Here is a 57,487-nt window from a genome sequence, read left to right as displayed (position 1 = left end):
CAGGCCCAGCGACAGTAACAACGGCAGGGGCCGCAGGGAGGGTTTTGCGTGCAAGTTCATGTTCATGCCTTCTGGGTGGAAAACGTCGCATGCTAGGCAGGCAATATGTCAGCTGCGTGACATGTCAGCGCCTGTTACATGACGTAATGTACGAACTTGATACATGAGGTTTTGCGGGGTTTTGTCACGCAGCTGTCACATGCCGTTGCTACGCTGCCAGCCCATGATGAAAACGATACCCCCTCTGCTGCTTGCCCTTTGCATGCTGTCCGCCTGCCAGCCCGCGCCGCCGCCAGAAGCCCAGGCCGCCCCCGCGCCCGCCTACCTGGCCGCGGCCTACGCGCCGAGCCTGAAGCGCCAGCCTTCGGTGGCGGCAATGACGGCCATGGGCCGCGCCATGTTTTTCGAGCCCGGCCTGTCCGTGTCGGGCAAGCTGGCCTGCGCCAGCTGCCACAGTCCTGAACACGCGTATGGGCCGCCGAATGCGCTGGCGGTGCAGCTGGGCGGCCCGGAATTGAAGGATGCGGGCACGCGCGCGGCGCCCTCGCTGCGCTATCTGCAGACGGCGCCCGCCTTCAGCGAGCACTATCACGACGACGATGGCGACGACAGCGTCGATGCGGGTCCCACGGGCGGGCGCAACTGGGATGGCCGTGCCCAGTCCGGCCATGAGCAGGCGCTGGCGCCCTTGCTGTCGCCGCGCGAGATGGGCAACCGCGACGGGGCCGCCGTCGTCGCCAAGCTGCGGGCCGGCCCGCTGGCGGCGCAGTTCCGCCAGACGTATGGCGCGGATATTTTCGAGCAGCCGGGCCAGGCGCTGCGCTGGGCGCTGATGTCGCTGGAAGTGTTCCAGGAAAGCCCGGCCGACTTCTACCCCTACACGAGCAAGTACGATGCCGTGCTGCGCAAGCAGGCCGTCCTGAGCCCGCAGGAAGCGCGCGGCCTGGCCCTGTTCAACGATGAACGCAAGGGCAATTGCGCCTCCTGCCATATCAGCCAGGTGAGTGCCGGCGGCGCCTTCCCGCAATTTACGGATTACGGCTTGATCAATATCGGCGTGCCGCGCAACGGCAAGCTGCCGGTCAATGCGGACCCGGCGTTCTTTGACCTGGGACTGTGCGGCCCGGACCGCACCGACTTGACGCAGCACAAGGAATATTGCGGCAGCTTCAAGACGCCGTCCCTGCGCAATGTCGCCCTGCGCAAGGTGTTTTTCCACAACGGCAGCTTTGACAGCCTGGAACAGGTGCTGCGTTTTTACGTGCAGCGCGACACGGCGCCGCAAAAATGGTATCCGGCAGATAAGCACGGCAAGGTGCGAAAATACAACGATATGCCGCCGGGAATGGAAGCGAACGTGAACGTGGAAGCGCCGTTCGACCGCCAGCCGGGCCAGGCGCCCGCCCTGAACGCGGCGGAGATCGCCGACGTGATCGCCTTCCTGCACACTCTGACGGATGGCTATCGGGCGCCCCGTCCTGCGCAGGGAAAACATGGCTAAAGAATATCAAGATACCATTGCTTACAACTACGCCACAAAAGCGTGTTTTTATGTGCGTTAGCGCACGCTAGAAAATTTTAGGCAGGTGTATATTGCGAACTGATCTGTGTCTTTTGATAACAATGAAAGGGAATATCATGAAAGTAAGCAAAAATTGGATGACCGTGTGCGCCGCCGGGATGATGGTCGTGGCACTGGCTGCCTGCCAGAAGAAGAGCGATGTCGCCGCAGGTCCTGCGGAACAGGCTGGCCAGAAGATCGATGCGGCCGCTGCCAAGGCTGAAGCCGACATCAAGGCCGCCGCTACCAAGGCTGACGCTGCCGTGAGCCAGGCCGCTGCCGATACGGGCGCCAAGATGGACCAGGTCGCCGCTGACGCCGACAAGAAAATGAGTGAAGCGGCCGACGCCGTCGGCAAGAAAGTGGAAAAAGCGGGCGAAAAGATGCAGGACGCCGCGCACAAGTAATCATCGCGATCACATCGCCAGGGCCGGCCACGGCCGGTCCGTTCCCCGCAGCGGTCGTCAGGTGACGGCCGCTGCGGTCACGCCATCGCTGGCGCCAGCCCGGCTGGCCTGCGTCGCCGCGCCTGCAGCGGCAGTATCGCCCCCGTCCGTTCCCCCCAGCACCACGCTCAAATCGACAAAGCCGTCGCGCCACGCGCGTTCCAGGTCTTGTTCCACCGCTTCCAGGGTCGTTCTTTCCACCTGCTGAAAACCGCGCAAGCCATACGCCCGGTTGCGCCCGTGCGCCTTGGCCAGGTACAAGGCCATGTCGATCAGGTTGACGCTGCGTTCCCACGTGAGCGGGCGTCCCAGCGGCGCCAGCGGATAGGGCGCAAAGCCCACGGAGACGTGCACCTGGATGGCCTGCCCCTGGTAGTCGATGACCTGCGCCGCCATGCCGTTGAGGATGCGCCGCGCGATATCGTCGAGCCCGTCGCGCGCGACGGCTGGCAGGAAGGCAAGGAATTCCTCGCCGCCCCAGCGCACGATCATGTCCGTTTCGCGCAACACGTCGTGCAAGGTTTCGGCGATCGTCGTCAGCACCAGGTCGCCCGCCGCATGGCCGTAACGGTCGTTGATGTGCTTGAAATGGTCGACATCGAGCAGGAACAGCGCGCCCACGACATCGGCGCCGCCGTAGGCCGGCTGCGGCTTGCCCGCATGGCTGCGCATGAATTCCTGGAAATGGCGGCGGTTGTACAGGGCCGTCAGCGGGTCGCGCGAACTCTGGCGCTTGAGTTCCTGGTTTTTCACCTTCAGCTGCACGTTCGCGTGGCGCACCTTGCGGTACAGCAAGCCGACGATGGCGGACGCCATGGCCAGTACCAGCGCCAGCAGCCACCACACGCGCTGCTGCAGGCGGCGGTTGTCGATTTCCGTGCTCTTGAGCTGATTTTCGCGGCTCAGCAGCTCGATCTGGCGCTGCTTCTTTTCCGCCTCATACTTTTCTTGCAGCTCATACACGGCTTTTTGCCGTTGTTTCTCGAACAACTGGTTCGAGATGCCCCGCTCGCGGTGGTAGGCTGTCACGGCGCCGCGCAGGTCGCCCGCCTTTTCCAGCGCCGTGCCGTATTCCAGCAGCACGGCCTGCATGTCCGGCTGGTTGGCCGTGCGTTCGTAGTAGGCCAGGCCCGTGGCCACGCTTTGCTTGCCTTCCTGCAGGCGTCCCTGGCCGATCAGCGCCTGGCCGATGTTCAGGCGCGCCGTCGCCTCCACCTGTTCATTGTTGACCAGGCGCCCCGCCGTGATGGCTTCATTCGCATAGCGCAGCGCGCGCGCGTAGTCGCCTTCCTTCAGGTAGCTGTCCGACAGGTTGACGAGGGTAACGGCCACCATGCCGCGCGCGTCCAGCTGGCGTTCCAGCGCCAGGGCCGCCAGCAGGGCGCGCTGGCCCCGCTGCGGCTGCTGCGCGTCGAGCGCCAGCCCGTATTCCGTATTCTTCGCCTGCGCCATGCGGCCCGGCGACGCCAGGGTGCCGGATACGGCCAGCAATTCATCGAGCACCGCGAAGCCCTTGTCGTATTCGCGCATCTGCGTGTACAGCAGGGTGAGGGCATTCAGGGCGGCGGCCAGGCTGGTGGGGGAGTTGCTCTGGCGCGCCAGGTCGACGGCCGCCTGCAGCTTGGCCAGCGCAAACGGGAAATTGCCTTCCTCGGCCCACGACTGGCCCGCGCTGATGGTCGCCTGCACGCGCACGGGCAAGTCGTCCGTGCGGTTGGCGATGCGTTCCGCTTCGAAGGCCAGCAGGTGCGAGGCGCGGCGTTCGTTCATGGCAAACGTGATGTAGGCTTTGCAGAGCACGCCTTTCGCCAGCGCCACGTCGTTCTTGTTGGCGCGGGCGTAGGCGATCAGCTCCTCGGCCAGCTGCATGGCGAGGTCGTTCTGCCCCAGGCGCATGCGGACGGTGCTCAGCTGGGTCAGGAATTCCGCGCGCACGGGCAGGGGGGCGCTGCGCGCCTGCGTTTCCACCTCTTGCAGGCGCTGCAGGGCGCGCGCGGGCACGAAGCGGCCATCCTCGCGCACGGCGGCAATCTGCTGCTCCAGGTTGCCGGCCTGGGCGTGGACGGCGGGCGGCAGCAGGCAGGCCAGTACCAGCAGCCAATGCGCCTTTCGCCATGATGCCCGTCTCTGTCTGCCTGCCAACGTCCCGCTCCCGCAATGACCACCTGTCTTGTACAGATTATATTCTGTTGCAATCAAGAAATATCATGCGGTGCGCAGAAATTTGCGAAAGTGCACACGGCAGGCATTGACAAGGCCCCCTTACTGCGCCAGCTGCTGCAGCAGGTACAGGCGCTGGTACAGGCCGCCTTCGATCTGCATCAGGGCGTCGTGCGGCCCCGCTTCCGTGATGCGGCCGTGATTCAGGACGATGATCCGGTCGGCTTCGCGGATGGTCGACAGGCGGTGGGCGATGGCGATGATGGTCACCTTGCCGCGCAATTCATTGAGGGCCAGCTGCACGATCTGCTCCGTCTGGCTATCGATGCGCGACGTCGCTTCGTCCAGCAGCAAGATGCGCGGCTGTCCGGCCAGCGCGCGGGCGATGGCGATCAGCTGTTTCTGTCCCGACGACAGGCGCGAGCCGCCTTCGCCCAGCGGTGTGTCGTAGCCGTGTTCCAGCGCGGCGATGAAATCGTGCGCATGTGCGGCGCGCGCTGCCGTCTCGATCTGCTGCTGCGTGTAGCCGCGGCCCATGTCGATGTTTTCGCGCGCCGAGGCAGCCAGCAGGAAGGGGTCTTGCGGCACCAGGCCCACGTCGGCGCGGAAATGCTCGTTGTCGATGCTGTCGAGGGCGACGCCGTTGATGGCGATGCTGCCCTGTGTGACGGGGTAGAAGCGCAGCAACAAGGAGAGCAGGGTCGACTTGCCGCTGCCCGTGTGGCCGACGATGCCGAAGAAGGCACCTTGCGGGATGGTCAGCGACAGGTCGTGCAGCACGGGCTGGTTTTCCACGTAGGCGAAGGTCAGGCGGGAAATGTCCACGGCGGGCAGGTCGACGCCCGCTTTCGCCTGCCGCAGGGCCGGTGTTTCCCTGCCCTGCGCGTGTTCGAGCGCCTGCGCTTCGTCCAGCAGGGCCGAGACGCGCGCCGTCGCCACCACAGATTGCTGCAATTGACTGAACTGCATGGTGATCTGGATCAAGGGTTCGATCACGCGCGCGATGTAGCTGATGAATGCGTACAGCACGCCCACTTCCACAGCGCCCATCTCGCGCCGGCCGAAGCTGAAGATGACGACGGCCAGCAGCACGATGTTGAGCATGTCGAGCGCGGGGCGCAGCAGCCAGGCGTTGGCGCGCAATTCCTGCATGCGCGCCGTGTAGTGGTCCTGGTTGATGCCCGTGAAGCGCGCGCCGAAGCGCTTTTCCGCGTTATTCGCCTGCAGCACGCTCATGCCGCCGATCGATTCGGCGATCTGCCCGTTGATTTCGCTGCGCAGGGCGCGCGCGCGCGTGACGGCCGGCGCGCTCCAGCGCTGGTACAGGAAGACGATGACCAGCACGGCCGGCAGCAGGGCCAGCACGATCAGCATCAGCCGCCAGTCGAGGAAGGCCATGGCGGCCATGGTGCCGACCAGCACGATGGAGCTGTCGAGGATGACGAACAGCACTTGCACGTACAGCGATTTCACGGCTTCCGTGTCGTTGGTGACGCGGCTGACCAGCTGGCCCGTGATGGCGCGGTCGAAAAAACTCATCGGCAGGCGCAGCACGTGCTGGTACACGGTTTCGCGCAGGCGCTGCACCGAGCGCATGGCCAGGCCGGACAGGCGCACCAGCTGCAGATAGCGCAGGCCGGAAGCGACCCAGCCCGTCAGCAGGCAGCCGCCCAGCAGCAGGGACATGCGCGTCCAGTCCAGGTTGCGCGGCAGCAGATGCTGGTCGATCAGGGCCTTGCCCAGGATCGGCCCCGTCACTTCCAGGGCGGCGGCGAGGATCAGCCAGAACGTGGCCCAGTACAGGTGGCGCAGGTCGGGCGCGGCGGCGCGACGCAGCAGGCCGATGGCTTGCGCGGCCTGGCGGCGCACGGATGGCGTGGCGGTGGTGGCGTGGTCGGTCTTAGATGGCATCGAGGCTGGCCTCCAGTTGTTGATAGCGCCACTGGCTGGCATACCAGCCGTCGCGCTGCATCAGCGCGTCGTGGTTGCCCGTTTCCGTCACGTGGCCATCGCGCAGGACCAAAATCAGGTCGGCGTTGACGACGGCGCTCAGGCGGTGGCTGGCGATGATGGCGCTGCGCTCGGGGCGGCGCGCGCGCAATTCTTCCAGGTGCTGCAGGATGCGCGTTTCCGTGCCCGTGTCGACTGCGGACAGCGCATCATCCAACAGCAGCAAGCCGTTGTCGGCCAGGAGAGCCCGGGCAATCGCCACGCGCTGGCGCTGGCCGCCCGACAGGGTGATGCCTTTTTCGCCCACGTGCGTCTGGTAGCCGTCTGGGAATTGCAAAATGTCCGCATGGATGTCGGCCAGCTGCGCCGCCCGTTCCACTTCCTCGCGCGTGGCGCCGGGACGGGCCAGGGCGATATTGTCGGCGATGGTGGCGGAGAAGAGGAACGATTCCTGCGGCACCCAGCTGATGGCCGCGCGCAGCGCATGCAGGGTGTAGGCGTCCAGCGGCTGGTAATTCCACGTGGCCGTGCCCGATTGCGGCGTGACCTGGCGCAGCAGCACGCGCAGCAGGGTCGACTTGCCGCTGCCCGTGGGGCCCACCAGGCCCAGGGTCTGGCCCGGCTGCAGGCGCAGCGAGATGCCGGACAGCGCGGGCGCCGTCTGGCCTGTGTACGCAAAGCCGATGTCCTGCAATTGCAGGGGGCCGGGCGTCAGCGTATCAATAGTGCCATGGTCGTCGATGGCCAGCGGCGCATCGAGCATGGGCTGCAGGCGCTGCCAGGCGGCGCGGCCCCGTTCGATCAGCGAGAGTACCCAGCCGGCGGCGAACATGGGCCAGATCAGCTGGCCCAGGTACATGGAAAAGCTCGTCAGCGCGCCGATGGTCAGCTGGTCTTGCCACACGAGGTAGCCGCCCAGGCCCAGGGTCAGCGCCGTGGCGGCCGTCAATGTCAGGCCGACGGCCGGTTCGTACGCCGCTTCCCAGCGCTGCGCCGTCAGGCTGGCGTTGGCCGCGTGGCCGGCCAGGGTGGAAAACTGCTTGCTGCTGCGCTCTTCCAGGCCCAGCGCGCGCAGGGTGCGCACGCCCGACAGCGATTCCTGCACATGGTCGTTCAGCGCGGAAAAGCGTTTCAGCGAATCCGTCGACGCCGTGTGGATATGGCTGGAGATGCGCCAGAAGGCCAGTCCCATCAGCGGGAAGGGCAGGAGGGCGATGCAGGCCAGGCGCCAGTCCACGCCCAGCAGCATGATGCCCAGCACCATCAGCAGGGTCAGGGTGCCGTCGAAGCCGGCCAGCATGGCTTCGCCGGCGGCCATTTCGATGGCGTCGATGTCGTTCGTCGCCAGCGCCATCAGGTCGCCCGTGCGCTGGTTCTGGTAGAACGACGCGCCTTGCTGCGACATGCGCGTGTAGAAGCGCGTGCGCAGCATCACACCCAGCTGGTAGGCGGCCTTGAACAGGGTGATGCGCCAGCCCACGCGCAGGAAGTAGATGACGACGCCCACGGCGAGCAGGGTCAGCAGCTCAAGCCACAGTTCGGCCGCCGTCATGCGGTGTGCGGCCAGGGCGTCGATGATGGCGCCCACGCGGCGCGGGATCCAGACGGTCAGTGTTGCCACGCCTGTCAGCATGACGGCAGCGGCGGCATACGCCGGCCAATGCTGACGCACGAAGCCGGCGATGAGCCTCGATAAACTCATGGTTACCTTTTGTTTTGAATAATGGGGTGTCGCGGGGCGGAAGGACGGGCACGCGGACGGAAAGTACGCGTAGGATACAACAAGGCGGAAAAGCGCGCTGTGGGCGGGCACGCAAAAAACGGGCCGTAGCCCGTTGTTTTGCTGCATCAGTGCCGTGCGCGAGGCTTACTTGCGACCGCTGCCTTTGCCGCCCAGCATGTCGAGCTGTTTCGATGGCGTGCCCTTAGGCGCAACCTTGGCTGCCGGCTTGGCGGCTGGCGCAGGGGCGTGCTTCACGGCGGCCTTGGCCACGGTCTTGCCGGCGGCGCTGGCTGGCTTGGCGGCCGGTTTGCTTGTAGGAAATGGTTTCGCGGCCGGCTTGGCCGGTGCGGGCGCGGCGGCTTTCGCTGGCGCGGCGACGGGCGCCGGTGCGGGCTTGACCGCTTCAGGCTTGGCTGCCGGCTTGGCTTCGACCGCTTTCACGGCAGGCTTGTCGGCAATCTTCTCGGCAACCTTGGCAGGCGCCGCTTCCGGTTTGGCTGCCGGCGCGGCGACTGGTGCGGGGGCTGGCGCTGCCTTGGCGGCAGGCTTGACCACGTCTGCAGGCTTGGCGGCAACGGGGGCAGGTGCCGCTGCAGGCGCAGGTACGGCGGCCAGCGCGGGCTTGGCTGCTGCAGGCGCGGGAGCGATGGCAGGGGCGACCGCATCGAGGCGGGCCTTGGCCGAGGCCAGCAATTCAGCCTGGGTGCTCGAGGCGATGCCGAACAGCTGGCGGCTGTAGGCCAGCACGCTTTCGATGTTCGGCTGGGCCTGGCTGGTGCTGTAGCTGAAGAAGTCGCGCGGATCCTGCGTTTCCAGCAGGTGCTGCGCCGTTTCCGCCGTGTGCGACAGGGCGGCCTTGCCTGCATTCAGGTTCAGGGCGATGATTTTCTCGGCGCTTTCAAAGACTTTGCTGGTGAGGGTGCTGAAGATTTGCAGCTGGTTTTCCAGTTGCGACTTGGCGGCGCTGGAAAATTGTTCAGGAAGCGGAAACATATTTACTCCTTTGTACGGATTAAAATGCTGGCAAAACGCTCTGCAAAATCCCGAAAACCAGAGTTGGCCGCGTTTTGTAAAGTGGGTAGCGCGCTAAAAGCTGATCATGGACTTTTTATGATGCAACGCAATATGAATATTCTAGCGGTGATTCGAGTTAGTTGAAAGCTATTTTCTCAAGGGCGTGCGCCGCATGTTTGCCACGGGCTGGCTGTATTCATGCGCCTGGCAGCATTTGCAGAAAGTTTGCGCGTGCGCAAAGCGTTGTCATGGAATCTATGGCTACGCTTTTGCCAGTGAGTATATTCGTGCACTGCAGCATCCTTGAGGAAATAAGATGACAATGCACTGGAAGCACCAGGTACCGTAGTCAACCGAAGGAGCGTCCGCATGGACCTAGTCATCCGCAATGCCAGCCTGCCCGACGGGCGCCGCGCCATCGATATCGCCATCGAGGGCGGCCGCATCGCCGCCGTCGGCCCCGCCTTGCCCGTGACGGGCGCGCAAGAGATCGACGCCGCCGGCGACCTGGTCACGCCACCGTTTGTCGACGCCCACTTCCACATGGATGCCACGCTCAGCTATGGCCTGCCGCGCGTGAACGCCTCCGGTACTTTGCTCGAAGGTATCGCCCTGTGGGGCGAATTGAAGCCGCAATTGACGCAGCAGGCGCTGGTGGACCGCGCCTTGCAGTATTGCGACTGGGCCGTGGCGCGCGGCTTGCTGGCCATCCGCTCGCACGTGGACATCTGCGACCCGCGCCTGCTGGCCGTCGAAGCGCTGCTCGACGTGAAACGCCAGGTGGCGCCGTATCTGGATTTGCAGCTGGTGGCCTTCCCGCAGGATGGCATCCTGCGCAGCCCCGGCGCCTTCGACAATCTGAAGCGCGCCATCGCCATGGGCGTCGACGTGGTGGGCGGCATCCCGCATTTCGAACGCACCATGGCGGACGGCGCGGAATCCGTGCGCCTGCTGTGCGAATTTGCCTGCGAACGGGGCCTGATGGTCGACATGCATTGCGACGAATCGGACGACCCGCTGTCGCGCCACATCGAAACCCTGGCCTTCCACAGCCAGCGCCTTGGCATGCAGGGCCGGGTGACGGGTTCGCACTTGACGTCCATGCATTCGATGGACAATTACTATGTGAGTAAACTGCTGCCGCTGATCCGCGAGGCGGGCGTGGCGGCCATCGCCAACCCCCTCATCAACATTACCTTGCAGGCGCGCCACGATACGTATCCGAAGCGGCGCGGCATGACGCGCGTGCCCGAGATGCTGGCCGCCGGCATTCCCGTCGCCTTTGGCCACGACTGCGTGATGGATCCGTGGTACAGCCTCGGTTCGGGCGATATGCTGGAAGTGGCGCACATGGGACTGCACGTGGCGCAGATGACGGGCCAGCAAGCGATGCACGACTGCTTCCTGGCCGTGACGGAGACGCCGGCGCGCATCCTGGGCCTGGACGGCTATGGCATCGCGCCCGGCTGCCATGCGGACTTGCTGATCCTCGATTGCAGTTCGACGGTGGAAGCGCTGCGCCTGCGCGCGGCGCGGCGCCTGGTGCTGCGGCGCGGGAAAGTCGTCAGCGAATCGCCCCGCGCGCAATCGCGCCTGCACCTGCCGGGGCGGCCCGATAGCGTGAATTTCCGCCTGGGGCGCTGATACAATCAGCCATCACTTGTTATCGGGAGCACCGCCTTGAAAGAAATTGACATCCGCCCGGCCACCGAAGCCGATTTTGACGCCATGTGGCCGATCTTCCAGACGCTGGTGGCCGCCGGCGACACCTATACCTTCCCCGCCGATACCACGCGCGAAGCGTGCCACGCCTACTGGTTCGGCCCTGGCGTGCAAAGCTTCGTCGCCGTGATGGGCACGGAGCGGCTGCTGGGCATGTACAAGCTGGTGGCGAACCAGCCGGGCCATGGCTCGCACGTGGCCAATGCCTCGTTCATGGTCGACCCGGCTGCGCAGGGCGTGGGCGTGGGCCGCCTGCTGGGCGTGCACTGCATGGAAGAAGCGCGCCGCGCGGGCTACCTGGCGATGCAGTTCAACTTCGTCGTCAGTACCAACCTGGCCGCCGTCACCCTGTGGAAAAAACTGGGCTTCACGGTGGTCGCCACCCTGCCGCTGGCCTACCGCCACGCGCAACTGGGCTATGTGGACGCCTACGTGATGTACCAGCTGCTGAGCGACCCGATGCAGTGGCCGGCATGAGCGGCGCCATCACCATCTGCGAGACGCCGCGCCTGCGCCTGCGCACGGTGACGCCGGACGATGCGGCCTTCTATCTGGAGCTGGTCAACGACCCGTCGTGGATCGCCAACATCGGTCAGCGCAACCTCCACACCGTGGAGGCGGCCCGCGCGGCCCTGGAAACGGGGCCGATGGCGCAGTTCCGCGAGCACGGCTATTCCCTGTACATCGTCGAGCGCCGCAGCGATGGCGCGCTTGTCGGCATGGCTGGCCTGGTGCGCCGCGACAGCCTGCCCGGCCCCGATATCGGCTATGCCGTGCGTCCCGCTTACTGGGGCCAGGGCTATGCCTACGAGGCGGCGGCCGCCATCGTGCGGCACGCGCAGCAGGTACTGCGTCTGCGCACCCTGTACGGCATCACCTCGCAGCAGAACCAGGCGTCGATCAATCTGCTCAACAAGCTGGGGTTGCGCTACGAGCGTTTCTCGCGCCTGCCGCCGGAGGGCAGGGAGACGAATATCTACCGCAAGGATTTTCGCCAGGATTGAGCGGCAAATCCGTATCGGCGAAGTGAAAAAAAGTATTTAGAAACCGGCACCTTTTGTAGTGGTGATGCGCCGTCTTTGTTTTTATAGTGGTTTCACCGGTGGAAAACCGCCGGACTATAAAAATGGAGACGTGTTATGAAAATCATGACTGCTGTTGCATGGGGCGCCCTCATGTCCGCCGGGTTTGCAGACGCCTCGGCACAAAGCTGCTCGGTGCCCGTGATCAAGGTGCTGGCGCAAAAAAGCCTGGGCCTGACGGTGATGGAAAAGACCCTCGCCGAGTATGAAAAGAAAAGCGGCACCAAGGTACAAATCAGCTATTTCGGCGAAAACGACCGCCGCTCCAAGGCCAGGCTCGATGCTTCCACCAAGGCCGGCTCCTACCAGATCTACTACATCGACGAAGCCAACGTGGCCGAATTTGCCACTGCCGGCTGGGTCGTCCCCCTGCTCAAATACCTGCCCAAGGAAGCCGACTACGACGACTTCCTGCCGGGCCGCCGCGCCGTCGCCTCGTACAAGGGCGTGGCGTATTTCGCGCCCCTGATCGGCGGCAGCGACTTCCTGTTCTATCGCCGCGACCTGCTGGAAAAGGCCGGCATCGCCGTGCCGAAGACGCTCGACGAACTGGTCGCCGCCGTCAAGAAGCTCAATAGTCCGCCGAACGTGTATGGCTGGGCGGCGCGCGGGCAGCGCGGCTCGGGCATGAATGTGTGGCGCTGGTCGCCGTTCATGCTGGCCGCCGGCGGCAAGTGGGAAAAGGATGGCGTACCGACCTTCAATTCGCCGCAGGCCGTCAAGGCGACCACCCTGTACCGCGACCTGTTCAAGTATTCGCCGCCGGGCGGCGCCACCTACGACTGGAGCAATGCGCTCGAAGCGTTCAGGTCGGGCAAGGTGGCCTTCATGATCGAGTCGACGCCCTTCGCCGACTGGATGGAAGACCCGAAAAAATCGTCGGTGGTCGACAAGGTCGGCTACGTGCGCCCGCCCGCGCCGCTGGCGTCGGCCGCGTACGGCCATGGCCTGGCCATTTCCGCCACGGGCGCCAAAGATGAATGCACGCGCCAGGCGGCCGGCAAGTTCATCGCTTTCGCCACGGGCAAGGAGCAGGAACAGGCGCGCCTGAAGGACAACGTCTTCAGCGACTACAACCGCAGCAGCACCATCGCCAGCGACTACTTCCGCAAGCACGTCAAGCCGCAGATCCAGGCGGGCCTGACGGACACCACGCCCGTCTCGCGCGTCACCATCTGGCCTAGCCCAGAGTGGCCGGACATCGGCGACAACCTGGGCGTGGTGCTGGAAGAGGTGTTTACGGGCACGCGCGGCGACGTGCAGAGCGCGCTCGATGAGGCGAATGAGTACGCCACGGAAGTGATGCAGCGGGCCAGTAAACGCAAATAAGCCGCGGGGTCAGTCGCTTCGCGATCGGATTGCGCCCCACTGGGGCGCAATCCCCCGCCGGGTCTGACCCCGGCTCTTGCCTTGGGGTTAAAGCCAGCGCTCGCCTGTTCACGTTTGAAAGCCATCACCATGCCGCATTCCATCCGTAAAAAACGCCATACCTGGCTGCCGGCCGTCTTTCTGACGCTGCCGCTGCTGGTCCTGCTGATACTGGGCCTGGTGCCCACCATCGCCGCCATCAACCTGGCCCTGCAAAACCGCGTGCTGCGCTACAGCGACAGCGACTACGTCGGCTTTGCCAATTTTCTCCGCCTGTTCGGCGACCGCCGCTTCATCAATGCCGTGCAGGTGTCGGCCATCTGGGAAGTGGTCACCGTGGCCGGCTCGCTGATCGTCGGCGTGCTGCTGGCCGTGTTCCTGTTCGAGCGAGTCAAGGGCCGCACCCGCGACATCATCGCGCTGCTCCTGATCGTGCCGGTGCTGCTGCCGCGCGTGTCGGCCGCCTTTATCTGGAAGTTCATGTATTCGCCGCTGATGGGCATTTTGAACTGGCTGCTGGAAATCGTGGGCCTGGGCGGCACGGCCTTGCTGTCCGACCCTGCCACGGCCCTGTACGCGGTGGCGCTGGTCGACATCTGGCAGTGGGGCCTGTTCTTCGGCGCCGTCATCCTAAAGCTGCTGGAAACCCTGCCCGCCGAACCGCTGGAAGCGGCGCGCCTCGACTACGCCAGCACGCTGCAGGTGTATGCGTACATTGCGCTGCCGATGCTGAAGGTACCCATCATGAGCCTGGTGTTCATCAAGATGGTCGAGTCGCTGCGCTCGTTCGACCTGATCTACGTGATGACCAAGGGCGGCCCCGGCATCTCCACCGAAACGCTGGACATGTACGCGTATGCGCAAGGCATCGGCCTGATGGGCAAGGTATCGTACGCGTCCAGCATGGCCGTGCTGATGATGCTGGCCACCACCGTCATTTTCACCTTACTCTGGAAGCGGGTCGCCAAATGGGAAAACTGACTGTTACGCGCGGCCTTGGCGCCGTCACCACCACTGCCATCACCACGGTGATCGTCCTGGTGGCGCTGTTTCCCATCCTGTGGGCCGTGCTCAATTCCTTCAAGGATCTGATGGACATCGTCACGCCCGTGCCGCGCTTTTTCTTCAGCCCGACCCTGGCCAACTACAAGCAGGTGCTGGCCAGTCCGGAAGTGCTGACGGGACTGGGCAACAGCGTGGCCATCGTCGGCGTGGCCGTGCTCCTGGGCGCCGTGCTGGGCGTGCCGGCCGCGTATGCGATCGCCCGCTATCCGGTTCCCGCCAAGAAGGATATCCAGTTCTTCCTGCTGTCCTTGCGCTTCTTGCCGCCCGTGGCCGTCGCCATTCCGCTGATTTCGATCTGGATCGACCTGGGCTTGTACGACTCGCGCCTGTCGATGGTGGTGACGTATCTGCTGGTGACCCTGTCGACCATCATCTGGCTGTCGATTCCCGCCTTTGCGCGCATCCCGAAAGAGATCGAGGAAGCGGCGGCGCTCGATGGCTATGGCCCGTACCAGGTGTTCTGGCACGTTGCCCTGCCGGTGGCCTCGAAGACCCTGATGGGCGGCATCGTCTTCAGCTTCGTGCTGGTCTGGAATGAACTGATGATCGCGCTGGCGCTCACCTCGTCGAAAAGCATGACCCTGCCCGTGGTGGCGTCGGCGTTTACCTCGATGGGGCAGGAAGTGCCGTGGGGCGTGGTGAACGCTTCCACCGTGCTGCTGGCGCTGCCGCCGCTGCTGTTCGTCGGCATCCTGGGCCGGTTGCTTAACTCCATGCTCAAACATAAATAACGATAAACAAGGAAGACAATCATGCAAGCACTCGTACTGGAACAGGCGCATTCAATCACCTTGCGCGACATCGACGTGCCGCTCGCCGTCGGCCCGCGTGACGTGAAAATCAGGATTCATACCGTCGGCATCTGCGGCAGCGACGTGCATTACTTCAAGCACGGCAGGATCGGCCCCTTCGCCGTCGAAGCGCCGATGGTGCTCGGCCACGAGGCCTCCGGCGTGGTGGCGGAAGTGGGCGTGGAAGTCACGCACCTGAAGGTGGGCGACCGGGTCTGCATGGAGCCGGGCGTGCCGCAGTTCGATTCGCCGGCCACCATGCGCGGCCTGTACAACCTCGATCCGGCCGTGCGCTTCTGGGCCACGCCGCCCATCCACGGCTGCCTCACGCCGTACGTCGTGCATCCGGCCGCGTTCACCTTCAAGCTGCCCGACAGCGTCAGCTTCGGCGAAGGCGCCATCGTCGAACCGCTGGCCATCGGCTTGCAGGCGGCGAAAAAGGCGGCCATCAAGCCGGGTGATGTGGCCGTGGTGATCGGCGCGGGCACCATCGGCGCCATGAACACCCTGGCCGCGCTGGCGGGCGGCTGCTCGCGCGTGATCCTGGCCGACCTGGTGCCGGAAAAGCTGGCCCTGTTCGCCGGCAATCCCGCCGTGACCACGGTCGACGTGCGCCAGGCCAGCCTGGCCGACACGGTGCGCGAGGCTACCGATGGCTGGGGCGCCGACATCGTCTTTGAGGCCAGCGGCAGCATGCGCGCCTACGACAACATCGTCGACCTGCTGTGCCCGAACGGCTGCCTGGTGCTGGTCGGCATGCCGCCGGATAAGGTGCCTTTGGATGTCGTCGCCATCCAGGCCAAGGAAGTGCGCATCGAGTCGGTGTTCCGCTACGCGAACATCTTCCCGCGCGCCATCGCCTTGCTGGCCTCCGGCAAGATCGACGTCAAGCCCTTCATTTCGCGCACCTTCGGCTTTGCCGACGGCGTGCAGGCGTTCGAGGAAGCGGCCAAGTGTCATCCGCGCGACGTCAAGATCCAGATCGAACTGGCAGGAGACTAACCATGGCAAATATCGCCTGCAGGCAGCTGCACAAGACGTATGACGAGAAGACGGCCGTGCTGCAGCCGTTCGACCTGGAAATCGATGACGGCGAATTCATCGTCCTGCTGGGGCCATCGGGCTGCGGCAAGTCGACCTTGCTGCGCATGATCGCGGGCCTGGAAGACATCAGCGGCGGCGAGCTGTTGATCGGCGGCGCCGTCGTCAACGATTTGCCGCCCCGCGCGCGCAACGTGGCGATGGTGTTCCAGAATTACGCGCTGTATCCGCACATGACGGTGTACGACAATATCGCTTTCGGCTTGCGTCGCCTGAAGGTGCCGAACGACGAGATCGAGCGCCGGGTGCGCGAGGTGGCGGCCATCCTCAGCCTGGACAGCCTGCTCGATCGCAAGCCACGCGCCATGTCGGGCGGCCAGCAGCAGCGCACGGCGATTGCGCGCGCCATGATCAAGACGCCGCAGGTGTTCCTGTTCGACGAACCGCTGTCGAATCTCGATGCCAAGCTGCGCGCGCAGCTGCGCGCCGACATCAAGCGCTTGCACCGTCGCCTGCGCACCACCACCCTGTACGTCACGCACGACCAGCTCGAAGCGATGACTCTGGCCGACCGGGTGGTGTTGATGAAGGGCGGGCATATCGAGCAGATTGGCACGCCGGCGGAACTGTACAACCATCCGCGCACCCTGTTCGCGGCCGGCTTCATCGGCACGCCGGCCATGAACTTCATCGATGGCGTCGTCGAAAAGGAGGGCGGACAAACGGTGCTGGTGTGCGCCGGCTACCGCTGGCCCCTGGTCTCGCCACGCTTCGCCGCGCTGGCGGCGGGTTCGCGTGTGGTCTTCGGCCTGCGTCCGAATCATTTGCGGGCAGCGCCAGCGCAGGCACGAACGCAGGAACCGGCCGGCACGCATGGCCTGGCGTGCGTGGTCGACCTGGTCGAGCTGCTGGGCGCGGAAGCGCTGATCAGTTTTCAGTGCGGCGCCTTGACCTTGTCGGCCCTGCTGCCGGCGAATGCGGCCAACAGCGCGGCGCAGGTAGGGCAGACCCTGGCGCTGGCCTTCGATGAAGAGCACATGCATCTGTTCGACGCCGACAGCGGGCTGGCCGTGGCGCTCAGTGGTCAGTAAGTGGTTAGAATAGCTGGCACCGAGACTGCGCAAGGGAACTGCCGTGACGCCTGACCTGGAACTGATCCACAAACCGATCCACGAATCGTTTCGCGCGTGGGCGCACGGCTTTCCGCACACCGTGGCGAAATGGCATTTTCATCCCGAGTATGAGCTGCACTTCATCATCACATCGAATGGAAAATTTTTTATCGGCGACCATATCGGCAGTTACGGGGCGGGCAATCTGATCCTGACAGGGCCGAACCTGCCGCACAACTGGGTCAGCGAACTGCCGGAAGGCGTGGTCCTGCCCGAGCGCGACCTGGTGCTGCAGTTTTCCAGCGACTTCATCGAACGTTGCGCGCTGCTGTTCCCGGAAATGGCGCCCCTGAAAGCGTTGCTGGGCGAGGCAGGCAGGGGCTTGCAGTTTCCCGATGCGCTGGGCCTGCGCCTGGTGCCGCTGATGAAGGAATTGACGACGGCGCAGGGCTTGCGCCGCGTCGAACTGTTTACGCGCCTGTTCGGCGAGCTGTGCGACTGCCGCGAGCGGCGCCCGCTGGCCAGCGTCACCTACCTGGCGCAGGCGGGGCGCTACATGTCGTCCACCATCAACCTGGTGCTGGCCTATATCAAGCAAAACATCACCCTGGATTTCTGCGAGCAGGACGTGGCCGACGTGGCGGAAATGAACACCTTGAAATTCACGCGTTTCTTCCGCAAGCACACGGGCACCTCGTTCATTCAATACGTGAACCAGGAGCGCATCGCGCTGGCCTGCGAGCTGCTGATGAACACGGACATGAAGGTCACCGATATCTGCTACCGCACGGGATACAACAACCTTTCCAATTTCAACCGCCAGTTTTTGGCCCACAAGCAGATGTCGCCGTCGAAATTCCGCTCCTGCCTGCTGATGAACATGCCCGAGCCGTCCGGCGACGGCCATTCTTAACTTTCTTTTGGAATCAAATGACTTATCTCGGTATCGATATCGGCACTTCCGAAGTCAAGGCCATCCTCACCGATGACGCCCAGGCCATCCTTGCCAGCGCCGGCGTGACCCTGCGCGTCTCCAGTCCTCATCCCGGCTGGTCGGAACAGAATCCCGAGGATTGGTGGCATGCCACCCTGGACGTCATCGCCGCCATCCGCACTGCGCAGCCGGTGGCGTTTTCCGGCCTGCGCGGCATCGCCCTGTCGGGCCAGATGCATGGCGCCACCCTGCTCGACAAGCAGCAGCACGTGCTGCGCGCGGCCATCCTGTGGAACGATACGCGCGCGTTTGCCGAATGCGTGGAACTGGAAGCATTGGTGCCCGAGTCGCGCGCCATCACGGGCAACCAGGCCATGCCGGGTTTTACGGCGCCCAAGCTGCTGTGGCTGCAAAAGTACGAACCGTCGCTGTTCCGCGCCACGGCCAAGGTCTTGCTGCCGAAGGATTACGTGGCCCTGCGCCTGACGGGCGAGTATGTGTCCGACATGTCCGACGCTTCCGGCACCCTGTGGCTGGACGTGGCCAGGCGCGACTGGTCCGAGCGCATGCTGGCCGCTACTGGCTTGACGCGCGAGCATATGCCGCGCCTCGTCGAAGGCAGCGACGCTGCGGCGCAGGTGCGCCCATCCCTGTGCCAGGAGTGGGGCATCGCGCATCCGGTGCTGCTGGCCGGCGGCGCGGGCGACAACGCGGCCGCCGCCGTGGGCCTGGGCGTGGTGGAGCCGGGGGCCGGCCTGCTGTCGCTGGGTACCTCGGGCGTGCTGTTCGCCGGCAGCGATGGTTTTGCGCCGAATCCGGGCCAGGGCGTGCATGCGTTCTGCCATTGCCTGCCCGAGCGTTGGCACCAGATGAGCGTGATCCTCAGCGCCGCCTCCAGCCTCAGTTGGGTGGCGCGGCTGACGCAGTCGGGCGACATCGGCGAGCTGGCAAGGTTGGCGGAAAACGTCGAGGCGCGCACGGCGCCCATCTTCCTGCCGTATTTGAGCGGCGAACGCACGCCGCACAATGACGCCTCCGCACGTGGCGTGTTTTTCGGCCTGTCGACGGAACACGGGCGCGCCGAGCTGGCCTACAGCGCGATGGAAGGCGTGGCCTTTGCCATGGCCGACGGCAACGCGGCCCTGCGCAGCGCTGGCACGCACCTGAAGGAAGCGTCATTCGTGGGCGGCGGTTCGCGCAGCCGCTTCTGGGCGCAGCTATGCGCGAATGCGTCCGGCCTGGACGTGCTGCGCCACGACCATGGCGTGGCCGGCGGCACCATGGGCGCGGCGCGCCTGGCGCAGATGGCGGTGACGGGCTTGCCGCCCGCGCAGGTGTGCACGCGCCCGCCCGTGCAGGAAACGGTGGCGCCGCAAGCGTCCGCCGTGCTGGACGACCGCCTGGCGCGCTACCGGCGGCTGTATCCGCTGCTGCGCGCGGAGTTCGCGGGAGCGGCTGCGCACTGACGCCGGCAGGTATTTTTGCATTGACATACGCAACGTATGTCAATAACATGCTTTCACATACGCTACGTATGTGAAAGGACTGTCCATGCCCGTCTCCACCGTATCACCCCCGCGCCGCAGTCGCAGCAGCATGATCGAGGAAACCCGCGCCCGGCTGCTGGCGGCGGCGCGCCATGCGTTCGCCGAACAGGGTTATGCGAATACCTCGATGGATGATTTCACGGCCGCCGCCGGCCTGACCCGCGGCGCGTTGTACCACCATTTCGGCAGCAAGGAAAAACTGCTGCTTGCCGTGATCGATCAGCTCGAGGGCGAAGTTGGCGAGCGCCTGCAAGCCATGGCGGACGCCGCGCCCTCTTCGTGGCAAGCGTTTCGCCGCCGCTGCCAGGGCTACCTGGAACTGGCGCTGGTGCCCGAACTGCGCCGCATCATCCTGCAGGATGCGCGCGCCATGTTCGGCGACGTGCCGCAGGCGCACCAGAGCGTCGGCGTCGCCGCGTTGCAGGCGGCGCTGCAGGGGCTGATCGATGAAGGCGTGGCGCTGCCTGCGCATACTGGCGTGACGGCCCGCATGCTGTATGGCGCCGTGACCGAAGCGGCTTTCTGGATCGCCGAAGCCGATGGCGACCCGCCCGCGCGGCTGGCCATGTCGCTGGCCGCTCTCGACAAGCTGCTCAGCGGCCTGCTGGCCGACCCCGCATCCGCTTTCACTTCCCAGGAACCGCCCCATGCAATGGAAAAATAACGCCGACCGTTTTGGCGCGCTCGCCAAGTTCTTTCACTGGACCAGCGCCGCCGCCTTTATCGGCGCGTATGTCGTTGTCTACTATGTGATCTGGTTCCTGGACGAGGAGGCGCCCGGTACGCTGGCGGTACTGAACGTGCACTGGATGCTGGGCTTGCTGGTGGGCGCGCTGGTGCTGCCGCGCCTGGCGTGGCGGCTGCTCGACGTGCAGCCGCAGGATCCGCCCGGCTCCGCGCTGGAGCACAAACTGGCGCACGCCGCGCACTGGGGCCTGTATGGCCTGCTGATCGCGCTGCCCCTGACCGGCTACGTGGGTACGGGCCTGCATACCGACTTTGGCCTGTTTACCGTGCCCAGCTTTCGCGATACGGCGCTGTTCGAGTCGATGGCGACGACTTTCGGCATGACCTGGGAAAGCTTCGAGGCGCCGGTGGATAGCGTGCACCACTTCCTGGGCAAATGGGCAGCCTGGGGCGTGGTGGGCCTGCATGTGCTGGCCGCCGTGTTCCATCACCGCGTGCGCAAGGACGATGTACTGACCCGTATGCTGCCTTGATGCGGGTACGGGCAAGCTTGCCCGGATGACCATGACGGTGACGGAAAATCATGACCATCCAGTCAACCTTGCGCTGTAATTTGTTGTTTCTATGTTGAAAGTGTTTCTCTAACGAAAGCGCTGCTTGGTTTTTCACGGGGCGCGCCCCATGATTTCCCTATTTGGTGAGAATTGGATAGTTTTGGTGGCGCCTTTGTTGCCATCCTGTTCTTGCCGCCGGGAGAAACACATGCAACTCGCGAATCTGAAAATCTCCGTCCGCCTGGGTCTGTTGGGCGCCTTCTTCTTTCTTGCGCTGGTGTTCGTTGGCGCGCGTGGCTGGAGTGCGCTCGACGCGGCCAGTGCGCGCAGCGCGGACGCCATGCAGCGCTCCGTCGCCTTGACGGAAGCGGTCGACGCGGCGCGCAGCGCGCAGGTGGAATTCAAGATCCAGGTGCAGGAATGGAAAAACATCCTGCTGCGCGGCGGCGATGCTGCCGCCTTCCAGCGCTACCGCGAAGCGTTTGTCGCCAGCGGCGCGCAGACGCGCAAGGAATTGAAAAGCCTGCAGGTGATGATGGGCGCATTAAAACTCGACACGGCACCCGTGGAGCAGGCGCTGCAGGCGCACGACGCGCTGGGCGTGAGCTACCTGGCGGCGCTGCAGAAGTATGACGGCGCGCGCGCCGACAGCGCGCAGACCGTCGATGCGCTGGTCAAGGGCATGGACCGCGAACCGACGCGCCAGATCGACGCCATCGTCACGGCCATCGGCAAGCAGTCGCACGCCCTGATGGCGCAGATGAAGGAGCAGGATGATGCCGCGCACCGCAGCGCCAGCATCGCCATGCTGGCCACCGTGCTGGTGACCCTGGTCGTGGGCTCCGTCACCGTGTGGTGGCTGATCCGCAGCATCACGGTGCCGCTGGGCGCGGCCGTCGGCATCGCCCAGCAGGTGGCGGCGGGCGACTTGCGCGCCGTGGTGGCCGACGGCAGCCGCGATGAAATCGGCGACCTGCTGCGCGCCTTGAAAGCGATGAGCGGCAACCTGGCCGCCATCGTGGGACGGGTGCGCGCCGGCACGGACGCCATCGCCACGGCGTCCGCTGAAATCGCCAGCGGCAACATGGACCTGTCGTCGCGCACGGAGGAGCAAGCCAGTTCGCTGGAAGAAACGGCCGCCTCGATGATCGAGCTGACGTCCACCGTGCGGCAGAATAACGACAACGCGGACCAGGCGCGCCAGCTGGCCGGCGGCGCTTCCGACGTGGCGCAGCGCGGCGGCGAGGCCGTGGCGCAGGTGGTGCAGACCATGAGCCATATCAATGCCTCGTCGAAGCGCATCGTCGACATCATCGCCGTCATCGACGGCATCGCTTTCCAGACGAATATCCTGGCCCTGAATGCGGCGGTGGAAGCGGCGCGCGCGGGCGAGCAGGGACGCGGCTTCGCCGTCGTGGCGACGGAAGTGCGCAACCTGGCGCAACGCTCGGCTGCAGCGGCCCTGGAAATCAAGCAGCTGATCGGCGAATCCGTGCGCACGGTGGAAGAGGGCAGCGTGCTGGCCGGCCAGGCGGGGCGCACGATGGATGACGTGGTGAGCAGCGTGCAGCGCGTCAACGCCATCATCGGCGAGATCGCCGTGGCCAGCGTGGAGCAGCGCGACGGCATCGAACAGATCAGCATCGCCATCAGCCAGATGGATGGCGTGACGCAGCAGAACGCGGCCCTGGTGGAGCAGGCCGCCGCCGCCGCAGACGCGCTGCAGCAGCAGGCGGCCAGCCTGGCCGACGCCGTCAGCATCTTCAAGCTGCATGCGGCGCCGGTGCTGGCGTCGACGCCGGAACTGAAGCCGGGCCGGCTGGCGCTGGCTTAAAACGTGTACTTCGCCGTCAGCACGGCGCTGCGCGGATCGCCGAATGCATTGCCGCTGTCGATGCTGCTGATGGCCTGGTAGTAGCTGCGGTCGAAGACGTTGGTCACGCTCAGGCGCACGTCGAGCTGGCGGTTCACTTGCCAGCCCGCGTTCAGGTCGGCCACCGCGTAGCCGCCCTGGCGGATGGCGCTGTTGGTCTTGTAGATCTGGTTCTGTGCCCGTAGCGCGCCGCCGACGCGCCACGCATCGGACAGGCGATAGCTGGTGGACAGGCGCAGCAGGCGGCTGGGGCGCTCGGCCGCATAGCGCGCGCCGACGGCATTGCTGCCTTGCGCCTTGGCGTATTCGGCCGTGTTGTAGGTAAAGCCCGCGCTCACCTGCCAGCGCGGCGTCAACGCGCCGGACACGCTCAGTTCAAACCCGTCGCTGCGCACTTCACCGGCCGCCTCGGAGCAAGACAGCAGGCCGGGACCGCACTGCGTCAGCGGCAGCGCTGTCGCCAGGTTCTTTTGCACGATGCGGAACACGGCCGCCGAGGCGTTCAGCGCGCCGCCGAAGTATTCGCCCTTCACGCCCGCTTCCATGTTGATGCCCGTGACGGGATCGAGCAGCACGCCATTCCTGTCGACGGCGCTTTGCGGATTGAAGATGCTGGTCCAGCTGCCGTACAGCGAATGGTGGGCGTCGACGTCGTACACCAAGCCGGCATATGGCGTGACTTCCCGGCTCACCTTGTAGCCGGAGCGCGCGCCCGAAAACGTGTTGATGGCGCGATAGTCGTACCAGTCGACGCGGCCGCCCACCAGCAGGGCCAGCGGATCGGCCAGGCTGAAGCGGGCCGTCGTGTAGACGCCCGTCTGCTTCGTCTTGCTGTCCTGGCCATAATAGAAGGTGCCGATCGCGGGTTTCACGGGCGCGCCCGTATCCCAGCGCACGGGGTTGAAGGTGTAGCTGTAGTCGGGCACCGACTTGTAGCCCTTGTCCTCGGTATCGCGCGTGCGGTAGTTGGCGCCGAAGACGATTTCATGGCGGCGGCCCAGCAGGCTGAAAGGACCGGCTGCCTGCGCATCGACTATGCGCTGCTGGCGGTCGTAGACAAAGGCGTTGGCCGCGCTGAGGCGGAACAGATTTGTCTTCGGCACGCGGGCGATGCCCGTGACGACGGAGTCGAGTTCGTCCTGCAGCGCCTGCGCCGCCAGTTTGACCTTCCAGCCGTCGCCCAGCCGGTGTTCGAGTTCGGCGAACAGGCGCGTGTTTTTCTTGTTCCAGAAGGTCCAGTCGGGCGCGTTGCTGGCCGAGCGGTCGAGCGGCAGGAAACTGCCGTCGAGCGCCGTTGGCAAGCCGTACCACGTGGAGCCGGGATTGCGCTCGTCGTTGACGTGAAAGCCCACGCTCAGGGTCGTGTCGCGCGACAGGTCGGCATCGGCGGTGGCGTAGAGCAGGGCGCGCTTGTGGCGGTAGTTCGAGATGAACGTGTCGGTATCCTGGTAGGCGGCCACGGCGCGTCCGCGCAGGCTGCCCGCCTGGTTCAGTGCGCCGCGCGCATCGACTTCGCCGCGGTAGTCGTTGTAGCGGCCGATGCTGCCCGTGAGCGACACCTCGTTCTGCGCCGTGGGGCGCTTGCGCACGAAATTCATCGTGCCCGACGGGTTGCCCACGCCATTGAGCATGCCGGCCGCGCCGCGCAGGATTTCGACGCGGTCGTACATGGCCAGGGTAGCGAAACCGAGGGTGTCGCCGTCGGCCGACATGGTCAGGCCGTCTTCCGTGAAATTGCTGATCGAGAAACCGCGCGAATAAAAGCTGGCCCGCTCAGTGGCGCCCTTGTTCAGGCTCAGCCCCGGCGTGACATTGGCGATGTCCTCGACCGAGCGGATATTCATGTCGTCCATTTGCTGGCGTGTGACGACGCTGACCGATTGCGGCGTCTCGCGCACGGACAGGTTCAGGCGCGTGGCCGCGTTCATGCTGCCGCTGGTGTAGGAGCCGCTGCCTTCGGTGGTGGCCGAGGCAGCCTGCGCGTTGACGTGCACCTCGGGCAGATTCTGTTCCTGCTGCTGCGTCTGGCCAAGGGCTGGTGCACCCAAGGTGCCGAGAATGGCCGCGGCCATGAGGGTTGGCGCCAATGCGGCGGCCTTTCGCTGTGCGCTGTGTATTGTCATTGATTACTCCCGGTGTCGCGATGATGTGGTGGATGAAGCAGGCGGATGCCTGTTTCAAAATATGCGTCGCTGGGGGAGTGTTGCGCCTGGCTTGCCTGGCCATGCCGCTGCGGTCCTGGCGTGGGCGCAGGGACTCAGATGAATGGAGTTGACTCCCAAGAATGAGAATCATTCTCATTTTAGTGTTGCGCAGCAATTGTTGCAATAATTGGTGAGATTGTCTGTGGGAGGATTGCAACAGTGATCACGCCCCACCGTGATTGACACCAGTCAAGCGGCGCCCGATCAGGCAAATATCGCGCCGGAATTCTTATATTATTTCCTTTCCGCATGGTTCCGCGCCCGGCCGCATGGCGCGCGTTGCAAAGGAAAAGCATGTCTTCCACCTCTTGCCTGCCGGGTGACGCATGACGACGCTGCTGCTGGCGCTGTGCCTGACCCTGGCCGTGATGCTGAGCGTGCTGCTGGCCTGCCAGTGGCAGGCGGCGCGCACGTGGCGCCTGCGCCATGCGACAGGCGTGGTGCTGCAGGCGGCGCAGGCGCAGCGCATGGCAGATGCGCTGGCGCTGCTGCACGCCTTGCCTGCGGCCGTCGTCGGCACCGACCACGCTGGCGTCGTGCGCTACCTGAATCCCCGCGCCAGCGCCATGGGCGGGCTGTTCGGCGACGATGGCCTGGGCCAGCCCGTGACGCAGCTGCTGCCGCTGTTCCACGACGGCACGCCCATCGATGCGGCGCGCCAGGTGCGCGACTGCGTGGCGCAGCAGGAAGTGCTGGAAGTGGCGCGCGGCGCCGTGCTGCTGCGCCATCTCGACGGCAAGCGCATCGACGTGCAGTACAGCTGCGCACCACTGGCGCAGGGCGGCGCGGTGCTGCTGCTGCACGACGTGTCGGCGCGCCGGCGCGCCGAGCAGCAGCTGGAATTCATCGCCCACCACGACGGCTTGACGGGTTTGCCGAACCGGCTGCATTTCCAGATCCGCTTCGAGCACGGCATCGCCTACGCGCGCCGCCACCAGGCGTTGCTGGCGGTGCTGTTCGTCGATATCGACCGCTTCAAATCCATCAACGACAGCCTGGGGCACGACGTGGGCGACCAGGTGCTGACGGAGTTCGCGCGTCGGGTGCAGCAGTGCGTGCGCAAGGTCGACACGGTGGCGCGCCAGGGCGGCGACGAATTCATCATCCTGCTGACGGAATTGCGCACGGCGCACGATGCCGAGCGGGTGGCCGAGAAAATCGTCGGCGCCATCGCTGCCCCCTTCGTCATCGGCGAATACAGCCTGTCGGTGGCGGCCAGCGTGGGCGTGGCCCTGTACCCGGACGATGACGACGACGTCAATGCGCTGATCGAAAAGGCCGACCTGGCCATGTATGCGGCCAAGCGCCACGCGCCCGGCACCTGCCTGCGCTACGCGCCGCGCATGCAGACGCAATCGTATTCGCGCACCATCCTCGAGACGGCCTTGCGCCACGCGCTCGAACGCAATGAATTCGCCCTGTTCTACCAGCCGCGCATGGACTTGAAGACGCGCACGATCACGGGCGTGAAGGCGCTGCTGCGCTGGAAGCACCCGGAGCTGGGCCTGATGATGCCGCTCGACTTTTTGCCGGTACTGGAGGAAATCGCCCTGATCCTGCCGGTGGGAGCGTGGGTGATGGCCACGGCGGTGGAACAGGCGCGCAGGTGGATCGCGCAGGGGCAGATGCTGACGGTGTCCGTCAGCCTGTCGGCGCGCCAGTTCTACCAGCGCGACATCGCGCGCAATTTCGCCGCCGCGCTGGAAGCGGCCGGCGTGCCGGGGCATTGCATCGAGCTGGAAATCGCCGCCGGCATCCTGATCGACCGCAACCAGAACTGCGAACTGATATTGCGCCAGTTCCGCCAGCTGGGCATGGCGATCGCCATCAGCGATTTCGGCACGGGCGACGCTTCGCTCAATTACCTGAAACGCTTTCCCACGGATGCCGTGAAGATCGAAAAATGCTTCGTCGACGACGTGGGCAAGCCCGGCGGCGACGGCGCCATGGTGCGCGCCATCGTGGCGATGGCGCGCACGCTGGGATTGCGCACCATCGCCGGCGGGGTGGAAAGCGGCGAGCAGCTGGAACTGCTGGCCGAGATGGGCTGCGACGAGGCGTTTGGCTATTTCCTGGGCCGCGCCATGGCGCCCGAGGGCATCGAGGTGCTGCTCAAAAGCAGCGAAGCCATTCAGAATTGATAGCGCAGCGACAGCATGGCGTTGCGCGGATCGCCGTAGTAGCCGCCCATGCCCGTCGAGTAGTACTTCTTGTCGAAGACGTTATTCACGTTCAGGGTCGCCATCAGCTGCGGCGTGACCTGGTACTGCGCCATCAGTCCCGCCACGGCATACGCCTTCTGCGTGAAGCGTTCGCCGTTCGGCCCGCGGTCATCCATGTAGATATCGCTCTGCCAGTTCACGCCGCCGCCCAGCACCAGGCCAGGCACGCCCTGCGCCAGGCGCCACGTGGTCCACAGCTTGGCCATGTTCTGCGGCTGGTTGGTCTGGATGCGCTCGCCGGCGGCGTTGCGGATGCGGCTGTACGCATAGCTGGCCGTCAGCTGCCAGTCGGGGCGCAGCTGGCCCGATACTTCCACCTCGACGCCGCGCGTGGTGGCGCCCTTCACCGTGTGATAGGCGTAGGAGCCGCCGCCCGTGCCGATGATCCAGATGTTGCCCGGATCGGCTTCGGCCAGGTTTTCCTGCTTCAGCTGGAAGAGGGCGGCGCTGGTGGTGAGCTTGCCGTCGAAGAATTCGCCCTTGGCACCCACTTCGTAGTTCTTGCCTTCCAGCGGCGCCAGGAAGCGGCTGTTGACGTCGCGCTGGCTTTGCGGCGTGAAGATGCTGGTGTAGCTGGCGTAGGCCGACCAGTGCTGGCCCAGGTCGTAGACCAGGCCCGCATACGGCGTGATCTTGCCGTTTTCGCGCATGGCGTCGTACAGGTCCGTGTCGTTGAAATAATCGCTGCGGATGTCGCGCTTCCAGTACGACAGCCGCGCCCCGACAATCACCGACAGCGCGTCCGTCGGGCGCAGGCGCAGGGTCGAATACACGCCGCTTTCCCGCTCCCTGTCGTACGAGGAGCCCAGGCGCGTGTCGCTGTAGTCGGGCACCGGCATGGCGCCATGCCAGGCGTGGATATCCGGCACCGTGTAGTCGTAGCCGTCGAGGCGCCAGTTCGGGTAGATGGGGCCATTCGTCTTGAGTTCCGAGGCGCTCACGCCCAGCACCAGTTCATGCTTGCGGCCGAAGGCCTGGAACGGGCCGCTCACGTACGCGTCGAGCGAGGTCTGTTGCGGCTTGCTGTGCCAGTTGGCCAGCCACAGCTTCATGCCGCCGCCCGTCACGCGGTCCGGGTAGCCGTTGCCGGAAAAACCCTGCAGGGCGTCGTACTGGTTGCTGCTGCGGCTGACGGCCACCTTGGCGATCCAGTCGTTGTCGAAATAGTGGTCGAGCGTGGCGAACAGCATGTTCTGTTCGCGGTCATACGTGCTCCACGCGGCCGTGCCGTTCATCGAGCGGGGAAAATGGGTTTGCGAGCCGTCGGCGTAGAACACGGGGAATTCGCGCCCCGCGCCCTTGAGCTTTTCCTTTTGGTAGTTGATGCCGGCGCTGAGCACCGTCGAAGGCGACAGGTCCGCTTCGACGATGGCGTACAGCACGTCCTTTTTCTGCTGGTAGCGGTCGATGAACGAGCGCTGGTCTTCATGCGCGGCGACGAGGCGCGCGCGTACCTTGCCGTCCGCCGTCAGGGGCGTCGAGACATCGCCCTCGACGCGGTAACGGTCCCATGATCCCAGCTGCGCGCCGGCCGTGGCGGCAAACGTGCGGCCCGGGCGCTTGCGCACCAGGTTGATGGCGGCCGACGGGCTGCCCGTGCCGCTGATCAGGCCTGTCGCGCCGCGGATGACCTCGACGCGGTCGTAGATGGCCATGTCGTAGGTACGCGCTTCCAGGCTCTTGCTGGTCGGGATACCGTCGAACATGTACGACGTGACTTCGAAGCCGCGGGAAAACACCTGGTCGTATTCGCGCGTGCTCGACGAATGGTCCACCGTGATGCCGGGCGCCTGCAACAGCACGTCCTGCAGGGTTTTCAAGCCCTGGTCCTCGATCTGCTGGCGGGTGATGACGCTGACGGCTTGCGGCGTTTCGCGCAGCGACAGGTTCAGGCGCGTGGCGCTGGTCAGGCCCGCGTAGCCGCGCTTGCCTTCCGTGGTGCCGTCGCGCAGGGCGCTGGAGCTGACGGCCACTTCGCCCAGGGTGGCGGCGATCGGCGCGGCGGGCGAGGCAGCACCCGACTTGCGCAGCACATAGCTGCGTTCCCCGCTGGGCAGTGCTTCGAGGCCCGTGCCGGCCAGCAGGCGGGCCAGCGCCTGCGGCACCGTGTAGCTGCCGCTCAGGCCCGGCGTGCGCACGCCTTGCAGCAGTTCGGCCGCCGCGCCCACGCTCACCTTCGCCTCGATGGCAAAGCTGGCGATGGCGGCGGACAGCTCGCCCGCCGGCACGTTGAAGGCCGTTTGCGCGGCAACCGACGCGGCGGCGGCATCGGCTGCCATGGCCGGCGCCTGCGCCAGCGACAGCAGGAGCACGGCGCTGCCGATGGCGCGCGCGAGGGGAGTCAGACGAGGAGGGTGCATGGTCTTGCCTTTCCGGTGAGTGTCGTTGTAATACTCACAGGACAGGCAGCGGTGAAAAAAGGGGCCAATTTTGTAAGTTATTTTTTGCGGGCCGCGATGGTGACCCAGTACGGGCTGCGGTACAGCACGTCGACGGGCAGCATGCGCGCCAGGCTGTCCAGCACGGCGTCCGTGTCGTCGAGCTGGAAGGCGCCCGACAGGCGCAAGCCCGCCACCTGCGGTTCCACGCGCAGCAGGCCGGGGCGGTAGCGCGACAGCTCGAAGGCGAAGGCGTCGAGACGCATGTCCTGCGCCGCCAGCATGCCGCGCGCCCAGGCATCGGCTTGCAGCGGCGCTGGCACGGGCAGGCTGGCGTGGCTGGCGTCGAAGCGGCCCTGCTGGTTCGCCACGAGCGTGCGGACGGTGGCCGAGGGCGCGCGCGGCGTGATTTCCACCGCGTGTTCGAGCACCGTCACGCGGCTGCCGTCGTCGTCGACGCGCACGGTAAAGCGCGTGCCCAGCGCGCGGATGCGCCCATGGCAGGTGGCGACGATGAACGGGCGGCTGCCCGCGTGGTCGGGGCGCGTCTGCACCAGCACTTCGCCGCGGCGCAGGGTCAGACGGCGTTCGTCGGGGCCATACGCCACATCGACGGCGCTGTCCGTGTTGAGCACCAGGGTGCCGCCATCGGGCAAGGATATGTCGCGCCGCTCGCCCACGCCGCTGCGGTAATCGGCCAGTATCTCGTGGCGCGCCAGCAGCCAGGCGGCGGGCGCCGCCATCAGCGCCAGCAGCAGCTGCACGGCCACGCGGCGCTGCGGACGGCGCAGCACGGGCACGGCCAGCTCCGGCGGCAGCAGACCAGCTGTCTGGCTCACTTGCTGCACCCTGTTCCAGGCGCGCGCGTGTTCCGGGTCGAGCGCGCGCCACTGCGCACTGGCGGCCAGGTCGTCCGGCGTGGCCTGGCCCGACTGCTCCAATAAATACCATTCGACGGCCTGGCGCGCCACCTTGCGCGACAACAGAGGAGACGGTGGCGCGGCCGCGCTCATGGCAGCAGGTCCGGCGCCAGCAGCACGCATTCGGTCAGCGCCTCGGCCATGTAGCGCTTCACGGAGCGCTCGCCGATGCCCAGTTGCGCGGCGATGTCCGCATAGGCATGGCCTTCGATCTGCGCCAGGATGAAGACGGTGCGCACCTTCGGTTTCAGTCCGTCGAGCATGGCATCGACCGCTTGCAGCGCCTGCAGGATTTGCGCGCGATGCTCGGTCGATGGCAGATGCTGTTCGGGCAGGGCAGCGAGCGCTGCCAGCCACGCGCGTTCCAGCGACTGGCGCCGCAAGTGATTGATCAGCAGGTGCTTGGCGACGGTCGCCAGGTAGGCTTTCGGCGCGCGCAGGGCCGGCGTCTGCGGCTGTGCCGGGGCGCCGGCCAGCAGGCGCGCGAAGGTATCCTGCATCAGGTCGGCCGCATCAAAGGCATTGCCCAGGCGCCGCTGCAGCCAGTGTGCCAGCCAGCCGTGGTGCGCGCGGTAATGGTTTTCCAGCTGCGTGGGCAGCAAGGGAGAGGGCGCGAACGGACTGCCTGGCATGGTGGGGAAAACCTTAATGCAAATAAGAATTATTCTCATTTTAGCGTGCCAGGCGTGGCGGCGCAATGCGCTGTTGTTGCGCCGCCACGCATGACCGTCGCGTGGCGGCGCAGCCAGTCCCGCTACAGCACTGCCAGCGCGATGGCGGCCAGCACGGCCGCGCCGCCGATGAGGCGCGCCAGGCGCATGGCCTGGTGCGGCGCGTAGGGCAGCAGCCAGATCAGCAGCAAGCCGCAGCCAGTCAGGCTGCCGACCCAGTAGACGAGGCCGTAGCCGCCGCCGGCGATGTGCATGGCCCAGGCGAGGCCGGCCGCCAGCGCCAGCCACCCCGTCCACTGCAGGCGGCGGCGCAGCGGCGCGGGAGGTTCGGCGCCGCGTCCATGCAAGTCGGCGTAGTGGCGGTCCATCGCCAGGCACAGCGAGGACAGGCCTGCGTAGCACAAGGCAAAGACGAGGAAGTTCGACAGCAGCTCCATCACGCGGCCTCCATCGTCGTCGGCGCCGGCTTGGCGGCGGGTGCGGCCTTGGCCGCCTTCACGGGCAGCGGTTTCAATTTGAACGCCGCATACGCGAGGCCCAGGCCCAGCACCAGCACCACCAGGTCGAAGGCGGCCACCGCCACGGGGCCGCGGCCCAGGAACAGGGTTACGCCCAGGTGCGATTCGGTGGTGAAGACGTTCAGCACAGGCAGCGACGCCAGCAGGAAGGCGCCGGCGGCCAGCTGCATGCGCCACATGGCGCGCGACGGACGCAGCTGCGCGATGATGGCGGCCAGGGCCCAGGCGCCGAAGAAGCAGGCGATTTCCTCCTGCGGCCGGTCTTCCATCGTCACCGACAGCAGGCGGTTGGCCCAGAAATAGGCGCCGAAGGCGATCGGGATGCCGGCGATGGCGCCGATGTTGAGCGCTTCCACCAGGCGCAGGCCGAAGCTGGCGCGCTTGCCGGCGGCCAGCGCCTTGGCCTGTTTCTGGCGCGTCTTGACGGCCCACAGCAAGGCGCCCGTGGCGACCATGGCGCAGCCGGCCAGGCCGGAGAGGAAGAACAGGGCGCGCAGCAGCGGTCCGCCGAAACGGGCGATGTGCAAGCCATACATGACGCCGTGCGTGGCTGCCGCGCCGGGCAGCGCGTCGCCGTCGGTGGCCAGCAGCTTGCCGGACACGCCATCGAATTCCAGCGACGGCTGCTTCGACGACATGTCGCGTCCGGACGCGCGCGACAGCGTCACGGTGGCGTTGGCGTCGCCCGGATTATTCACGGAGATGCGCTCGACCTTGCCGCCGCCCCAGTGCTGTTCCGCCTGGCGCACGAGGGGCGCGAACGGCGTCAGCGGCGCGGCCACGCCGGCCGCCTTGCGCTCGTCCGAGCGGCCCGGGAAGGCTTCGGCGAAGAAGGCATCCTGGTCGCCCTTGTAGGCGGCCGTGGCGCCGGACGGCATGTACAGGAACATCAGGGTGACGAGGCCCGTGTAGGTGATCATCATGTGGTAGGGCAGGGCCAGCACGGCCGTCACGTTGTGCGCGTCCAGCCACGAGCGCTGGCCCTTCTTCGGCCGGAAGGTGAACAGGTCCTTGAAGATGCGCTTGTGCGTGACGATGCCGCTGATGATGGAGACGAACATGAACATGGCGCAGAAGCCTACGATCCAGCGGCCCCAGATGGCGGACATGTAGTGCAGGTCGAAATGCAGGCGGTAGAGGAATTCGCCGCCCCGCGTCTCGCGCGGCTTGGACAGCACTTCGCCCGTAGCCGGGTCGGCCTTTTCGCTATGAAAATTGCCGCGCCGTCCGCGTTTCTTTTCGCCCGGTTGCGACGGTTTGCTCCAGCCCAGCTGCGTGGCGGGATTGCGCTCGCCGGGCAGGCTGATGAACCAGCGCGTGGCGCCCGTGGCCCGCTCTTCCATCGCCTGTTGCGCGACCTTGGCCGCCACTTCCGTCGTCACTTCGCTGGCGGCGGCGCCATGCAGCTCGGGCTGCATCCACAGGGTGATTTCATTGCGGTAGTAGCTGGCCGTGCCGGCGCAAAACACCAGCAGCAAGATCCAGCAGACGAGCAGGCCGGACCAGGTGTGCAGCCATGCCATCGACTGGCGGAAACCTTCTTTCATGCGAGACTCCAGGATAGTGCGTCCATCCACTGCAGGATGGCGGCGATGACGGTGGCGGGGATCGCGAGGCCCAGCCAGGCGCGCAGGGCGCTGCGCGTGGCGAAGACCCACATCACGGCGCAGGTATAGATGGCAAACGACAGCAGGGTGGCCGTCATGACGGCTTCGGAGCGGGCCATGGGCAGGCTCACCGACAGCAGCATGGTGACCAGCGCGGCCAGCACGTAGCCGCCGACGATGGCCGCCACGCTGCGCGAAGCCACGCCGAGGCGGTACACGGCCCCGGCGGAGAGCCGCAGGCGCGGCATTTTTTCAGTGGTGGCTGGCGCTTGCATGGTCAGTCGTGATCCTTGCTCGGTGGCAGGGCCGGGCCGGCCGGCAGCGGCGTCACGCCTTGCGGCTGCACCAGGCTCAGGGTCGTCACGAACATGGCCTTGTCATAGGCTTGCGCGCCGCGCTGGCCGGCCGTCTTGTCCGTGTGCTGCACTTCCAGCACATAGGTGCCCTTCCATGGCAGCGGGAAGCTGACCAGGCCTTGCGCATCGCTCCACGCTTCCTTGCCCCAGCCCGACTGCACCACGGCGTTGACCTTGGCTTGCGCCAGCGGCTTGCCCTGGTAGCTGACCTGGAACTGGCCTGGTTTGCCGGTCGGCACCAGGTCCAGGGTCAGCGCGGGCGCTTGCGCCTTGCCGTCGGCGACCAGGCGCGCGGCCGGGACCCACACGGTGCGCGTGGCCTTGCCATCCTTTTTCTCTTCCCACGACGGGTAGTTGTCTTCCTCGACGATGATGCTTTCGCCGGCGCCCACCTTGCCATTCAGGATGAACGCGCCGGCCGTCTTGCTCGCCTGCAACGGCTGCGCGCCCTTGGCGGACACCCACGTCACGTTCTTGATGCTGAACTTGTCCAGCAAGCCGGGCGAGGCTTCGCGCAGGTTGTCGCCGAATTCTCCGAAGTACACGCTGGCCGCCTTGCCGTCCTGCTGCAGCCAGATCTGGTGCGCGCTGGCCGTGCCGGAAACGAGGGCCGCGCCCAGCAGGGCGGCGAGGGCGCCGAGGCGCGCGATGGAAGTGAGGTGCATGGTGTATGCCTTAGTTTGTGGTGAGAAACGTGGTTGTCGCAGCGGTGCAAAGTACCGGAAAGTGGCGGCGGCAGCGCCGGCCAGCGAACGTGCTCGCGCCATGAAACGACCTTTTTGCGTTATGGATATGGGAAGGCTTGCTTGGCAGGGATGCCTGGCTGGCGCAGCGTGTCATCCAGCTGCGCATCGGCCATGCCGTCCTGGCCGGTCGATGGCAGGCAGGACATGCGAGATGCAGACTCCGAACGGAATCCAAATGTGAATGAGAACTATTCTTATTATAGTGCGAGGTTGCGAGACATGCAAGAGTGTGATGTTGTAAACGCGCACGGCCACCGCAGTGACGCGGCGGCCGTGCGTGCGCGGGAGCGCGAGTTTACAGCTGGCCGCGCAGGGTCAGCATGGCGTTGCGCGGTTCGCCATAGAAGTTGGAACCATACGCGGCCCACACGCGCGTGTAGTATTTTTTGTCGAACATGTTGTTCACCGTCAACGACAGCTCCAGCGTGGGACTGAGGCGGTAGCCCGCCTGCAAGCCCACTGTGGTGACGGGGCCCTGTTCGAATTTCACGGGCCCGTTCAGGCGGTACATGCTGCTGACGCTGCGCAAGCCGCCGCCCACGCTGATCTTGTCGAGCGCGCCGGCGAGCCGGTAATTGGTCCACAGGTTGAAGTTGTGGCGTGGCGCGATGAAGGAATACAGTTGCGCTTTCTGGTCATCGCTGCCTTCGAGGGTGCGCGTGCTGGTGTAGGAATAGCCGCTCGTGATGTTCCAGCCCGGCAGGGGGCTGCCGCTCAGCTCGGCTTCCAGGCCCTGGCTGCGCATCTTGCCGGCGCCGATGGAAAACAGCGGATTGGCCGGATCGGGCATGTCGCGGTTCTCGTCTTCCATGCGGAACAGGGCCGCATGCGCATTGACGTTCTTGTCGAACAGCTCCGCCTTCAAGCCCAGTTCGAATTGCTGGCCCGTGCGCGGCTTCAGGGTTTGGCCTGCTGCGTCCGTGGTGGTCTGGGGCGAGAAGATGCGCGTGTAGCTGCCGTAGGCCGACACCTGCTTGTCGAGCTCATAGACCAGGCCCGCGTACGGCGTGAACTTGGCCCTGATGGTGTTGCTGACGTCGGTGACCTGGTTGAAATACGTATTGCGGTTGACGGCATGGTTGTCCCAGTGCGTCAGGCGCCCGCCCAGGTTGACGGCCAGCCGGTCCGTTGCCTGCAGGCGGGTGCGCGCGTACAGGCCGAACTGTTTGGTGCGGTTGTCGTTACCGTCAGTAAAAGTGTAACTGGCCTGGGGGATATTGTTATCCGGATGGTAGATGTTGATCGGGGTGACCTTGCCGCCGCCGTAGCGGAAATTCTTGTGCACCTGGCGGTAGTCGGCGCCCACGATCAGGTCGTGGCTGCGGCCGAACGCCTGGAAGGGCGTGGCCAGGTAAGCATCGAGTCCCTGCGTCTTCCAGTGGCTGCGGTAGCTCCAGGTTTTCAGGCAGCTGTCGCCCGTGACAGGGTCTGCCGAACAATCGGACCAGCCGAAACGGCGCGATGGTTCGTCCTGTTCGCGGGACAGGGCGGTCACCTTGAACTGGCCGCCGTTGTCCAGCTTGTGATCGAGTTCGGCAAAATATTCCGTGACCTTTTCCGTGATGTGGTTCCAGGCCGGGTCCAGGTAGGTGGAGCGGGGCACGTCGAGCAGGCGTCCGTCTTCATAGGCGGGCAGGCCGAAGGCGGGACGGCCCTTGTATTCCTGCCAGGTGACGCCGCCCGTCAGCACGGTGCCCGGCGCCAGGTCGATGGCCACGGTGCCGTACAGCAGCGGTTTTCCCGCATACACATGGTCTACGAAGGAGCGCCGGTGTTCATACGCGGCCACCAGGCGGCCGCGCACCTTGCCGTCCGCGCTCAGGGGGCCCGTCACGTCCGCTTCCGCATAGTAGCGGTCCCAGGAACCCGCGCTGAGCACGCCGCTGGCGGCGAAGGTGTCGCGCGCCCGCTTGCGCACCAGGTTGATGGTGCCGCCCGGATCGCCCGCGCCCTGGAACAGGCCGGCGGGGCCGCGCAGCACTTCCACGCGGTCATAGATGGCCAGGCCGTAGCCGGCCGACAGGTCGTTACCCGTGCTGGCGGGCGTCATCACGCCATCGACCTGCACCGAGTCAAGCGCATGGCCGCGCGAGTAAAAATTGCCGTGGTTGCCGCCCGTGCTGCTCGCTTCGACGGTGATGCCCGTCACGCCGCGCATGGCGTCGTCCAGGCTCAGCAAATTCTGGTCGTTCAGCTGCTGGCGCGTCAGCACGGAGACGGACTGGGGAATGTCGCGCAGGCTTTGCCTGCCCTTGCCGATGCTCACCGCTTGCGCCGCATACGACTTCGTCAGCTCGGTATCGATGGTCGCGTCCTGGCGCGCGCTGACGGTGATTTCCGCCAGGGTCGCCACCTTGCCCGTGGCGGCGGGCGCCGGGCGGATGATGACGCTGTTGCCGTCGATGCTGGCGGCCAGGCCGCTGCCGGCCAGCAGGCGCTCCAGGCTGTCGGCCACGCTCAGGGTGCCGCTGACGGCGGGCGCCGTCTTGCCGGCCACCAGTTCCGGCGCAAACAGCAGTTGCAGATTGGCTTGCCGCGCCAGCTCATTCAGGGCTTGCCCCAGCGGTTGGGCGGCGATGGCCAGTTTGACGGGGGACAAGGTTTGCGCCTGTGCCAGGGGGATGTTGCCCAAGGCCAGCATGGCGGCCAGGGCGAGGGGAGCGGGTGTCAGATTGAGGCGGGGGGACCACATGTTGCATTTCTCCAGGTTAATTTATTGTCGATTAACTTGGTAGACGCAGCAGCGGAGAAAACCCTCACCTGCGAATGCGAATTATTTTCATTTATTTTCTTGCAGGTGCATGGCCGGCGCCTGCGCGGCAGCTTTCGGCGCCATGCCGATAGTGCTGACGGTGCCGCTGCGGACGATCTGCACGGGCAAGAGCTGCGGCAGGGCGGCGGCGAAACGGTCCAGCTGGGTCAGGCTGAAGCTGCCGCCGATGCGCAGCCTGGCGACGGCGGGATCGCGCACGACGAAGCCCGTGTCGCCATAGCGTTCGAACTCGGCCAGCGCCGCGCCCAGCGGCACATTGTCGAAGGTGATCCTGCCGTCGCGCCACGGCGCCACGCTGCCCGGGGCCAGGCTGGCGATGGCCGACAGGCGGCCGCTGGCATCGCTGCTGACGCCCTGGCCTGCCCGCAGGTCGACCCGGTCTTGCCGCGCACCCGCCACACGCACCTGGCCATGCTGCACGGCCACGCGCAGCTTACCGTCGTGCTCGAGGGTATTGCGCACGGAAAACTGCGTGCCCACCACCGTCACTGTCAGGGGACCGCTGAGCACGTCGAAGGGCTGGCCCTGCTTCGATTGCACCTGGAACAGCGCTTCGCCGTGCGCCAAGCGTACTTCGCGCCGCTGGCGGTACAGGGTGACGTGCAGCTGCGTGGCCGTATCGAGCTGCAGCTTGCTGCCGTCGGGCAGCGCGACGGCCAGGCGCTGGCCGCGCACGGTGGCATACGACTGGCTGAATACGGCTTGCTGTTGCCACCACTGGTAGCCGCCCGCGCCCACGCTCAGCAGCAACATGGCGGCGGCCGCATACGGCAGCGCGCGCAGCCAATGACGGCGCGGCGCCTGCGGTGTCACGTGCGTTGCGGCTGGCGGCACTGCCCAGCGCGCGGCGACCTGCGGGGGAATCCGGCGCGCCACGCGGTGCGTGCTTTGCAGTTGCGCGTAGGCTTCGGCATGGGCCGGATCGGCCGCCAGCCAGGCGGCAAACGCCGACTGGCCCTGTGCATCGAGGTTGCCGTGCCGGCTGAACCAGGTGGCAGCCGCCAGCGCCACGCCATCTTGCGTGGCGGCAAAGTCGGCGTACTCGCGCAAGTCCGCCTGCTCCTGGGCAGAGGGGCCGAAATCATGGCGGGGCGAGTGGGCGGTCATGGGCGCCATTATGTGGCTTCCCGCAAAGAATGCAACTGCGCCTGGCAACTGAGCATGCCGCGCGCGATATGTTTTTCCACCATGCTCACGGAAATGCCCATGCGCGCGGCGATTTGCGCGTGCGGCAATTCCTCGAACACGTGCAGCACGAAGGCGTCGCGGCAGCGGGGCGGCAAGGCGTCGATGGCGGCCACGCAGGCTTGCCAGTCCTGGCTGCTTTCCAGCGCCTGTTCCGGCTGCAGATGACGGGGGGCGGCCGGATGCGCGGCCTCCGGCAGGGCGTCGAGCTCCTCGTGCTGGCGCAAGGCGGCGCGGCGGTGCTTGTCGATCAGCAGGTTGCGCGCCGTGCGGTACAGCAGCGCGCGCGGTTCGCGCACGGCCGCTTCGCCCAGCACGCGCGCATAGCTTTCCTGCACCAGGTCGGCAGCGGCCTCGCGGTTGCGCAAGCTGCGCCAGCAAAAGTTCAACAGTTCTTGGTAATAGCGTGCAACCACGGCGTCCGATGTATGAGTCCGCAGCCAGGAATGCCGCATATGAGAATGATTCTCATTATATGTCATGCCGGGATGTGGTGCTAAGCGGCTTGGCGCACCGTGGCAGATGTACAACGCTTTGCCGCTTGCCTGGCATGCGTTAACATGGGAAGTTAATATGGAGGCAAGATGGCTATACAAATCATCAATACGGCGCCGATAGCCGGCCAGCGGCCCGGCACTTCGGGCTTGCGCAAGAAGGTGGCTGTCTTCAGCGCACCGCAATACCTGGAAAATTTCGTGCAGAGCGTTTTTGACACGCTGGGCGACTGCCGCGGCCAGACCCTGGTGCTGGGCGGCGACGGCCGTTATTACAACCGCGCGGCCATCCAGACGGTGCTGCGCATGGCGGCCGCGCACGGCTACGCGCGCGTGCTGCTGGGACAGGGCGGCATCCTGTCGACGCCGGCGGTCAGCTGCGTCATCCGCAAGCATGGCGCCAGCGGCGGCCTCATCCTGTCGGCCAGCCATAACCCGGGCGGACCCGACGGCGATTTCGGCATCAAGTACAACATCGCCAATGGCGGCCCGGCGCCCGAAAAAGTCACCGAGGCCATGTTTGCGCGCACGCAAACGATCACCGAATACCGCATCAGCGACGCTGCCGACATCGACCTCGATACCCTGGGAGTGGTGTGCATCGAACAGATGACGGTCGAAGTGATCGATCCGGTGCTCGATTACGCGGAACTGATGCAGCAGCTGTTCGACTTCGACGCCATCCGCGCCCTGTTCGCGGGCGGCTTGCGCATCTGCTTTGACGGCATGCACGCCGTTTCCGGCCCGTATGCGACGGCCATCCTGGAAGGCATGCTGGGCGCGCCCAAGGGCAGCGTCATCAACGGCGTGCCCCTGGAAGACTTCGGCGGCGGCCACCCGGACCCGAATCCCGTCAACGCGCAGGAATTGATCGCCATCATGGCGGCCGACGATGGGCCCGACTTCGGCGCCGCCTCGGATGGCGACGGCGACCGCAACATGATCGTCGGCCGCCGCTTCGACGTGACGCCCTCGGACAGCCTGGCCATCCTGGCCGCCAACGCCACCGTGGCGCCCGGCTACCGCGCCGGGCTGAAAGGCATCGCCCGCTCCATGCCCACGTCGGGCGCGGCCGACCGGGTCGCCAGCGCGCTGGGCATACCGTGCTACGAGACGCCGACGGGCTGGAAATTCTTCGGCACCCTGCTCGACGCGGGCCTGGCCACCCTGTGCGGCGAAGAAAGCTACGGCACGGGCTCGAACCACGTGCGCGAAAAGGATGGCCTGTGGGCCGTGTTGTTCTGGCTCAACCTGCTGGCTGAGAAAAAGCAATCGGTGGAAGAGATCGTGCGCGCCCACTGGGCCACCCATGGCCGCAATTACTATTCGCGCCACGATTACGAAGACATCGACAGCGCCGGCGCGGCGCAGCTGATGCAGGCCGTGCGCGGCCAGCTGGCCGCCTTGCCGGGCCAGGCGCTGGGCGGCTACACGGTGGCGCTGGCCGACGATTTCAGCTACACGGACCCCGTCGACGGCTCGGTGGCGACGCAGCAGGGCATCCGCATCATCATGACGGACGGCGCGCGCATCGTGCTGCGCCTGTCCGGCACGGGTACCGAAGGCGCCACCCTGCGCCTGTACCTGGAGCGCTACGCAGCCGATCCGGCGCAGCATGACTTGCCGACCCAGCAAGCGCTGGCGGGGCTGATCGCCGTGGCGGAAACAGTGGCGCAGATCCGCGCACGCACGGGGCGCGACGGGCCGACGGTGACGACGTAAAAAAGGGCGCCCGAGGGCGCCCTTTTGCGTTACATCAAACCGGCATCACGCTTTCGCCGGGATGACCGCCTGGCGGTAGTTATCCACCATCTTGTAGCGCTTCGCATACAGGCCGAAGGCCAGCATGGCCACGGCGGCAAAGGCGGCGAAGAAGAACATCTGGAAAGCTGTCACGCTGATGCCGCTCTCGGCGATCTTGCCGATCACGCCTTCGTTCATGACGCTGCGGTTGACGATCAGCACCCACAGGTTGCCCACCGTGGTCGACAGGTTCCAGAAGCTCATGATGGCGCCCTTCATGGACACGGGCGCCTGGCTGTACGCAAACTCCAGGCCCGTGGCCGAGACCAGCACTTCGCCGAACGTCAGCAGCGCGTACGGCAGGATCTGCCACATGATGGAGACGGCGTTGCCGCTGTCGAGGGCCAGCTGCAGCAGACCGATGACGATCCACGCCAGCGAGGAAAAGCCGATACCGGCCGTCATGCGGCGCAGGGCCGTCGCTTCCAGGCCGAAGCGGTTCAGCATCGGGTACAGCACCAGGTTGTTGAACGGGATCAGCAGCATCACCAGCATCGGGTTCAGCGCCTGCATCTGCGCCGGCAGGAACCAGCTTGGTTTTTCCATGGTGTTCGCCTGCACGATCCACGTCGAGGCCTTCTGGTCGAACAGCGAGAAGAACGGCGTGACGAGGGCGAAGATGACGAGGATGCGCAACACGGCGCGCACGCCTTCGACGGCTTCGTCAGGGTGGATGCCGCGTGCGCGTTCCAGCTGCATGGCCGTGCCGATGCTGCCGAAGGCCAGCAGCAATACCAGCGCGGTACACGCGGCAATCACGAAGCCCCATTCGGGAATGCTGTAGAACGCATACAGGGCGCCGATCACGCCGACGTAGGCCACGTACAGGCCGGGACGCGAACCGCCATCGACACGCGCCAGCAGGGCCGTGCGGGCCACGCGGGTGAACGAATCGGGATTTGGCGGCGCCGGCGGCACGTGCACGTATTTCTTGGCGCCCATCCAGAAGACGATGGTGGCGGCCAGCATCATCAGGCCGGGGATGCCGAAGGCGATCGACGGGCCGAAGTCGCGCAGGAACATCGGCATCAGCAGCGAAGCGAAGAAGGAGCCGAAGTTGATGATCCAGTAGAACAGGTCGAATACCAGCTTGGCCTTGTGCTTGTTGGTCTGGTCGAACTGGTCGCCGACAAACGAGGCCACCAGCGGCTTGATGCCCCCGGAACCGAAGGCGATCAGGAACAGGCCGAAATAGAAGCCGTTGACGCTGTTTTCAAACAGGGCCAGGCAGGCATGGCCGGCGCAATACACAAGGCTGAGCCAGAAGATGGTGTTGTATTTGCCAAAGAAGCGGTCGGCCAGCCAGCCGCCCAGCAGCGGGAAGAAGTACACGCCGATGACGAAGGTGTGGAAGACGTGCTTGGCTTCGCCCGTGCGCTGGTCGATCGGGATCATCAGCAGCAAGGTGCTGATGAGGAATGGCGTCAGGATGTTGCGCATGCCATAGAAGCTGAAGCGTTCGCAGCCTTCGTTGGCGATGATGTACGGTATTTGCCGCGGCATTTTGCCCGTGGCGGTTTGTGTCTCGGCCGATGACATTGGCTCTCCCCCAAGTTTTTTTTGTAAGCCGCGATGCTAAGGCCTGCCGCGTTTGCTTGCAACAGAAAAAACGGCCTGTCCGCTATTTCGCAGAGATTTGTAAGGTATTGATTTTCATAAAGACATTACTTTCGGCACTTGCGCGCGCCGGGCGGGGCAGCCACAGCTGCATTTGCAGCATGCCATCCGATGCGGGACAGTCTTCCAGGGTAAAACCGCAACCGAGGTACAGGGTCAATGCCGCGTGGTTGTCCTGCGCCACGGCCAGGCGCACGCGGCCCAGTTCGGGAATGGCGCAGGCATGGGTGATGGCGGCCTGCACCAGTTGCCGTCCCGCGCCGCGCCCGCGCGCCTGCGGCGCCACGTACACACCCCACAGGCTGGCCTTGTCATGCACGACGGCAATCGGTTCGCGGCGCAGGCCGGCCAGCGCGATCAATTGTTCCTCGTCGAAAGCGCCAAATATTATTTGGTGGGGAGTGGCGCGCAAGCGCTGGGCTATCTGTGCCAGCGGCAAGCCGCTTTCCGCCGCATGCGTGGTGCAGAAGGCGGCGGGCAGTTCGGCGATGCCGGCCAGGCGCAGCGCGCGGTAGGCGGCAACGTCGTCTGGCGCGAGGGGACGGACAGTGATGGCTGGCATGTGGGCGAGTATCGGGCTTCGATGCCAGAAAGTAAAGCTTGCGCTGCAAGGCAAGCGTCCCTGGCCATCGCGCCCGTCGCCGGCGCAGGGGCCTTACTGCGTGGCGACGCGCTGCATGGGCGCATTGTCCTTGCGCCATTGTTCCAGGCTGATCAGCTCAGCGCTGACGATGTCGTCGACGAGGATGCGCTTGCCGTCGGGCGAAACGACGAAACTCTCCCACCGGTGCGCCACATCGGGCGTGCTTTCGAAAAAGCTCAGCTGATAACAGGCGACGCCATCGACGAGGCGCGTCTCGGGTGACGTTTCCATCACGGCACCATGGGCGCGGCCGCCCGACGCCTTTTCGATATGCGCCGACCAGGCCTTGATTTCCGGCAAAGCCATCAAGGCATCGATGGCGCGCGCGTTCTGCTCCGGCGCCGCCGTCTGGCTGCTCGCGGCGGGGGCATTGTCTGCCTGCGGCGCGGATTGCTGGTGCAGGTAGAAAGCGCCGAGCCCGGCGGCCAGCAAGCCGGCCAGGATGCCGGCGATGATGGTGGTTTTGGAAGAGGAGGCGCGTGGCGGCATGATGGTGAGCATGGGAAAGAGGGACGATGGCGGCCATGCTAAAGCAAAACGCCCAGGCCGGCAATCGCCGGGCTTGCCAAACGGGTTTGCGAAACGGGTTTGCCAGATCACCAGGCGAAAAAAAGCCACCTTCCGTAGAAGGTGGCTTTCGGGGCCGCCGGGAGGCGCTGGCAGCTTTTGGTCTGCCAGCCCTGTCCCTGCGTATGCGGCCAGTCGCGCCGTCGCCTGCGCGACTGGCCGCCGGACATTACATCATGCCGTCCATGCCGCCCATGCCGCCCATACCACCCATGCCGCCGCCCATGCCGCCGCCTGCTTTGTCGTCAGCGATTTCGCAGACCATGCAGTCGGTCGTCAGCATCAGCGAAGCGATCGAAGCGGCGTTTTGCAGCGCCGAACGGGTCACTTTGGCTGGGTCCAGGACGCCCATTTCAACCATGTCGCCATACGTGCCGTTGGCAGCGTTGTAGCCGTAGTTGCCCGAGCCAGCCAGTACGGCTGCCACGACGACCGAAGCTTCTTCGCCAGCGTTTTGCACGATCATGCGCAGTGGCTCTTCCATTGCGCGCAGGACGATCTTGATACCAGCGTCTTGATCAGGATTGTCGCCCTTGACCGTGATGTTGGCGCGTGCGCGCAGCAGGGCTACGCCGCCGCCTGGCACGATGCCTTCTTCCACGGCAGCGCGGGTTGCGTGCAGTGCATCTTCAACGCGGGCTTTTTTCTCTTTCATTTCGACTTCGGTGGCTGCGCCAACCTTGATCACGGCAACGCCGCCAGCCAGTTTGGCTACGCGCTCTTGCAGTTTTTCACGGTCGTAGTCCGAGGTCGCTTCTTCGATCTGTACGCGTACTTGTTTTACGCGTGCTTCGATCGAGGCAGCTTCGCCGGCGCCATCGATAACGATGGTGTTTTCCTTGCCCACTTCGATGCGTTTCGCTTGGCCCAGTTCGGCCAGGGTCACTTTTTCCAGGGTCAGGCCGACTTCTTCAGCGATCACTTGGCCGCCGGTCAGGACAGCGATGTCTTCCAGCATGGCTTTGCGGCGGTCGCCGAAGCCAGGGGCTTTCACTGCGCAAGTTTTCAGGATGCCGCGGATGTTGTTCACAACCAGGGTCGCCAGCGCTTCGCCTTCGATGTCTTCCGCGATGATCAGCAGTGGACGGCCAGCTTTTGCGACTTGTTCCAGTACCGGCAGCAGGTCACGGATGTTCGAGATTTTCTTGTCGCACAGCAGGACGAATGGGCTGTCCAGTACGGCAACTTGTTTCTCTGGGTTGTTGATGAAGTATGGCGACAGGTAGCCGCGGTCGAACTGCATGCCTTCAACGATGTCCAGCTCGTCGTTCAGCGACTTGCCGTCTTCTACGGTGATGACGCCTTCTTTGCCGACTTTTTCCATCGCTTCAGCGATACGCTCGCCGATCGAGTAGTCCGAGTTCGCCGAGATCGCGCCAACTTGGGCGATTTCCTTGGTCGTGGTGCAAGGACGGGCGATTTTCGCCAGTTCTTCGACGGTGGCTGCAACAGCTTTGTCGATACCGCGCTTCAGGTCCATCGGGTTCATGCCGGCGGCAACGAACTTCATGCCTTCGCGCACGATGGCTTGTGCCAGCACGGTCGCGGTGGTGGTGCCGTCGCCGGCGTTGTCGCTGGTGCGGGAAGCAACTTCCTTGACCATTTGCGCGCCCATGTTCATGAGCTTGTCTTTGAGTTCAACTTCTTTCGCTACCGACACACCATCCTTGGTGACGGTAGGGGCGCCGAACGAGCGCTCCAGGACCACGTTGCGGCCTTTCGGGCCCAGCGTTACTTTGACTGCGTTGGCGAGGATGTTGACGCCTTCGACCATCTTGGCGCGCGCTGCGTCGCCGAATACTACTTCTTTAGCTGCCATGTTCAATTCTCCTGAGTTTCGGGATGTATCTGTCTACAACGTGGAAACAATTACTTGACGACGATCGCCATGATGTCTTCTTCGCGCATGACCAGCAGCTCATCGCCGTCAACTTTGACGGTTTGGCCGGCGTACTTGCCGAACAGGACGCGGTCGCCCACTTTGACATCCAGAGGCCGGACTTTGCCGTCGTCGAGAATCTTGCCATTGCCTACGGCAAGGACTTCGCCTTGATCCGGTTTTTCAGCAGCTGCATCAGGAATGATGAGGCCGGACGCAGTTTTGGTTTCCTGGTCGAGGCGTTTGACGATGACGCGATCGTTTAATGGGCGCAGATTCATACAAAACTCCTTAAAGTTCAATGGATAAGTGTTGCTAAATGAATACATGCCTGGCGCAGCGCCAGGCCTGCTTTCAGTGACCGCCGTTGAAAGCAGCCCGCAACGGTCAAGCAAACCCCATGTCATCGAGTGCGTGCCGGCGCTGGGCAGTGGTGGCATCGCGGCGTCGCCCGCCGCGTAGCGTTCCCTGCTGTTGTCCGGCATGCACCATCATGTCCTGAGGATTGCTACGAAAGAGTTTGTTAGCACTCTCTACTAACGAGTGCTAATTATAGGGACGGTAGGGGGCTTATTCAAGGGGAACATATAGATAGATGCTGAGCAGAGCCTGCATCTACACAGGGTTTGCGCCAGCACAAGCCTCGTTCCCGGGCGTCAGCAACAGGCGCGACTCTAGCATGTCGTTCGGAGAGGGGGTGTTCCTGTACGCACAGGAAACAGAGTTTGACTATGAAATTTGATAAGATGATTGCAATTGCATATCAATATCGCCACATAGTGCCGCTCGCGCCAGAAAGAACACCATGCCATTCCCGCTTTCCCGCCCCGCCCTGCGCCTGCTGGGCGCTACCGTCATCGGCCTCGCCTGCCTGGGCAATGCCGCCGCACAAACGCCCACCATCGTCGACGAAATCACCGTGGCGGCTTTGACCCCGCTGGAAAAGGACATGCTGCTCAATGACTTGTTCAACGACTTGAACAAGGACGACGACGACCAGGAAGCCCATGTGTGGGATAACGGCGGCGACCGCGGCGTGCTGGTGAAAGTCACGTATAACTTCAGCAACTCCGGCATGACGGAGCACAGCCTGAAGGCGCACGTCTGTCGCGACCTGAAATTCGTCGTTACGGCAGGCGACAAGTCGCAGGACCTGAGCCGCCGCACCTGTTCGCAAAACAGCGGCCGCTGGGATGTGCAGGGCAAGGATCCGGCGCCCGTCGTATATCCGCCATTCCTGTCCGACGTGACCATCGCCAAGCTGAATGCCAAGGAAAAACAAGCCTTGCTGACGGCTGCCGTGCGCACCTTGAAGGATGAAGAGGATGGCAAGACGCGCCAGTGGAGCAACAAGGGCCTGGGCAATGCGGTGCCGCTGGCAGTGCGCCTGACGCCCTCGGGAACGGACGCCAAACCTGGCAGCTACCGCAGTACTTGCCGCGACTTGACGATGGTGCTTGACGGAAAGGGTGGGCAACAGACGCTGACGCGCCGCTCTTGCGAAAACCGCTATGGCGGACTCGATATCGAACCCGATTACGTCGACGAGTAAAACGCCGCCATCGCGGCGCTGGCGGATGCGTGCAGATGGCGAAAAGCGCCGGAAAAAGCGTGTATTGTCCGCCAACTGCCCTGCATTGATGTAAATATGTGTGACAGCGGCGTGATTCGATTGACGCCCATGGAGCGTCCGCCCTATAGTGGCGGGATGATTTCCGAATTCAACGAATTATCCGACAAAATAGGCCTGCTGGCCGAAATGACCCATGCGCTGCGCCGTGAAAACGCGCAATTGCGCAAGGACAATGCCGCGCTGGCCGCCGACAACGCCCTGTACGTGCAACGCATGCGCGAGGCGCAGGAGCGGGTGGAAGCGTTGCTGGAAAAAATTCCCGAACTGGTGCAAGCTGGCCTGGAGCAAGCCGCTTCGGAAGCGGGCGCCTATATTGCCGAGAACGAGAAGGAAGCGTAATGCCGCGTGTCGATGTCAATATCATGGGCCAGTCCTACAGCATGGTGTGCCGCGACGGCGAAGAGCGCGCGCTGCGCGAAGCGGCGATCTATCTCGATAGCAAAATGAAAGCCATCCGCGACGCGGGCAAGGTCAAGGGCAACGACCGCATCGCCGTGCTGGCCGCCCTGGGCGTGGCCGCGGAATTCCTGTCCGTGAAGTCGCCGCAAGGTCCGCTGTCGGAATTGACGATACTGGAAGTGAAGCAGAAAATCTCGGCCATGCACACGGTATTGGATAGTGCTCTGACGCCCCAGGAAAACCTTTTTTAAGCGCGTACGCGACGATTTGTCTTTGCGATGCGCGATCAAAGGAGTAAACTTGGGTCTACCCTGCGGTGTTCGCGATTGCCATATATTCCTTGAACCATTTATGCGCATCGGTTGCGAATTTTGTTTGATGGGAGTGAGCGTCGCTCGTTCGACGAACCCGAAATTGAACTAACGTGACCACCTTGAACCGTTTGGTTCGGGATGCCGGCATAGCGGCACAGGCGGGGCCCAATTTGCAGTACCAAGAAAACGGTTGCAGCATCATGCTCAGCCGTTTTTTTACGCCTGTTGCTTTTGATAGGGAGTGAACATGAAACAATACTGGCTGATGAAATCCGAACCCGATGAAGTGAGCATCGACGACCTGATGGCCGCGCCGCAGCACACCATGCCGTGGTTTGGCGTGCGCAACTACCAGGCGCGCAACTTCATGCGCGATGGCATGCAGCCGGGCGATGGCGTGCTGTTCTACCATTCCAGCTGCCCGCAGCCGGGCGTGGCGGGCGTGGCCGAAGTGGCCAGCGGCGCGTATCCCGATCACAGCCAGTTTGAAGCGGGCGGCAAATATTTCGATGCCAAGGCGACGCCGGAACAGCCGCGCTGGATCAGCGTCGACGTGCGCGGCCTGAAGAAGACGGCGCTGCTGCCCCTGTCCGAGATGCGCCAGATGCCGGAGCTGGAAGACATGCTGCTGCTGAAGAAGGGCAGCCGGCTGTCGATCACGCCCGTGACGCCGGCGCAATGGAAAGTCATTACCGGCAAGCTGACAGGCTAGCCTTCGACCCGGTTGCGGCCATTCTGCTTGGCCCGGTACAGGGCCTGGTCGGCGGCGGCCAGCAATGCTTCCGGCGTTTGTCCTGCGTCACTCAAGGCCAGGCCGATGCTGGCCGTGACCAGGCCGCCGCGCGACGGCGCGTGGGCGATGGCGGCCGCGGCGATCGCTTCCTGCATCTTCTGCGCCACCGCCAGGGCGCCCGCGCCATCGGTGGCGGGCAGGATGGCGGCAAACTCTTCGCCGCCGAAGCGGGCCGCCAGGTCGCTGGCGCGCGGCAGCGCGGAATGCAGGGCCGCCGCGATCCGCACCAGGCAGGCGTCGCCATACGGGTGGCCGAAGGTATCGTTGAGACTTTTGAAGAAATCGATATCGATGATCAGCAGCGCCAGCGCTTGCTGGTTGCGCGCGGCCCGCTGCCACTCCAGCTGCAAGGTCTGGTCGAAGCAGCGCCGGTTGGCGATGCCCGTCAAGCCATCCGTCAGCGACAGCTTTTCCAGCTTGTCATGCGCCGCGCGCAAGGCCAGTTCGCTTTGCATGTAGCGGCTTTGCAGGGTGGCCGAGCGCAGCGCGTGGACCGTCAGCGCGACAAACAGGGCGCTGGCCGCCAGGTAGAAATGCTCGCGCAGCACGACGAATCCCAGTCCGAGCAGGGCTGCCGTGAAGAAGATGGGGCTGAAGTTGTCAATCAGCAAGGTTAACGGCCGCGGCGGCCGCGCTTCTTCCTCGCCCGGCTGCACGCGCATGGCCAGCACCGCCAGCAGCAGGAAAGGCATGCTGGGCAGTATCTCGCTGGGACCGGATTCGGCCAGCGCGTGCAGGGTCAGGTAATTATAGGCGCCCGCGCAGGCGGCGTAGCACCACAGGAACACGCTGAGCAGAAGGTAGAAGCGCCCTTGTGCGCCATCGCGGCGGTGCGCCAGCAGGCGCAGCGAGGCGCAACAGGCCAGGACGAGGTTTTCCACGTTGTACGTCGTCACCAGCAGGCTGGCGGGTATCGGCGCGATCGAGCGCTGGTCGAAGGGCGAGACGGAAAAGATGGCCGTGTAGGTCAGGTAGGCCGCCAGCAGCACTTGCACGGCGTCCAGCCATTGCAGGGTGCGCGAAGGGTGTCTGTCGCTGACCGAGGAAATGGCCAGCAGCAAGGGCGCGCCATACATGAAATAGGCAAAATCGGAGAAATACGTCGTGTCGGACGCCACGTGGCCGCTCAGGTCTTGCCAGGCGGAAAGGGCCATGCCCACGCTCCAGAATAGCATGGCGGCCGCAAACAGGCCCCAGCCCGTGCGCACGACGCCGGGTGCGCTCAGGCTGGCGTTGCGGCAGCAGGCAGCCAGCGCCAGCAGTGGCGCCATCACGCCGAACAGGTAGCTCACGGCGGGACCGCGCGTCCCGGCCCAGGCCGTCAAGGCCAGCTGCGCCAGCACGTAGCCGCCCGCCAGCGCCAGCCAGAATGTCGTGGTCTTCCTCGCATACTGCATGGATGGGACTCCCCGCTCGAATTGCCAACACAGCATGATTGCATGCCTTGCTCTTGCTGCAGGGTAAAGCGATCATTGCGCTATCGCAAGCGAAGATTCATTCCGCAAGGAAATTGTGCTGCTTTGAGGGAAAGATTGCCGGAGGAGGGTGATGGCGCGCCTGTCTGGCGCGCCATCGGGGGAACAGCGGTTTTACGTGTTTGCGGGGCGGGTCTTGGTGGGCGGCGTGCCCATCACCTGGCTTTTATACGCCCACACCAGCAGCGCGATGGCGCCGACGATCATCGGCAAGGACAGCATCTGGCCCGACGTGATCGGCACGCCCAGCCACACGACTTCCCAGTCCGGCGTGCGGAAGTATTCCGTGAAGAAGCGCGCGCAGCCGTACAGCAGGGTGAACATGGCGCCCACGGCCATGCGCGGACGCTGCTTGCGCGCATACAGCCACAGGATGATGAACACCAGGATGCCGTCGACCAGCATCTGGTAGATCGGCGACGGGTGCACGGGATACGGGATGCCCGGCCATTGCATGGCCCATGGCAGGGTGTCCGGGGCGATGCGGCCCGGCAGTTCGGCATTGATGAAGTTGCCCAGGCGGCCAGCCGCGTAGCCGAGCGGCACCAGCGGCGCGATGAAGTCGAGCACGTCGAACAGGTTGCGGCCCGCCTTGCGGCTCCACAGGTACATGGCCAGGATGACGCCGAGGAAGCCGCCGTGGAAGGACATGCCGCCATGCCACACCATGAAGATCTCGAGCGGATTGTGCAGGAAGTATTCGGGGCGGTAGAACAGTACTTCGCCCAGGCGCCCGCCGATCACCACGCCCAGCATGCCGTAGAACAGCATGTCGTCTAGGTCTTCCTTCTTCCAGCCCAGCACGGCGATATGCGGCTGCTTGATGCGCACGCGGCCCAGGATAATGAACAGGGCGAAGGCCAGCACATACATCAGGCCGTACCAGTGCACGGCGAGCGGGCCGATCTGGATGGCTATCGGGTCGGGCATCGGGTGTATCAGCATGGGGTTTCTTTCTTTGTTTAAAGCTAAGGTTGCGTAGTATGGGGGCGCTTGCGGTTTTTTGCCTTAGCGGCCACTTAATTTAAGGGGCAGTACCGCCGATCTGCTTGCGCAGCAGCGCCAGAAAGCCTTGCAGCACGGCGGACGGGTTGTCGCGGCGCCAGGCCAGGCCCGTTTCCACCAGCGGCGTGGCGTCCTGCAGCGGCCTGTATTCTACGCCCGGGCGCATCAGATTCGATACCGATTGTGGCACAAGCGCGATGCCCATGCCAGCCGAGACGAGGCTGACGATGGTTTGCATCTGGATCGCTTCCTGGCCGATCTGCGGCGTGATGCCGGCCGCGCGGAACACGCCGAGGATGGCGTCATGCAGGGCGGGCGAGATCGCGCGCGGGAAAATGATCAAGGGCAGGGACGGCACGTCGCGCAGGCGCACGGGGCCCGGCGTGTTCAAGATGTCGAGGCCGGACGGCGCGGCCAGCACCAGCGGTTCGGCCAGCACGGGCAGGTAATCGAGTTCCCCCTTCGCCTTCTCGGGCAGGGGCGGGATCAGCAAGCCCGCGTCCGTGCGCCCGGCCAGCAATTCGTCCAGCTGCAGGTCGGACGTGGCTTCCTGCAGCGCGATCTGCACTTGCGGATAAGCCGTCTGATACGCGCGCAGCAGCGGCGGCAGCACGCTGTAGTCGGCCGAGGAAACAAAAGCCAGGCTCAGGCGGCCCGCCTCGCCCTGCGCGGCCCGCCGCACCAGTGCGGGCAAGTCCTGTGCCTGCGCCAGCAGTCGGCGCGCCTCGGGCAGCAGGGCCGTGCCGGCCGGCGTCAGCTGCACCTCGCGGCGCGTGCGCACGAACAGGGGCGCGCCCAGCAAGTCTTCCAGGGCCATGATGGTTTGCGACAGGGGTGGCTGCGTCATGTGCAGGCGCGCGGCGGCGCGGCCGAAGTGCAATTCCTCGGCCACCGTGACGAAATAGCGAAGTTGTCGTAATTCAAGATTCATATGCATTTCCATGCTGATCGGATGCTGTGATACATAAAACGACTCACAGACACGTGCATCATATATTTGACAGTGGGACGCGCGCAAGGCAATCTGACGTACCCCCACTGCATGCAGGGTTTTACTGCGAATTTTTCTGTAAGCCCGCACAGTCAGGCACCAACACTTTTGGAAGGTCCATCATGCCGCAATACCGCTCCCGCACCACCACCCACGGCCGCAACATGGCTGGCGCCCGCGCCCTGTGGCGCGCCACCGGCATGAAGGATGGCGACTTCGACAAGCCGATCATCGCTGTTGTCAACTCGTTCACCCAGTTCGTGCCCGGTCACGTGCATTTGAAAGACCTGGGACAGATGGTGGCGCGCGAGATCGAAGCGGCCGGCGGCGTGGCCAAGGAATTCAACACCATCGCCGTCGATGACGGCATCGCCATGGGCCACGGCGGCATGCTGTATTCGCTGCCGTCGCGCGACCTGATCGCCGACTCCGTCGAATACATGGTCAACGCCCACTGCGCCGACGCCATGGTGTGCATCTCGAACTGCGACAAGATCACGCCGGGCATGCTGATGGCCGCCATGCGCATCAATATCCCCGTCGTCTTCATTTCCGGCGGGCCGATGGAAGCGGGCAAGGTCGTCAAGGTGGTCAACGGCACGCAGAAGATCATCAAGCTGGACCTGGTCGACGCCATGATCAAGGCGGGCGACAGCACGGTGTCCGACGCCGACGTGGCGGAAATCGAACGCTCGGCCTGTCCGACCTGCGGTTCCTGCTCCGGCATGTTTACGGCCAACTCGATGAATTGCCTGACCGAGGCGCTGGGCCTGGCCCTGCCCGGCAACGGCACCATCCTGGCCACGCACTCGGACCGCCAGCAGCTGTTCCTGCGCGCGGGCCGCCTGATCGTCGAACTGGCCAAGCGCCACTACGAGCAGGACGATTACAGCGTGCTGCCACGCTCGATCGCCACCAAGGCAGCGTTTGAAAACGCCATGGCGCTCGACGTCTCCATGGGCGGCTCGACGAATACCGTGCTGCACCTGCTGGCCGCCGCGCACGAGGCGGAAGTGGCATTCACGATGGCCGATATCGACCGCATCTCGCGCAAGGTGCCGTGCCTGTGCAAGGTGGCGCCGATGACGGACAAATACCATATCGAGGACGTGCACCGCGCCGGCGGCATCGTGGGCATCCTGGGCGAACTGGCGCGCGCCGGCCTGCTCAACACGACTCTGCCGACCATCCACGCGCCCACCCTGGCCGACGCCATCGCGCAGAACGACATCATGTGCACGGACAATCCGGCCGTGCATGAACTGTTCCGCGCCGCGCCGGGCGGCGTGCCGACGCAGACGGCGTTCTCGCAGTCGGAGCGCTTCGCCGCCGTCGATACGGACCGCAGCACGGGCTGCATCCGCGACAAGGCCCACGCGTATTCGCAGGATGGCGGCCTGGCCGTCTTGTATGGCAACCTGGCGGAAAAGGGCTGCATCGTCAAGACGGCGGGCGTCGATGAAAGCATTTTGAAATTCTCGGGCAAGGCGCGCGTGTTCGAAAGCCAGGACGCGGCCGTCGCAGCCATCCTGGAAGACACCGTGCATGAAGGCGACGTCGTCATCATCCGCTACGAAGGCCCGAAAGGCGGCCCCGGCATGCAGGAAATGCTGTACCCGACGTCGTACATCAAGTCCAAGGGCCTGGGCAAGGCGTGCGCGCTGTTCACGGACGGGCGCTTCTCGGGCGGCTCCTCGGGCCTGGTGATCGGCCACGCCTCGCCGGAAGCGGCCGAAGGCGGCGCCATCGGCCTGGTGGAAGAGGGCGACTTCATCGACATCGATATCCCCGAGCGCACCATCAACCTGCGCGTGACGGATGCCGAACTGGCTGCGCGCCGCGCCGCCATGGAAGCGAAGGGCGATGCGGCCTGGCTGCCCGTTAACCGCGACCGCTACGTGTCGCAGGCGCTGCAGGCGTATGCGGCGCTGACGACGTCGGCCGACCGGGGCGCCGTGCGCGACCTGTCGCAGCTGAAGAAGCGCTGATTTGTTGCGCAGGTAAGACAGCCGGCCCCGATCTGCTGCGCGGGGCCGGCTGTCGTTACATCGCCTTACAAACAACATGGTCATGGGCGCGCAGATGGGGCAGAATATGACTGCCTCCCGTCTACATTGCGTTACTACATTGAAACGCTTGATCTGGGCTCGTGGTGCATCTGCGGAAACACAGTAAAATGCCGCAGGAAGTAACTTTGGAGAAAAGACAATGAAACGTTTTATGTTGGTGAGTGTATTGACCGTATCGGCTCTGGCATCGCAAGCAGCGTTGGCCAATCCGGACTTGGCGAAAGCAAAAAACTGCATGGCTTGCCACGCGGTGAGCACGAAACTGGTGGGCCCTGCGTTCAAGGACGTGGCAGCCAAGTACGCTGGCCAGAAAGACGCGGAAGCCAAGCTCGTGGCGAAAGTCATGAAGGGCGGTTCCGGCACCTGGGGCGCAATCCCGATGCCAGCGAACCCGCAAGTGAGCGATGCTGAAGCCCACACCCTGGTCAAATGGGTACTGGCACAGAAATAATCTGTGCCGCAGTACCTGCAGTCAGCGCGCCGGCAATCCCGGCGCATTTTTTTTGCCTGCCGCCTTCAGATTGCCCATGCCTTCCAGTGTCGTCCGCACCGCCTCGTCGAGCGGCGTATGCGGCTCCTGGCCCAGCACGGCCAGCAGCCGCGCATTGTCCATGGACAGGGGCGTTTGCCACAGATAGCGCATCTCGCGCATTTCGCGCAGGGTCGCCACGAACGGCGACGCCAGCGCCACCAGCCACCACGGAAAACGCCGGATGACAGGTGGCGCGCCGGTCGCCTGCTCCACCGCGCGGGCAATCGCGCCCGTCATTTGCCGGCCGTCGTGGTCCCAGTGGCCCGCCATGTGAAAGCGCGCAAAGGCGGGCAAGGCGGCGCGCATGGCCAGCAATCGCACCATCGTGCGCGCCACGTCGGGCAGGTAGGACCACTGGTGGCCCACGCCGGGCGCGCCCGGATACAGGATGCTGCGCACGGGCTGGCCAGGCTTGACGAGGCCTTGCGAAAACCAGTTATTGCCGGCGCGGGGGCCGAAGAAGTCGCCCGCGCGCACGATCAGGACCCTGGCGCCCTGCGTGGCGGCCCATTCCAGGCGCGCCTCCAGTGCCACGCGGATGGCGCCCTTGCGCGTCAGCGGGCGCTGCTGCGCGTCTTCTGTCAATACAGGAAAGGCGTCGGGGCCGAAGTTGTACACGGTGCCAGGCAGCACGATGGTGGCGTTTTCGGCAATCGCCGCGGCGATGGTGTTGTCGAGCATGGGCAGCACCAGCCGGCCCCAGTGGCGGTAGCCGGGCGGGTTGACGGCGTGCACGATGACGGCGCAGCCTTTGGCGGCCGCCAGCACATCCGCGCGCGACAGCGCATCGCCGCGCAGCCATTCAATGCGGTCTCCCCGCGGCGGCGGCGTTTCTCCCCGCGTCAGGGCGCGCACCTGCCAGCCCGCAGCCAGGAGCTGGCGCAGCATCTCGCCGCCGATGCCGCCCGTGGCGCCCAGTACCAATGCCGTGTTTTTCGTGTTTTCCATCCTGACCTCCGTGTGGTTGATGGAGCCAGTATCTGTCGCGCAAGGTTAATTGGGAATTGACGAGCATCGACCACAGGCTATACATTTATGTATGACTAATTCGATTGCCTGGGAATACTATCGTTCGCTGCTGGCCGTGCTGAAGCACGGCTCCCTGTCCGGCGCGGCCCGCGCGCTGGGCATCACGCAACCCACCGTCGGCCGGCATATCGCCGCGCTGGAACAGGCGCTGGGCGCGACCCTGTTTACGCGCTCCCAGCTGGGCTTGCTTCCCACGGAAGTGGCCCTGGCATTGCGGCCCCATGCGGAAACCATGGAGCATACGGCCGCCCTGATGGAGCGCGCCGCCAGCAGCCACGGGCAGGGCGTGGCCGGCGTCGTGCGCATCGCGGCCAGCGAAGTGGTGGGCGTGGAAGTGCTGCCGACTATCCTGGCCCGCCTGCGCGCGCGCCATCCGGGCTTGGTCATTGAATTGGTATTGAGCAACAAGGTGCAGGATTTGCTGCGCCGGGAAGCGGATATCGCCGTGCGCATGCTGCGTCCGCGCCAGGAGCAGCTGGTGGCGCGCAAGGTGGGCGATATCGAACTGGGCCTGCACGCGCATGCGGATTACCTGGCGCGGCACGGCATGCCGCTGGCACTGGCCGATCTGGCGCGCCATGCCGTCATCGGCTACGACGAAGCGAGCCCCTTCGTACGCAACGCGGGCGCCGCCTTCCAGGGATTTTCGCGGGAAAACTTTGCCTGGCGCAGCGACAGCGACCTGGCGCAACTGGCCCTGATCCGCGCGGGCGCCGGCATCGGCGTGTGCCAGGCGGGGCTGGCGGCGCGCGATCCGGCCCTGCGGCGCGTGTTGCCGCAGGCGTTTGCGCTGCCGATGGAAACGTGGATCACCATGCATGAAGACTTGCGCGGCAGCCTGCGCTGCCGCGCCACCTTCGACGCGCTGGCCGAAGGATTACGCGATTACGTTGCCAGCCAGCCGCTTATTTAACGACTTCCATCTTGGTTTTCTTACCGTCGCGATAGGTGAACAAGGTCAGCGCGCCATCCTTGATGTCGCCGTTGGCATCGAACGAGATCGGCCCCGTCACGCCCTGGTAGTGCACCTTGGCCAGGAATGGCAGGTAGACGGACGGTTTCGACGACTTGGCGTCGGCCATGGCGGTGGCCATGGTCATCACGGCATCGTAGACGTAGGGCGCGTACAGCTGCACTTCCATGTTGTATTTCTGCTTGTAGCGGGCGCGGAAATCGTCCATGCCTTTTTGCTGCGCGCCCGTCACGCCGCCCGCTTCCGCGCAGGTGACCATGTCTTCGCCCACGGCGTCGCCCGCCAGCTTGCCCAGCGGTTCCGTGCACAGACCGTCGCCGCCCATGAACTTGGCCTTGATGCCCAGCGCCTTCATCTGGCGCAGCATGGGGCCGCCCACGGAATCCATGCCGCCAAAGAAGATCAGGTCGGGATTTTTCGACTTGATGCTGGTCAAAATGGCATTGAAATCGGTCGCGTTGGCATTGGTAAATTCCTTGCCGACGATTTGCACGCCTGGCGCCGCCTTCTTGGCGCCTTTGACGAACTGTTCCGCCACGCCCTGGCCGTAGGCCGTGCGGTCATCGATGACGGCGATTTTCTTCGCTTGCAGCTTGCCCACGGCATACGCGCCCAGGGTGCCGCCCAGCTTGTTGTCATTGGCCACCACGCGGAAGGCCGTGTTGAATTTTTGCTGGGTATACGTCGGGTTGGTGGCGGCCGGCGAAATCTGCGGAATGCCCGCATTGAAGTAAATGCGCGAGGCGGGAATTGTCGTGCCCGAATTCAGGTGGCCGACGACGCCGTTGACCTTGGCGTCGACCAGCTTTTGCGCCACGGCCGTGCCCTGCTTGGGATCGGCTGCGTCATCTTCGGGCACCAGCACGAATTTCACGGCTTTGCCGTCGATCTTGAAGCCTTTGGCGTTCAAATCCTCGATGGCCATCTTGGCCGCGTTCTCGTTATCCTTGCCCAGGTGGGAGCTGGCGCCAGAGACCGGGGCGACGTGGCCGATCTTGATGATTTCCTGCGCGCCCGCATGGCCGGCAAAGGCGAGGGCGACGGCGAGAGGAAGGACTTTG

49 protein-coding genes, 1 other RNA gene and 1 pseudogene (2 of these 51 only partly in view) are annotated in these 57,487 nt (G+C 64.9%); 25 read left to right on the top strand and 26 right to left on the bottom strand.

The window, feature by feature from the left end; genetic code table 11:
* On the bottom strand, positions 1-60 hold the beginning of the coding sequence (acpA, locus tag O3299_RS15430; RefSeq protein ID WP_305062632.1) for an acid phosphatase. It extends 2,061 nt beyond the left edge of the window; only the first 60 of its 2,121 coding nucleotides appear in the window; its start codon is at positions 58-60; its stop codon lies beyond the left edge, outside the window.
* 166 nt (positions 61-226) lie between these two features.
* Here acpA and O3299_RS15425 point away from each other — a divergent pair, with 166 nt between their 5' ends.
* Together O3299_RS15425 and O3299_RS15420 are read left to right on the top strand one after the other, a co-directional pair.
* Positions 227-1,501 carry a cytochrome-c peroxidase gene (locus O3299_RS15425; protein WP_305062977.1) on the top strand — a complete coding sequence of 425 codons (1,275 nt, stop codon included), beginning with the start codon at positions 227-229 and terminating at the stop codon, positions 1,499-1,501.
* A gap of 137 nt (positions 1,502-1,638) precedes the next feature.
* Positions 1,639-1,968, top strand: coding sequence for a hypothetical protein (locus O3299_RS15420; protein WP_077408123.1), 330 nt, complete (start codon positions 1,639-1,641; stop codon positions 1,966-1,968).
* Positions 1,969-2,025: 57 nt separating this feature from the next.
* On the opposite strand, the gene O3299_RS15415 is transcribed toward O3299_RS15420, so the two are convergent.
* The 4 genes from O3299_RS15415 to O3299_RS15400 form a co-directional block, all read right to left on the bottom strand.
* Positions 2,026-4,149 (bottom strand): diguanylate cyclase, encoded by a 2,124-nt coding sequence (locus O3299_RS15415; protein WP_370385285.1) that lies wholly within the window; start codon positions 4,147-4,149, stop codon positions 2,026-2,028.
* A 120-nt stretch (positions 4,150-4,269) separates the two neighbouring features.
* Positions 4,270-6,078 carry an ABC transporter ATP-binding protein gene (locus O3299_RS15410; protein ID WP_289898739.1) on the bottom strand — a complete coding sequence of 603 codons (1,809 nt, stop codon included), beginning with the start codon at positions 6,076-6,078 and terminating at the stop codon, positions 4,270-4,272.
* Positions 6,068-7,819 (bottom strand): ABC transporter ATP-binding protein, encoded by a 1,752-nt coding sequence (locus O3299_RS15405; protein WP_305062631.1) that lies wholly within the window; start codon positions 7,817-7,819, stop codon positions 6,068-6,070. Before O3299_RS15405 ends, O3299_RS15410 begins: the two co-directional genes overlap by 11 nt.
* Before the next feature lie 165 nt (positions 7,820-7,984).
* The gene (locus O3299_RS15400) at positions 7,985-8,833 is read right to left on the bottom strand and encodes a phasin family protein (RefSeq protein WP_305053009.1); all 849 of its coding nucleotides are present in this window, start codon (positions 8,831-8,833) and stop codon (positions 7,985-7,987) included.
* Positions 8,834-9,223: 390 nt separating this feature from the next.
* Here O3299_RS15400 and O3299_RS15395 point away from each other — a divergent pair, with 390 nt between their 5' ends.
* From O3299_RS15395 to O3299_RS15335, 13 genes and pseudogenes are all read left to right on the top strand, one after another.
* Positions 9,224-10,498, top strand: coding sequence for an amidohydrolase family protein (locus tag O3299_RS15395; RefSeq protein ID WP_305062630.1), 1,275 nt, complete (start codon positions 9,224-9,226; stop codon positions 10,496-10,498).
* Between the two features lie 36 nt (positions 10,499-10,534).
* Entirely contained in the window at positions 10,535-11,053 is a 519-nt protein-coding gene (locus tag O3299_RS15390; protein WP_099666740.1) for a GNAT family N-acetyltransferase, read from the top strand.
* Entirely contained in the window at positions 11,050-11,580 is a 531-nt protein-coding gene (locus O3299_RS15385; RefSeq protein ID WP_305053006.1) for a GNAT family N-acetyltransferase, read from the top strand. Before O3299_RS15390 ends, O3299_RS15385 begins: the two co-directional genes overlap by 4 nt.
* A gap of 135 nt (positions 11,581-11,715) precedes the next feature.
* Positions 11,716-12,987, top strand: a complete 1,272-nt coding sequence (locus O3299_RS15380) for a sugar ABC transporter substrate-binding protein (protein ID WP_370385284.1) — start codon at positions 11,716-11,718, stop codon at positions 12,985-12,987.
* Positions 12,988-13,116: 129 nt separating this feature from the next.
* Positions 13,117-14,007 carry a carbohydrate ABC transporter permease gene (locus O3299_RS15375; RefSeq protein ID WP_305053005.1) on the top strand — a complete coding sequence of 297 codons (891 nt, stop codon included), beginning with the start codon at positions 13,117-13,119 and terminating at the stop codon, positions 14,005-14,007.
* Positions 13,995-14,822 (top strand): carbohydrate ABC transporter permease, encoded by an 828-nt coding sequence (locus O3299_RS15370; RefSeq protein WP_305053004.1) that lies wholly within the window; start codon positions 13,995-13,997, stop codon positions 14,820-14,822. Before O3299_RS15375 ends, O3299_RS15370 begins: the two co-directional genes overlap by 13 nt.
* A gap of 21 nt (positions 14,823-14,843) precedes the next feature.
* A complete protein-coding gene (locus tag O3299_RS15365; RefSeq protein WP_305053003.1) occupies positions 14,844-15,884 on the top strand; it encodes an NAD(P)-dependent alcohol dehydrogenase in 1,041 nt (346 codons plus the stop codon).
* 2 nt (positions 15,885-15,886) lie between these two features.
* Positions 15,887-17,002: pseudogene (locus O3299_RS15360) on the top strand (ABC transporter ATP-binding protein); the annotation flags it as partial.
* A gap of 55 nt (positions 17,003-17,057) precedes the next feature.
* The gene (locus tag O3299_RS15355) at positions 17,058-17,948 is read left to right on the top strand and encodes an AraC family transcriptional regulator (RefSeq protein WP_305053002.1); all 891 of its coding nucleotides are present in this window, start codon (positions 17,058-17,060) and stop codon (positions 17,946-17,948) included.
* A 17-nt stretch (positions 17,949-17,965) separates the two neighbouring features.
* Positions 17,966-19,435: a xylulokinase gene (gene xylB / locus O3299_RS15350; RefSeq protein WP_305053001.1), complete on the top strand. Its 1,470-nt coding sequence runs from the start codon at positions 17,966-17,968 to the stop codon at positions 19,433-19,435.
* Between the two features lie 130 nt (positions 19,436-19,565).
* Positions 19,566-20,180 (top strand): TetR/AcrR family transcriptional regulator, encoded by a 615-nt coding sequence (locus tag O3299_RS15345; protein ID WP_305053000.1) that lies wholly within the window; start codon positions 19,566-19,568, stop codon positions 20,178-20,180.
* Positions 20,164-20,736, top strand: a complete 573-nt coding sequence (locus O3299_RS15340) for a cytochrome b (RefSeq protein ID WP_305052999.1) — start codon at positions 20,164-20,166, stop codon at positions 20,734-20,736. The genes O3299_RS15345 and O3299_RS15340 overlap by 17 nt, the downstream gene beginning before the upstream one ends.
* A gap of 229 nt (positions 20,737-20,965) precedes the next feature.
* Positions 20,966-22,591, top strand: coding sequence for a methyl-accepting chemotaxis protein (locus tag O3299_RS15335; protein WP_305062629.1), 1,626 nt, complete (start codon positions 20,966-20,968; stop codon positions 22,589-22,591).
* On the opposite strand, the gene O3299_RS15330 is transcribed toward O3299_RS15335, so the two are convergent.
* Positions 22,588-24,753 (bottom strand): TonB-dependent siderophore receptor, encoded by a 2,166-nt coding sequence (locus O3299_RS15330; protein WP_305062628.1) that lies wholly within the window; start codon positions 24,751-24,753, stop codon positions 22,588-22,590. The genes O3299_RS15335 and O3299_RS15330 overlap by 4 nt on opposite strands.
* Positions 24,754-25,160: 407 nt before the next feature.
* Between O3299_RS15330 and O3299_RS15325 the strand changes: the two genes are divergently transcribed.
* A complete protein-coding gene (locus O3299_RS15325) occupies positions 25,161-26,975 on the top strand; it encodes a bifunctional diguanylate cyclase/phosphodiesterase (RefSeq protein WP_305052996.1) in 1,815 nt (604 codons plus the stop codon).
* Here the strand turns inward: O3299_RS15325 and O3299_RS15320 are convergent.
* The 10 genes from O3299_RS15320 to O3299_RS15275 all read right to left on the bottom strand — a co-directional run bounded on the left by O3299_RS15320 (position 26,966) and on the right by O3299_RS15275 (position 38,626).
* The gene (locus O3299_RS15320; protein WP_305062627.1) at positions 26,966-29,416 is read right to left on the bottom strand and encodes a TonB-dependent receptor; all 2,451 of its coding nucleotides are present in this window, start codon (positions 29,414-29,416) and stop codon (positions 26,966-26,968) included. The genes O3299_RS15325 and O3299_RS15320 overlap by 10 nt on opposite strands.
* Before the next feature lie 77 nt (positions 29,417-29,493).
* The gene (locus O3299_RS15315; protein ID WP_305062626.1) at positions 29,494-30,447 is read right to left on the bottom strand and encodes a FecR domain-containing protein; all 954 of its coding nucleotides are present in this window, start codon (positions 30,445-30,447) and stop codon (positions 29,494-29,496) included.
* Positions 30,444-30,986, bottom strand: a complete 543-nt coding sequence (locus O3299_RS15310) for a sigma-70 family RNA polymerase sigma factor (protein ID WP_305062625.1) — start codon at positions 30,984-30,986, stop codon at positions 30,444-30,446. Before O3299_RS15310 ends, O3299_RS15315 begins: the two co-directional genes overlap by 4 nt.
* Before the next feature lie 122 nt (positions 30,987-31,108).
* On the bottom strand, positions 31,109-31,462 hold the full coding sequence (locus tag O3299_RS15305; protein ID WP_305062974.1) for a DUF3325 domain-containing protein: 354 nt from the start codon (positions 31,460-31,462) through the stop codon (positions 31,109-31,111).
* Positions 31,462-33,090, bottom strand: a complete 1,629-nt coding sequence (locus O3299_RS15300) for a PepSY domain-containing protein (protein ID WP_289903803.1) — start codon at positions 33,088-33,090, stop codon at positions 31,462-31,464. Before O3299_RS15300 ends, O3299_RS15305 begins: the two co-directional genes overlap by 1 nt.
* On the bottom strand, positions 33,087-33,425 hold the full coding sequence (locus O3299_RS15295) for a DUF3649 domain-containing protein (protein WP_305062624.1): 339 nt from the start codon (positions 33,423-33,425) through the stop codon (positions 33,087-33,089). The genes O3299_RS15300 and O3299_RS15295 overlap by 4 nt, the downstream gene beginning before the upstream one ends.
* 2 nt (positions 33,426-33,427) lie before the next feature.
* Entirely contained in the window at positions 33,428-34,171 is a 744-nt protein-coding gene (locus tag O3299_RS15290) for a DUF4198 domain-containing protein (protein WP_305062623.1), read from the bottom strand.
* Between the two features lie 376 nt (positions 34,172-34,547).
* On the bottom strand, positions 34,548-36,944 hold the full coding sequence (locus tag O3299_RS15285) for a TonB-dependent receptor (RefSeq protein WP_305062622.1): 2,397 nt from the start codon (positions 36,942-36,944) through the stop codon (positions 34,548-34,550).
* A gap of 87 nt (positions 36,945-37,031) precedes the next feature.
* A complete protein-coding gene (locus O3299_RS15280) occupies positions 37,032-38,141 on the bottom strand; it encodes a FecR domain-containing protein (protein WP_305062621.1) in 1,110 nt (369 codons plus the stop codon).
* Positions 38,141-38,626 carry a sigma-70 family RNA polymerase sigma factor gene (locus O3299_RS15275; protein WP_289903810.1) on the bottom strand — a complete coding sequence of 162 codons (486 nt, stop codon included), beginning with the start codon at positions 38,624-38,626 and terminating at the stop codon, positions 38,141-38,143. The genes O3299_RS15280 and O3299_RS15275 overlap by 1 nt, the downstream gene beginning before the upstream one ends.
* A 168-nt stretch (positions 38,627-38,794) precedes the next feature.
* Here O3299_RS15275 and O3299_RS15270 point away from each other — a divergent pair, with 168 nt between their 5' ends.
* Positions 38,795-40,426 carry an alpha-D-glucose phosphate-specific phosphoglucomutase gene (locus O3299_RS15270; protein WP_305062620.1) on the top strand — a complete coding sequence of 544 codons (1,632 nt, stop codon included), beginning with the start codon at positions 38,795-38,797 and terminating at the stop codon, positions 40,424-40,426.
* A 45-nt stretch (positions 40,427-40,471) separates the two neighbouring features.
* On the opposite strand, the gene O3299_RS15265 is transcribed toward O3299_RS15270, so the two are convergent.
* The 5 genes from O3299_RS15265 to groES all read right to left on the bottom strand — a co-directional run bounded on the left by O3299_RS15265 (position 40,472) and on the right by groES (position 45,494).
* Positions 40,472-42,010: an oligopeptide:H+ symporter gene (locus O3299_RS15265; RefSeq protein ID WP_171985176.1), complete on the bottom strand. Its 1,539-nt coding sequence runs from the start codon at positions 42,008-42,010 to the stop codon at positions 40,472-40,474.
* 118 nt (positions 42,011-42,128) lie between these two features.
* Positions 42,129-42,686: a GNAT family N-acetyltransferase gene (locus O3299_RS15260; RefSeq protein ID WP_305062619.1), complete on the bottom strand. Its 558-nt coding sequence runs from the start codon at positions 42,684-42,686 to the stop codon at positions 42,129-42,131.
* Between the two features lie 93 nt (positions 42,687-42,779).
* Entirely contained in the window at positions 42,780-43,256 is a 477-nt protein-coding gene (locus tag O3299_RS15255; RefSeq protein ID WP_305062618.1) for a hypothetical protein, read from the bottom strand.
* 247 nt (positions 43,257-43,503) lie between these two features.
* Positions 43,504-45,153 carry a chaperonin GroEL gene (groL, locus tag O3299_RS15250; RefSeq protein ID WP_034786546.1) on the bottom strand — a complete coding sequence of 550 codons (1,650 nt, stop codon included), beginning with the start codon at positions 45,151-45,153 and terminating at the stop codon, positions 43,504-43,506.
* Positions 45,154-45,203: 50 nt separating this feature from the next.
* The gene (gene groES / locus O3299_RS15245; protein ID WP_010400979.1) at positions 45,204-45,494 is read right to left on the bottom strand and encodes a co-chaperone GroES; all 291 of its coding nucleotides are present in this window, start codon (positions 45,492-45,494) and stop codon (positions 45,204-45,206) included.
* Between the two features lie 524 nt (positions 45,495-46,018).
* Between groES and O3299_RS15240 the strand changes: the two genes are divergently transcribed.
* From O3299_RS15240 to O3299_RS15220, 5 genes are all read left to right on the top strand, one after another.
* Positions 46,019-46,765, top strand: a complete 747-nt coding sequence (locus tag O3299_RS15240) for a hypothetical protein (protein ID WP_305062617.1) — start codon at positions 46,019-46,021, stop codon at positions 46,763-46,765.
* Positions 46,766-46,894: 129 nt separating this feature from the next.
* Positions 46,895-47,185, top strand: coding sequence for a DUF904 domain-containing protein (locus O3299_RS15235; RefSeq protein ID WP_306558416.1), 291 nt, complete (start codon positions 46,895-46,897; stop codon positions 47,183-47,185).
* Positions 47,185-47,496 carry a cell division protein ZapA gene (locus O3299_RS15230; RefSeq protein WP_034747344.1) on the top strand — a complete coding sequence of 104 codons (312 nt, stop codon included), beginning with the start codon at positions 47,185-47,187 and terminating at the stop codon, positions 47,494-47,496. Before O3299_RS15235 ends, O3299_RS15230 begins: the two co-directional genes overlap by 1 nt.
* 54 nt (positions 47,497-47,550) lie before the next feature.
* A non-coding RNA gene (gene ssrS, locus O3299_RS15225) (6S RNA) lies at positions 47,551-47,728 on the top strand.
* Positions 47,729-47,806: 78 nt separating this feature from the next.
* Positions 47,807-48,271, top strand: a complete 465-nt coding sequence (locus O3299_RS15220) for an EVE domain-containing protein (protein ID WP_305062616.1) — start codon at positions 47,807-47,809, stop codon at positions 48,269-48,271.
* Here O3299_RS15220 and O3299_RS15215 read toward each other — a convergent pair.
* The 3 genes from O3299_RS15215 to O3299_RS15205 form a co-directional block, all read right to left on the bottom strand.
* On the bottom strand, positions 48,268-49,785 hold the full coding sequence (locus O3299_RS15215; RefSeq protein WP_305052985.1) for a GGDEF domain-containing protein: 1,518 nt from the start codon (positions 49,783-49,785) through the stop codon (positions 48,268-48,270). The genes O3299_RS15220 and O3299_RS15215 overlap by 4 nt on opposite strands.
* A 156-nt stretch (positions 49,786-49,941) precedes the next feature.
* Positions 49,942-50,772: a prolipoprotein diacylglyceryl transferase gene (lgt, locus tag O3299_RS15210; protein ID WP_305062615.1), complete on the bottom strand. Its 831-nt coding sequence runs from the start codon at positions 50,770-50,772 to the stop codon at positions 49,942-49,944.
* A 79-nt stretch (positions 50,773-50,851) separates the two neighbouring features.
* A complete protein-coding gene (locus O3299_RS15205; protein ID WP_305062614.1) occupies positions 50,852-51,763 on the bottom strand; it encodes a LysR family transcriptional regulator in 912 nt (303 codons plus the stop codon).
* 182 nt (positions 51,764-51,945) lie between these two features.
* On the opposite strand from O3299_RS15205, the gene ilvD reads away from it, so the two are divergent.
* Together ilvD and O3299_RS15195 are read left to right on the top strand one after the other, a co-directional pair.
* Positions 51,946-53,811, top strand: coding sequence for a dihydroxy-acid dehydratase (gene ilvD / locus O3299_RS15200; protein ID WP_289898712.1), 1,866 nt, complete (start codon positions 51,946-51,948; stop codon positions 53,809-53,811).
* 220 nt (positions 53,812-54,031) lie between these two features.
* On the top strand, positions 54,032-54,343 hold the full coding sequence (locus O3299_RS15195) for a c-type cytochrome (protein ID WP_099666767.1): 312 nt from the start codon (positions 54,032-54,034) through the stop codon (positions 54,341-54,343).
* Positions 54,344-54,364: 21 nt separating this feature from the next.
* Here the strand turns inward: O3299_RS15195 and O3299_RS15190 are convergent, their stop codons facing one another.
* Positions 54,365-55,372, bottom strand: a complete 1,008-nt coding sequence (locus O3299_RS15190; RefSeq protein WP_305062613.1) for an NAD-dependent epimerase/dehydratase family protein — start codon at positions 55,370-55,372, stop codon at positions 54,365-54,367.
* A gap of 91 nt (positions 55,373-55,463) precedes the next feature.
* Here O3299_RS15190 and O3299_RS15185 point away from each other — a divergent pair, with 91 nt between their 5' ends.
* Entirely contained in the window at positions 55,464-56,366 is a 903-nt protein-coding gene (locus tag O3299_RS15185) for a LysR family transcriptional regulator (RefSeq protein WP_305062612.1), read from the top strand.
* Here the strand turns inward: O3299_RS15185 and O3299_RS15180 are convergent.
* Positions 56,359-57,487, bottom strand: partial view of a branched-chain amino acid ABC transporter substrate-binding protein gene (locus O3299_RS15180; RefSeq protein ID WP_070257968.1) — the 3' portion only. 14 nt of this gene lie beyond the right edge of the window; the window shows 1,129 of its 1,143 coding nt (coding positions 15-1,143); its start codon lies beyond the right edge, outside the window; the stop codon is at positions 56,359-56,361. The two genes, O3299_RS15185 and O3299_RS15180, sit on opposite strands and share 8 nt — an antisense overlap.

Origin of the sequence: Janthinobacterium sp. SUN176, assembly GCF_030587335.1 — a bacterium.
In the GTDB taxonomy this organism is placed as follows: Bacteria; Pseudomonadota; Gammaproteobacteria; order Burkholderiales; family Burkholderiaceae_D; genus Janthinobacterium; species Janthinobacterium kumbetense.
This window is presented reverse-complemented; position numbering and strand designations above follow the sequence as displayed.

Coding starts and splice junctions, on each gene's coding strand:
- O3299_RS15425 (WP_305062977.1), top strand. CDS start 227: ATGAAAACGATACCCCCTCTGCTGCTTGCCCTTTGCATGCTGTCCGCC.
- O3299_RS15420 (WP_077408123.1), top strand. CDS start 1,639: ATGAAAGTAAGCAAAAATTGGATGACCGTGTGCGCCGCCGGGATGATG.
- O3299_RS15410 (WP_289898739.1), bottom strand. CDS start 6,078: ATGCCATCTAAGACCGACCACGCCACCACCGCCACGCCATCCGTGCGC.
- O3299_RS15405 (WP_305062631.1), bottom strand. CDS start 7,819: ATGAGTTTATCGAGGCTCATCGCCGGCTTCGTGCGTCAGCATTGGCCG.
- O3299_RS15400 (WP_305053009.1), bottom strand. CDS start 8,833: ATGTTTCCGCTTCCTGAACAATTTTCCAGCGCCGCCAAGTCGCAACTG.
- O3299_RS15395 (WP_305062630.1), top strand. CDS start 9,224: ATGGACCTAGTCATCCGCAATGCCAGCCTGCCCGACGGGCGCCGCGCC.
- O3299_RS15385 (WP_305053006.1), top strand. CDS start 11,050: ATGAGCGGCGCCATCACCATCTGCGAGACGCCGCGCCTGCGCCTGCGC.
- O3299_RS15380 (WP_370385284.1), top strand. CDS start 11,716: ATGAAAATCATGACTGCTGTTGCATGGGGCGCCCTCATGTCCGCCGGG.
- O3299_RS15375 (WP_305053005.1), top strand. CDS start 13,117: ATGCCGCATTCCATCCGTAAAAAACGCCATACCTGGCTGCCGGCCGTC.
- O3299_RS15370 (WP_305053004.1), top strand. CDS start 13,995: ATGGGAAAACTGACTGTTACGCGCGGCCTTGGCGCCGTCACCACCACT.
- O3299_RS15365 (WP_305053003.1), top strand. CDS start 14,844: ATGCAAGCACTCGTACTGGAACAGGCGCATTCAATCACCTTGCGCGAC.
- xylB (WP_305053001.1), top strand. CDS start 17,966: ATGACTTATCTCGGTATCGATATCGGCACTTCCGAAGTCAAGGCCATC.
- O3299_RS15345 (WP_305053000.1), top strand. CDS start 19,566: ATGATCGAGGAAACCCGCGCCCGGCTGCTGGCGGCGGCGCGCCATGCG.
- O3299_RS15340 (WP_305052999.1), top strand. CDS start 20,164: ATGCAATGGAAAAATAACGCCGACCGTTTTGGCGCGCTCGCCAAGTTC.
- O3299_RS15335 (WP_305062629.1), top strand. CDS start 20,966: ATGCAACTCGCGAATCTGAAAATCTCCGTCCGCCTGGGTCTGTTGGGC.
- O3299_RS15330 (WP_305062628.1), bottom strand. CDS start 24,753: ATGACAATACACAGCGCACAGCGAAAGGCCGCCGCATTGGCGCCAACC.
- O3299_RS15325 (WP_305052996.1), top strand. CDS start 25,161: ATGACGACGCTGCTGCTGGCGCTGTGCCTGACCCTGGCCGTGATGCTG.
- O3299_RS15320 (WP_305062627.1), bottom strand. CDS start 29,416: ATGCACCCTCCTCGTCTGACTCCCCTCGCGCGCGCCATCGGCAGCGCC.
- O3299_RS15315 (WP_305062626.1), bottom strand. CDS start 30,447: ATGAGCGCGGCCGCGCCACCGTCTCCTCTGTTGTCGCGCAAGGTGGCG.
- O3299_RS15310 (WP_305062625.1), bottom strand. CDS start 30,986: ATGCCAGGCAGTCCGTTCGCGCCCTCTCCCTTGCTGCCCACGCAGCTG.
- O3299_RS15305 (WP_305062974.1), bottom strand. CDS start 31,462: ATGGAGCTGCTGTCGAACTTCCTCGTCTTTGCCTTGTGCTACGCAGGC.
- O3299_RS15300 (WP_289903803.1), bottom strand. CDS start 33,090: ATGAAAGAAGGTTTCCGCCAGTCGATGGCATGGCTGCACACCTGGTCC.
- O3299_RS15295 (WP_305062624.1), bottom strand. CDS start 33,425: ATGCAAGCGCCAGCCACCACTGAAAAAATGCCGCGCCTGCGGCTCTCC.
- O3299_RS15290 (WP_305062623.1), bottom strand. CDS start 34,171: ATGCACCTCACTTCCATCGCGCGCCTCGGCGCCCTCGCCGCCCTGCTG.
- O3299_RS15285 (WP_305062622.1), bottom strand. CDS start 36,944: ATGTGGTCCCCCCGCCTCAATCTGACACCCGCTCCCCTCGCCCTGGCC.
- O3299_RS15280 (WP_305062621.1), bottom strand. CDS start 38,141: ATGGCGCCCATGACCGCCCACTCGCCCCGCCATGATTTCGGCCCCTCT.
- O3299_RS15270 (WP_305062620.1), top strand. CDS start 38,795: ATGGCTATACAAATCATCAATACGGCGCCGATAGCCGGCCAGCGGCCC.
- O3299_RS15265 (WP_171985176.1), bottom strand. CDS start 42,010: ATGCCGCGGCAAATACCGTACATCATCGCCAACGAAGGCTGCGAACGC.
- O3299_RS15260 (WP_305062619.1), bottom strand. CDS start 42,686: ATGCCAGCCATCACTGTCCGTCCCCTCGCGCCAGACGACGTTGCCGCC.
- O3299_RS15255 (WP_305062618.1), bottom strand. CDS start 43,256: ATGCCGCCACGCGCCTCCTCTTCCAAAACCACCATCATCGCCGGCATC.
- groL (WP_034786546.1), bottom strand. CDS start 45,153: ATGGCAGCTAAAGAAGTAGTATTCGGCGACGCAGCGCGCGCCAAGATG.
- groES (WP_010400979.1), bottom strand. CDS start 45,494: ATGAATCTGCGCCCATTAAACGATCGCGTCATCGTCAAACGCCTCGAC.
- O3299_RS15240 (WP_305062617.1), top strand. CDS start 46,019: ATGCCATTCCCGCTTTCCCGCCCCGCCCTGCGCCTGCTGGGCGCTACC.
- O3299_RS15235 (WP_306558416.1), top strand. CDS start 46,895: ATGGAGCGTCCGCCCTATAGTGGCGGGATGATTTCCGAATTCAACGAA.
- O3299_RS15230 (WP_034747344.1), top strand. CDS start 47,185: ATGCCGCGTGTCGATGTCAATATCATGGGCCAGTCCTACAGCATGGTG.
- O3299_RS15220 (WP_305062616.1), top strand. CDS start 47,807: ATGAAACAATACTGGCTGATGAAATCCGAACCCGATGAAGTGAGCATC.
- O3299_RS15215 (WP_305052985.1), bottom strand. CDS start 49,785: ATGCTGTGTTGGCAATTCGAGCGGGGAGTCCCATCCATGCAGTATGCG.
- lgt (WP_305062615.1), bottom strand. CDS start 50,772: ATGCTGATACACCCGATGCCCGACCCGATAGCCATCCAGATCGGCCCG.
- O3299_RS15205 (WP_305062614.1), bottom strand. CDS start 51,763: ATGAATCTTGAATTACGACAACTTCGCTATTTCGTCACGGTGGCCGAG.
- ilvD (WP_289898712.1), top strand. CDS start 51,946: ATGCCGCAATACCGCTCCCGCACCACCACCCACGGCCGCAACATGGCT.
- O3299_RS15195 (WP_099666767.1), top strand. CDS start 54,032: ATGAAACGTTTTATGTTGGTGAGTGTATTGACCGTATCGGCTCTGGCA.
- O3299_RS15190 (WP_305062613.1), bottom strand. CDS start 55,372: ATGGAAAACACGAAAAACACGGCATTGGTACTGGGCGCCACGGGCGGC.
- O3299_RS15185 (WP_305062612.1), top strand. CDS start 55,464: ATGACTAATTCGATTGCCTGGGAATACTATCGTTCGCTGCTGGCCGTG.